The organism is Psychrobacter submarinus, from assembly GCF_904846685.1.
GTDB lineage: Bacteria > Pseudomonadota > Gammaproteobacteria > Pseudomonadales > Moraxellaceae > Psychrobacter > Psychrobacter submarinus.
Map to the genome: position 1 here is coordinate 1 of NZ_CAJHBQ010000004.1, position 57,671 is coordinate 57,671.

Genomic DNA, 57,671 nt, shown 5'->3' on the forward strand with positions numbered 1-57,671 from the left:
ACCAGCAAGCTGGTATCGTTTCCGCTCGACTTGCATGTGTTAAGCCTGCCGCCAGCGTTCAATCTGAGCCATGATCAAACTCTTCAGTTTAATCTTGCTTGAAGTCTTCACTATAAATAGTAAGATGACTTCTAATCTTGGCTCATCTAATCTAGCATTTGCTTAAAATTATGTTCGTAATGAATTAACTTTGAGTTTTTCTGCTGATTAAATGATAATTTTTATAGTTAGAGTAAACTCCGAAAAGAAGTTCAAACCAACTTTATTTTTAGCATTCTTATCTCAGCAAAAATCCACACAAGTTGTTCTTTAGTTCTGATTTTAAATAGTGTCTCTTTACTGTCGTCCAGTTAAAGAGTTATATAACTAATAACTAAGCAATGTGCTTATTGTTATTAGCGAGCTGACTATCATATCATGTTAATTATGTTTGTCAAGCTTTTTTATAATTTGTTTCAGTAAGTTAAGAGGCTGATTTGACTAAACTATTTAGTCTGTATCTCGCCCTATCCCTTAATGAGGTGCGTATTATAGACGGTTTGTTTTGGAAGTCAAGAAGTATTTTTTATTTAATTTGAAGTTTTTATCTTAAAAGATTTGAACTTCTTATCAAACTTGCTAGCTGCTAACCTAACCGTTAATTGCTTAACTTGCTAAGTATCAGTGCTGCTCCTCGTTCCGATAGGGGCGTATTATACGCAGTTTAGTTTGGCCGTCAAGCTTAAATTTGGGTTTATTTTAAATAAATTTTAGATACCCGGTTTACTGCTTATTTATCAGTGTTTTAAGGTTAACTTACCCTCAGTATTGGCATTCAATGATGGATTACGCTGCATCAACCACACCCTACTCGCTTCCCTTCTATATGAGTTATAGCTTACCCATCTTTTCAAAGAAGGCTTTATAAGCAGCTACCTTTTTATCTAGTGCTAGTGGATAAGCGCGCGACGTAGAAGGCAGTCTATATAGAGTCAACTCTGGTGCTTGTGCTTTGGTGCTTTGATTATGCCATTGGTACGGATAGTCGATACTTTGATTGGTCTTGGGCTGCTTTGACTTAATAGGCGGATCATTTAATAAATTCAGCAGCACCTCAGTTGCCTTACCTCCTGTGGTAAATAGGGCTTCTAACTTAGGAACCTTCGGCAAAATAGTATCTAAATCCACTGGGGTCACGACCGTTAAATTCTTATCAGACGCATTTCCGGTCTCACGAATGGCCTGTCTGACCGTGGGACATAGAGCGATGCCGCGCTCAAACAAAAAGTCGCGGATACGCTTAGGGTCAAAGTGCTTTTCGTCCCCGACTCTAAAGTAGTTCACATCATCGAAGAACGCGCCGCCATAGATACGCCACATATCATTATAGAAGTTCGGATAATGAAACTGCATTGCCCATTTATCAGAGGTTGGCGGAAAGATACCCATCATCATTAGTGTAGCGTTCGGTGGCAGGACGGGTTCAAAAGGGTGGGTTTCTATTTCGGTAGTAGTTGCTTCCATCCTTATGTTCTCCTTCGCATCAACCGTATTCGTAAATTTATTATCACTGCTTTAGGACGTGTTGAACATTCACAAATGCGCACTGCTGATCGCTAAAATAGTTCTAGTCTAAGTGAAAATTGCAGGTAATGCTTATTGCATTGGCTAGCTGATTTTATTTAAACAGTCGCAACGACTAGGGCGATTTTAGCATCAGCCCTAACTACAAGAACAGGGACAGGACTATTTTTTGCCGCTTTATTGATAAAAATAGACGCTTAGAATGACTAAACTTACCATTTTTATCTGCAAATCGCCTAAAAAATAGTCTCTGTCAGTGCCATGGTCGAATGTTCAACACGCCCTAGTCTTATAAGTTTTATTGGTCATAACATTCTTCATTAGAAAAGCAGTTTTTTTGTTATCATAGCATACGATTAAAATTCGAAATCGAAACCTAAAATAGATATGAAGGCTGATAGCCAAACTTGATAGATAAGAGAGACTTTATGAGCGAGCTAAATAACGACTTAAGCATTACCGTCATCGATCATCCACTAGTCCGTCATAAACTCAGTCTCATGCGTGAAAAAGACTGTAGCACTTATAAGTTTCGCACATTGACCAAAGAACTTGCGCGCTTGATGGCGTATGAAGCAAGTCGCGATTTTGAGATTGAGACGTTTCCAATGCAAGGCTGGTGCGGCGAGATCACTGGTGAGCAAATCATCGGTAAGACAGCGACTATCGTACCTATTTTGCGCGCAGGTATTGGCATGCTTGATGGCGTGCTCGATCTAATCCCTACTGCTAAAATTTCTGTGGTCGGTCTACAACGTGATGAAGAAACGCTACAGCCAGTACCGTTTTTTGAAAAGTTCGTCAGCCATATGGACAAACGTCCTGCGCTGATCATTGACCCGATGCTAGCCACAGGCGGCTCAATGGTAGCGACCATCGAGATGCTCAAAAAAAATGGATGTACCAATATCAAAGCATTGGTACTCGTGGCGGCACCTGAAGGTGTACGCTTGGTGAATGAAGCGCATCCTGACGTGACCATTTATACCGCTGCGCTAGACAGTCATTTGGATGAGCATGGTTATATCATTCCAGGTTTGGGTGATGCGGGCGACAAGATATTTGGCAGACAATAATTTTAGTAAACGGTAGTTTTGGTAGACAGTCGTATCGCTGATGACTCGTTATCACACGCGCTTTAGGCTATCAAGAATAGGTAGAGGATAGATCATGAATGTATTAATTACTGGTGCTAGTGCCGGATTTGGTAAAGCGCTAGCAGAGCGTTTGGTTGCAAACGGTCATCGCGTGATTGGTTGTGCTAGACGCCTTGATAAACTAAATGCTTTGGCAGATACCCTAGGCGATGCGTTTTTGCCTGTGGTTATGGATGTGAGTGAAACTGACTCTATCCCGCAAATCCTTGCTGATCTGCCTGATGGTTTCAAGAAAATCGATGTGCTCGTAAATAATGCAGGGTTAGCGCTCGGTACAGAGCCTGCACACAAAGCCAGTCTTGATGACTGGATGCGCATGAATGACACCAATATCAAGGGTTTGATGGCGCTGACTCATGCCGTCCTACCAGCGATGGTTGCGCGCGATAGTGGTTATATCATTAATGTGGGCTCAATCGCAGGCACTTGGCCTTATTATGGTGGCAACGTTTACGGCGCGACCAAAGCATTTGTAAAACAATTCAGCCTAAACTTACGTGCCGATCTGCTTGGTACGCAAGTGCGTGTGACCAATCTTGAGCCAGGAGTGGTTGCGGGTACTGAGTTTTCAAACGTACGCTATCACGGTGATGATGACAAAGCGGCAAAGGTCTATGATGGTTTTAAGACCATGACGGGTGAAGATATTGGCGATATTTTGCTGTGGCTGATTGAGTCGCCTGCGCATATTAATGTCAATCGCTTAGAAGTCATGCCAGTGGCCCAAACCTACAATGGCTTAACCGTTGCCAAGCAAGACAGTTAAGACTGGTCTAGCTCCTTGATATATTTATCAGCGTAACTCGTACGACCGAAGCAATATAGAGCCCTCTATATTGCTTTTTTTTATGTCTTCAATCGTTATCTCATTGACCAGACGCAGGTCCTGAAAGTCCATAATCAACACTTCATTGCGCAGCCGCTCGCTCGTGCGTTTGTGGTGACGTATCGCAAACCCCAATACTTGCTTACCCGTGATGGTAATTTGGTTAATCACTACTCTGGAGGCATTGGTAACTGATGTCTTGGATGATTTCTGAGCATTGACGATCGCAGTGGCTGGATTGACAGTAGTGGTAAGCAGTTTGGTCTGTCGCACACTTTTTGGCATATCTCCTGCAAAAAAAAGCACCTGTGTGAGCGGCAAATACTGCGTATGGCGCATTAGCTCCTGACGGAACAATGAAGGCATATCTATATTAAAACTGTCTTCTGGCTGCTGATAAAAGGCGGTGAAATTACGATGTAGATAACGCCCAAATACCGTGGTGTTAATCCATTCTTTATAAATATTATTCGCCAGTAGCTGCTTGGTAAAGGCGCTGGCATCAACCGTGACCTCATTATTTAACATCGACAATAAAAGTGCTTGTGGACTGGTAAAGGTCTGCTGCTCCCAGACTTGTGGATACAAGCTACTATCCAATGACGACAATATCGATTTGCTCATACCCTTCTATCCTTATCAGTGATCGCTACTGCTTTTACCGTTAGCCAAATTCTGTGCTATGGTCAGATGACTGTTTAATATAACAGTCTTTTATCGGCGATAAAGCCTGTTTTGTAGTGATCTGTCTTAACAAATCAACATGTCTCTACCAATCAAAAGGTGACTTCATAACCCAAAGTGATCCCTCTATGAAAAAGAACCTCATAACTTTGCCCGCTCCTTATCAATTACAGACAATCACTATCAAAGCAACAGATGGTACAGCGCTCCCCGTATCGGTTATTGGACGCGGTACACCCGTCATGATGATGCATGCTTATGGTATGGATGCACGAGAGTTTTTACCTTTTATACTGCCATTGATCGGTAAATATGAATTTTACTTGCCGCATTTTCGGGGATTTGGTGCCGCAAAAAATATCGAGGTGACGCCGTTTGATTTTGTCAATCAGTACGCTGAAGATATTGATGCCATCATCGATCATGTTTGCATAAACCGTAACGTAGAGTCGTTACCCGTTGCTGCGATTTCGATGGGGGCATTGGTGATGTGGTCTTATTTTACCCACTTTGGCACATCTCGTATCAGCCGCTATTTGAACATCGATCAAAGCCCTGTGATTCACAACCAACCAGATTGGCAAGGTGGATTGTTTGGTGATCGGCAAACGGAGATGTTTGCAGTTTTCCAAGAAATTATTGATATGACGCTACCGTATGCGCAAGTCGAACGCTTTACGCATCTGCCTTTTTTTCTTAAACGCCAAGTGACAAACGTCGAAAAAATGTTTTCTTTACTGTCTGTCAGTCGTCCACGCTCAAAGGCCATCGTCCGCGCACTCACTCATCAAAATGATCATAAACTGGCATTTTATGATCATAAGACATGGCAACATAAGATGCGCTGCCTGCAAGCGTATCTCGCCATACCTTATGATTTTCGGGCAGGTATAGAGAACGTCACCATCCCAGTAGTCAGTCTCATTGGTGGTCGATCAACGCTCTATGACCCTATATGGCAGCAGAAAATCACCCACATATTACCCAATGCTAGTGACGTCATACTGCCGCGCTCAGGACATGCCGTGCCGATAGATGAGCCATTGCAATTTTATAAGATACTAAAAGAATTTCTACAAGAGTAACTAGCGTTTTACACAACCACTTTATAATCACTACTATAACTTTACAACCTGTCATAGCAATTGTTTCGGGCTGGTTCTATACTTGAAAGCTGATGCTAACCACTACGGATAGTAGTTACTGACAAGCATCAACATAAAAATATATGAATATAATAATATCAAAAGGATAAAACCATGCCCTATATCACCGTTGCAACACAAGACGATCAACCGGTTGAACTCTATTACGAAACCCAAGGTACAGGCAAACCTGTCATACTCATCCATGGCTGGCCACTCAGTGGTCGCGCTTGGGAAGCACAGCTACCTGCGCTAGTCGAAGCAGGCTATCAAGTCATTACTTATGACAGACGCGGTTTTGGTCAGTCATCCAAACCATGGAATGGCTATGATTACGATACGCTAGCCGAAGACTTGAAAGGGTTGATGGAGGCGCTCGATTTGCAAGATGCCACCATCGTTGGATTCTCCATGGGCGGCGGTGAAGTGGCTCGCTATCTGGGTAAATATGGCTCCGAGCGTGTGAGCAAAGCGGTACTGGCCTCTGCTGTCCCACCGTACCTGTTTAAGACAGATGATAACCCTGATGGCGGTCTCGAAGAGTCAGATATTCAAGGATTCTTGGATGGGGTTAGTGATGATCGTATTGCCTTTTTAAATGATTTTACTAAGAACTTCTTTACCCCAAAAGATGGTAAGTTGCTGGTCAGCAAGCCCATGCGCTTATACAACCGTGACATCGCAGCGTTCGCTTCTGCTAAAGCAACCTTTGATTGCGTCAAATCGTTCAGCTATACCGATTTTCGCGATGATTTAAAAGCGTTTGATGTACCGACATTGGTCATACATGGTGATGCGGATCAAATCGTACCAATCGAAGCCAGTGGTGAACGCTCTCACGATATGATTGCAGACAGTAGATTACATGTCATTGAAGGCGGTCCACATGGTATCAATGTGACCCATAGTGAAGAGTTCAATAAAGCATTGATTGCATTTTTGAACAACTAATGGCGCATCTATCTAAAACCTAGATATAAAACAAAAAAAACGACCTCAACGGGTCGTTTTTTTTGGGTGAAATTTCTCGTGCGTGGTGGTTCAGTACTAATCATTCAATGATTGAATCAACTCAAATCGTGGTACCTCTTTACCTTCAACGCTGACTGTTTCAGCAAACATCGCAAGCGGGCGTACCCACACCCCATACTCACCGTACAGACAACGATAGACTATGAGCGACTCTTCGGTCTCTGAGTGCTGCGCGGTATGCAATACTTGATACAAGCTGCCTTTGTAATGGCGGTAAATGCCTTGAGTTATCATAATAAATTAAAATCTCATGCCTAAGTGAGTGAATACATCTAACCAATTACTACAAGGAATATGTTTGTAACGACAGACATCAGGAATTTTTAATTGAGTACTTTTTCTTAATACTGGGTTAGTAATATCTGTATTAAAGCCTTGTTCGCTAGTAATAACTTTTGCATTCTTAATAGATGCTACTGAGATGTTTGATAAGTCTTCATCTAAATTATCCAGAAATGTTCCTTGCTTTCTGGCAATGAAAGGCACATTACTAGCTAAATCTCCTTTTAAGCTAATTAGTGCCTGAGCATAATCACTGTTTCTTATTACATCTACTTTAAGACGCCTCATGAAATCATCATATTTGTTTCTAGAATAGTCGAACTGAGCAAGCTTCCTTTCAACTTCTTTATTAATATGCTCAGATTGAATAAAACGTACTTGTCCTGCAATAACAGCAGACTCTAATCCATCCCACAAGCCTGTAAAAGAATCATTAGGGTAATAACGATAGCATATATCTAATAACGCATTGGTATCCACACAACATATTAATGTCATTAGGTAAAGGCCTTCTTCTCTAGATGGTCTAAATCACTCATTTTTTCAATACCTAGAATTCTCATGGCACTACCTAAACTTAGTGCGTCCTCCCAAACAGCTGAAAAAACTTGCTGAATATAAATCTTACCAAAGTGATTATAGGTAGTATGTTTTTTATAACTAGCTCTAAAACCACTATCTCTTTCATCTATTTCTTTCTGTTTATTAGCAAAATATGTATTTAAATCGCTTTGTGAGATTTTACCTACTTGCTTTAACTGTATAGCAATCGCATCATAACTGACTTTAATATCTTTTCGAATGTGTTCAATATTTTCGATTAATTGCTTTTTTTCATCATAGATTTTATTTATCACTGAAGTAGGTACTAATACATGGCCTGCTACTTCATTACAATAACTTTCAGTTTTATTGTCAGCTTCTAAAATATAGCCATCTAAAGCACTTTGTCTTAGACCTAAATGTACTAGTTCGTGAATTAAAGTAAAGAGCTTTCTCGATGGAGTTTGACCAGATGTAATAATAACTATAATAGGTAAGACATCATAAAAAAGAGACAAACCTTCTGAACCGATACTAAGTCTAGACTTTTCTAGAACTAAAACATCTTTTTTTTCTAATAATAAGCGCCATGACTTATAGTAGTCACTCCCTTCAACAGTCAAACGAGCATTATCCACATCTAGAAAATCCCGAATACGTTGAGCATCTTCCTGTGCATTATTCCCTGATAAGCTTAACTGAAAATTTTCAAGGGTTTCTTCAATAACATCGTATACATGTAATAAGTTTTCTCTATCTTTATAAACTTCACTAATCAGTTTATTTAGCTCATATAGATCCTCATCATTCGAATTTTTATCTGAGTAGTTTCTATGGTCAATATACTCTGGAATATTTCTATTATAAACCTTGTCCATTGTAAGATAATGGGTAGGTATAACGAGAGTTTTGGCGATACTCTCTAATTGTTTCACAGTGAAAACTTCGGATTCGACTTCACCCATGAGAGCTTTCTTCAGATTAGTATTCGATTTTTTGGCAAGCAAGTCTACAGATAGCGACATCTGTTTTCGATAATGATTTAAAGCTTTAGGAGAGTGTGTCACTAGCTGACGGCTTGCCATATGCGTTTAAATTTCCTAGCAGAATAAAGAAGATATAATTAATATTATATCTTCATTTATAGTTCAAGTTTGTAAATGTCTTACTTTAATTTAACTTACAGTCACTTTTGCATACGCCTTCTTGCCAGCTTGAATCACGACTGTCTGTCCTGAGGTTAAGCTAAGGCCTGCATCGACCACTTCGCCATCGACTTTTACCGCACCGCGTTTGACCATATCTTTGGCTGCTGAGTTATTTTTGGCAAGCTCTGCTTGGTTTAAGATTTGGGTAATAAATAGCGCGTCCGCTCCTTCTAAGTTTAATACTACCTCTGGCAAATCGACTGGCAGCTCACCATCTGCTAAGACGTTACCGGCAGACTTGTGCGCATTAGCTGCAGCATCAGCATCATGGAAGCGCTCGATTAACTCTTCAGCGAGGATACGCTTGATCTCTTGTGGATTGCGACCGTTTTCCATCTCGTTCATCAAGCCTTCGACTTCATCCATCGGCTTAAAGCTTAAAAACTCAAAATAACGGCGAATCAAGGTATCTGGCATCGATAGCAGTTTTTGGTACATGGTGCCTGGTGCATCATAGATGGCGACATAGTTTCCTAGTGATTTGGACATTTTATTAACGCCGTCTAGCCCTTCCAAAATAGGTACTGTGATGCAGACTTGTTGCTCTTGATCATAGCGCCCTTGCAATGTGCGTCCCATTAGTAAATTGAAGGTTTGATCGGTACCGCCAAGCTCAACATCGGCTTTTAGCGCGATAGAATCATAGCCTTGCACTAATGGATACAGAAACTCATGGATTGAGATAGGTGTTTGCGAAGCATAGCGTTTAGAGAAGTCATCACGCTCAAGCATACGCGAGACCGTCTGCTGACTGGCAAGCTGAATCATGTCAGCGGCGCTCATGTCACTGAACCACTCAGAGTTAAAAACCACGCGAGTCTTTTCTTTGTCTAAGATTTTAAATACTTGCTCAGCATAGGTCGTTGCATTGGCTTTAATTTGCTCATCAGTCAATGGCGGACGCGTAGAGTTCTTACCAGAAGGGTCGCCAATCTTAGCGGTATAGTCACCGATTAGAAAATAAATCTCATGACCCAAATCTTGAAAATGCTTGAGCTTATTGATGAGTACCGTATGGCCTAAATGCAGATCCGGTGCAGTAGGATCAAAACCGGCCTTAATACGTAGCGGGCGGTTCAGTTTAAGCTTAGCGACTAAATCCTCTTCGGATAAAATTTCTTGAGTACCGCGCTGAATCAGGGCCAGTTGTTCTTCTAAATTGTAGGACTGCTCTGTCATGTTGCTCTCTTGTTTAACTTCATTAAATGATGAATGCCTCAAGGGCTTTTAGAATCTTGAAGGCCTATAAAAAGTGTTAGAATTTGAGAGATATATTAGCTTTTTTTAAGGGAAATTGCCATGAGTAACGCCGCACCTACTATAAATACAAATAATAATAACGCTGAGCCGACTACTAACGCTTATGACGACCTAGACTACACCGCTCTCACTGATGCCCTAGAACAAACGGTGTTTGAGAATTTCGATGACGGCTTATATATCGGTATGATGTCAGGGACGAGCTTAGATGGTATGGATGCAGTGCTGTGTCAGTTTGCAAGTGATAGTGAGAACACACAGCAGCCGCTGCAGCTCATCACAAGCCATAGCCAAAACTTTCCAGCGCGTCTGCGTGAGGTATTACTGGCTCTGTGTCAGCCAAACGGTACCGCTGCTTTGACCCCTAACTTCGATGAGCCCAATGATTTGGTAAGTGAGCTGGACTGGTTCGGCTGGGCAAGTCGTGAGTACAGTGAGTTTGCCAGCGAAGTGGTCAATACGTTACTGCAGCAAGCCGATACTGATAGCGAGTCGGTGCTAGCGATTGGCTGTCATGGACAAACCGTACGTCATCGTCCACAAATGGCGGTCACCTTACAACTGCTCGATGCCAATATCATCGCTGAGCGCACCGCTATCAGTGTGGTCAGTGATTTTCGACGCCGCGATATGGCAGTTGGCGGTCAAGGCGCGCCTTTAGTGCCAGCCTTTCACAAGGCTTTATTTTCTGACTCCGCTAGCACTCGTATCTTACTGAATTTGGGCGGTATTGCGAATATTACTGTGCTGCCAGCTAATGATGATCCGGTCATAGGCTATGACACCGGCCCTGCCAATCTGTTGTTAGACGCTTGGGCCAAACAGCATATCGATAAAGACTATGATCAAGATGGGGCATGGGCGCAGTCAGGACAAGTGATCGAACCACTGCTTAATCAACTCTTAGAGCATCCATTCTTTGCCCAGCCTCACCCTAAAAGTACCGGACGCGAGGACTTTAATTTATCTTGGTTAAAGTCTGAGCTACAAGCCTTTGATAAAACGGCGACCGATACACGCTATTCAGCCGCTGACGTACAAGCGACACTGACCGAGCTGACCGCTATCAGTGCTTGCGATCAGATCAATCAGTTTATTAGTAATCAAAAACAAAGCAGCGTTTATGTATGCGGAGGCGGCGCGCTCAACCGCTATTTAATGACGCGTCTGCAAGCGCATCTTCCGCACTGGGCGGTGACTACTACCACTGAATTAGGACTGCAGCCGACTTGGGTAGAATCAGTCGCTTTTGCTTGGCTGGCGCGGCAGACCTTGATGGGCGAAACTGGTAATCTGCCGGCAGTCACAGGCGCGCGTAAAGGCGTGGTACTCGGTCAAGTTTGTTTTGCTTAAACTGTCATTAGCAGTCATTATGAGTTTACAAACGTACACTAATGTATATTATAATGACTGCTAGAATAATATCATTTTTGTATAGTCAGGATAGGATATAGCTATGAGCAAACAGCAGCAAAAATCGCGTCAAAAGCAGCCGCATTATGAGCGCTCCGATGAGATGCGTGTGGTAGTCACTGGTATGGGCGCTATTACCCCGCTAGGCTTGGACGTTGAAAGTACATGGACGCGCCTGCTGGCCGGCGAAAGCGGTATCACTCCTATTGAGCACTTCGATGCTAGCGACTATCGTACACAAATCGCCGGCACCGTCAAAGACTTCGATGCTAAGCAATTTATGAATGCCAAAGACGCGCGGCGCTATGATGAGTTTATTCATTACGGTATAGCGGCCTCAAGTATGGCGCTAAAAGACGCGGGGTTTATAGATGAGGTAAGTGCTGATGACAGCCCTGTAGCGCATGTCGATCCAGAGCGTTTTGGTATTATTCTAGGTTCAGGAATTGGCGGTATTCAAACTATTGAAAATAGCCGTGACACGTTACGTGATAAAGGCGCTAAAAAAGTCTCGCCTTTTATTATTCCAGGTTCTATCGTCAATATGGCGGCAGGCTTAGTGGCTATTAAGCACAAATTACAAGGCCCTAATCTAGCGACTGCCACCGCTTGTACCACCGCGACGCATGCTATCGGCTTAGCGGCACGTCTGATCGCTCATGGTGATGCTGATATCATGCTCGCAGGTGGTAGTGAAAAAGGCTCAAGCCCGCTAGGTATCTCAGGATTTGGCGCTATGCATGCGCTCTCCACGCGTAATGAGGAGCCGACCCGTGCTTCACGACCTTTCGACAAAGATCGCGATGGTTTTGTCTTAGGGGATGGCTCAGGTGTCATAGTATTAGAGAGTCTAGCTCATGCTAAAGCGCGCGGCGCAACTATCCTTGCAGAGCTAGTCGGCTTTGGGATGAGCGATGACGCCAGTCACATTACCGCACCGCCAGAAGATGGTCGCGGAGCGGCACGCGCGATGCAAAACGCGCTCAATGACGCAGGCATTGATGCCGCCAAAGTCGGTTATGTCAACGCCCATGGCACGAGTACGCCGGCAGGTGATGTCGCTGAATCTTTGGCGATTGAGACGGTATTTTCAGCAGTAAAAGACAGCATCCTTGTCAGCTCGACTAAGTCTATGACTGGGCATCTGCTAGGCGCGGCAGGCGGTATCGAAGCGATATTTACGGTGCTTAGCTTGCATCATCAAGAGGTTCCGCCAACGATCAATCTAGAGAATGTCGAAGACAACTGCAATCTAGACTATGTGGCAAATCAATCGCGTGATGTGCCTGAGCTTAACTATGCGGTATCCAATAGCTTCGGCTTTGGCGGTACCAATGGCTCGCTTATTTTTGCCCGTTGGTCTTAGAGCAAACACCTTATCTTCATAAGCTAAATTGATTAGCGTAAGGTTTATAATTGTTTTGCTACGTTTGTCCTCTTGCAGCCCCTTATTATACTTGCGTATGATAAGGGGTAATTTTCAGCAGTTTATGGAAGCCATTATGTCGAGCTATTCTTTTTCTCATGAATTCTATCAGCATTGGACAGGAGCTCCTCAGCCAGTACGCGCCGCTATTGTACAAGAACTAAAAGACATCACTGCGCTATTACGAGCAGACACCTCGTTTGAGCAGTTTGTCTTTAGTAATCATGATCTCGATGCTCATCTTGATGACTTATACGGTGCGCACGAGAAGCAGCAAGCGGCGGCAAAAGCACTTGCTGACGAACAAGCAGCACTGCGAGCTGAGGCGGAGCAGCAACGTTTAGAAGAAGAGCGCTTAGAGGCAGAACGTATAGAGGCCGAGCGCTTAGCTCAAGTCAGAGCGCAGGCTGAAAAACAAGCGGCAGAAGAAAAAGCGCAAGCCGACGCAGCAAATGAACAGCGACAACAGCAGCAAACCATTCAGCAAAAAGACAATCAAGAGCCAAGCGCTAGTGAAGAAAAACTAAGCTCATATACTCTTCATGCACATACCTCTCATAACCGCGAAGCCAATGCTGCAACTGCCACTTTAAAAGAAACTGATCCTAAGTCCAGTGCTGATAAAAAAGAGACGAGTGCTCACGATGAGCAGCTGATTAATGCAGTCGATGATAAAGTGTCTCATGCGGCGTCTTCCATCGATCTATCGTTAAAAGATACGACACTTAGCGCAGCTGAGCAACAAATGATTCATGAGTTAGAAGTTCATATCGATGACTATTTAACCGAACAGATGATGCAGCTGTCCGAAACGCTAAAGTCTTGGCTACGCGCGGAGGTCACGCGTCAGTTAAGCGAGAAGCAATAAGCCGCTTATAATAAAGCCAAAAACTAAGCTCAGAAAAGCGCTCAAGCCTGAACTGGCCGAGCGCTTTTTTATGTCTGATAGGTCAGAATCTAGAATGACTGACCATCAATACAGCTTTTTTAGATAGCTTGCGTACGCTTAGTGAGCCACTCAAGCGCTGCTCCCTCGACGCGACTATTTAGCTCAGCATAGACTTGGCTGTGATAGTCATTTAACCAATCAATCTCTACCTGATCTAAAAGCGACTTCTCAATAAGACGAGTATCGATAGGACAATAAGTCACAGTTTCAAAATTTAGAAAGTCACCAAATTCTGTCTCATTAGGGTTCGCCACAGCTTTATTAACGACTAAGTTTTCGATACGGATACCCCACTTACCTTCACGGTAGAGTCCCGGCTCATTGCTTGAGATCATATTTACTTTCATCGCGCGCTCTTTTGGCGTGCTGGCACTATAAGCGATCACTTGCGGGCCTTCATGGACGTTCAAGAAGTAACCGACGCCGTGGCCAGTACCATGACCATAGTCCATCTGCGCTTGCCACAGCGGCGCTCGGCAAATCGCATCAATAAGCGGCGAAGCGATACCGTCGGGGAAGTGCGCGCGCGCCAGTGCAATGTGCGCTTTGAGTACCGTAGTGAAGTCGCGCTTATGCTCGTCTGTGACTTGGCCAATACCGACAACGCGAGTAATGTCAGTCGTACCGTTTTGGTACTGAGCGCCCGAATCAATCAGTAGTAAGCCGCCCTCGCCCTCATTGACATCTAGATAGCTGAACTTCTCTGGCGTCGCGCGGTAATGCGGCAAAGCGCCGTTGTCATTGAAGCCAGCAATGGTCGGAAAACTCGGAGAAACATAATGCGGCTGCTGACTACGTGCGTCGATCAGCATACTATCGACATCCAGCTCGCTTAAACGCTCACCGCTTGCCAAGCGCTCCTCGAACGCACTAAAAAACTCACACAGTGCTGCGCCATCTTGACGCATGGCTTCGCGAACATGATCCACGTCGGCATCTGACTTGACGGACTTCAGTAAAGTGCTCGGCGCTATCTGCTCAATAAAACCAACGCCATCGACCATCTGCGATAACGTGCCAACAGCGACTTTGTTAGGGTCTAATAGCAGTAAGTCATCGACTGTCAGCTCGCTAAGCGCTTGTTGCACCGCGTCATAATCAGCAAGCGTGATACCACTGTCTTTGAGCTCTTTTTCAATACCGCTACTGACTTTTTGCTTATCGACAAACAATGTTGCCTCGTTTGCACTGATCAGCATATGCGATAAAAACACGGGGTTATAATCGACATCAGAGCCGCGTAGGTTGGTCAACCAAGCAATATCATCTAAGCTTGAGAGCAAGTGATGGGTTGCACCTACTTCCTGCATGCCTGAGCGTACAGCAGCCAACTTATCAGCGGCAGACTGCGACACAAACTGCTCGTCGTGCTCATATAGCTTCGCAGTTGGTAGTGCGGGACGATCTGCCCAAATGTCAGTCAACACATCACGATCCGTAATTAAGGTAATGTCGTGAGCTTCAAAAGCGTCTAATAGACGGTCTTGCTCAGCGATGGAGAGCACATTACCATCAATCGCTACGCTATCGCCTTCGCTCAAGTGCTCGCTCAACCAGTCAATGTGGTTGGGCTGCTTAGGCGCAAGCTTCTCTAGAGTAATCCCAGTATCGGCTAACTGATCAGCGGCGTGCACCCAATAACGGCTATCGGTCCATAGCCCCGCAAAGTCAACGGTGACCACTAGCGTACCTACCGAACCGGTAAACCCTGAGAGCCACAGGCGAGCTTGCCAATACTCCGGTAGATACTCAGATAAATGCGGGTCCGCAGAAGGGACAATAATAGCGCTCAGGTCCTGCTTTACCAGCGCTTGGCGTAGGCTGTCGATACGGTCGTGAATAGCTTGTTTACTCATTGGGTGTTCCTTATATAGTTAGCTGAATGTAAAACTGTTATGGATTTAAATGCGCTACTGGTATAAATTTTACTTGCGTGCTGCGTTCCTTCGATGCTGCGCAACTTATGTTTTAAAAAGAGCATCCCAGTAGCGCTATGACATTTTTAGAGTGTATCGACTATATTATGTACTGAGTGTTTTTAATTAAGTCGTTTTGATGAGTCAGTTTTGACTGATTTGTTCTTTTGAGCTAGCGATTATCAATAATCGTCTTATTTTATTATTGCTAATATAGGGCGTGTTGAACATTCAACCATGGCACTGACAGAGACTATTTTTTAGGCGATTTGCAGATAAAAATGGTAAGTATAGTCATTCTATACGTCAGTTTTTATCAATAAAGCGGCAAAAAATAGTCCTGTCCCTGTTGTTGTCGTGAGGGCTGATGCTAAAATCGCCCTAGTCGTTGTGACTGTTTAAATAAAATCAGCTAACCAATGCAATAAGCATTATCTGCAATTTTAACGACGACTAGAACACAGCTTTGATTAACTAGTAGCGATCAGCAGTGCCTTCTTGTGAATGTTCAACACGCCCTAATTAGTTGTCGATATCAGTAGAGGTTTGGGCGTGTAGATGGTTTTCAATAGCTAAGCTGAGCTATCTTTTTATAAAAGAGAAAACGTGCCACCTAAGGTAACACGTTTTGGCTGATGCTCTTTTGAGTAGCGACTGACTGATTATCAGCGCTACTTATGAGTACTACGCGTCACGGCCATTAAACTTTGGCATCCGCCTGCTCGCTCTTTTTGAGCATAGTGTTGATCGGTTTGGCTAATAGCAACAAAATCACTGCTGTTACTACCAAGAAGATAGTCATCGTGGTAAATAGACCGGGCAACCCTTCGATCTTGTCTGCCGACACATATCCACCAAAGAATGCAGCAACCAAGTTACCCATCGCTAAAGAGGCAAAGAATAACCCCATCATCTGCCCTTGCATCCCTTTTGGAGCCAGCTTAGTCATAGAAGATAAACCGACAGGACTAAGCGCCAATTCGCCAAGCGTCAATAATAAAAGACTACCAACTAACCATAAAGGCGAAGCCAAGCTGCCCTCATTGGTTAAAATACTCTTAGACGCTAGAATCATCAGCCCAAAGCCTGCTGCTGCTAAGAGCATACCAAGAGCGAACTTCACCATACTACTAGGCTCAACTCCTCTATTACCGAGCTTGACCCATATAATACTCACAATTGGCGCAAGTAATAATATAAACAGTGGGTTTAGCGATTGGAACCAAATGCTCGGAACTTGAAACCCTAATACATCCAAATCAGTATAGTTATCGGCAAACAAGTTAAAGGAGGTCGGCTGCTGCTCAAAGCTTGACCAAAACAGCGTTGAGCCGATAATCAGAATAAAACAAATCAGCAAACGCAGCTTATCGGTTTTATCAAACTTCGGTAAAACGAACAAGATAGCAAAATACCCTATCACCACAGCTGCGATGATATAGGTCATATAAGTCACTACCTGTTCAGGATTGAACGGCATAATCCCAGTAGCCACTAAGATAACCACAGCTGCGAGAAGGCCCAAAAATCCAGTGACCCAGCGACCTATGTTTTTGTGATTATCATTAGCGCGCTTCCATTCAGGAGTGATGTTTTTGGCTTGTGCATAGTAGGCTAGTGTTTTTCGCGCTGAAAAACGATATATAAGTAGTGAGGCTAGCATGCCAAGGCCGCCGACCCCAAAACCGATATGCCACATGCCTTGCTCTTTGAACACGCCTACGATAAGCGCCGCGAGTAACGCGCCTATATTGATACCCATGTAAAATATGGTAAAGCCACTATCACGGTGTACATCACCCTCAGGATATAGCGCGCCGACCATGACTGAGATACAAGTCTTGAATAGACCTGACCCTAAGACGATACAAATGAGACCGACAAAAAACAGGGTCATACCAAACATGGCGGACAAGGCAATAGACAGATGTCCTAGCGCAATAATGATACTCCCCCACTACAAGGCACGCTCTTGTCCTAGCCAGTTATCTGCCAGCCAGCCGCCAGGAACGGCTGCCAAATACAATGACCCAGCAAAGATGCCATAGATAGCAGAAGCGGTCGTTTCATCGAAACCAAAACCGCCACTACCCACAGTGGCCACCATGAACAAGACTAAAAGTGGCCGAATACTATAATAAGAAAACCGCTCCCACATTTCAGTGAAGAATAGCGGACGTAAGGGTTTAGGATGTCCCATAAAGCCGTTTTCTAGCGCTTCCAGCTCAGCGTCACTTCCCTGAGTTTTTGATGTTTTGCTCATACTTCTATTCCTTCAAAAAGCACTCTATATATAACGAAGTGATTAATAATGACGACTAATGGTCATATAAGCGCAATATTGTTTCATTTGTATAAATTCGAGTAAACAAGTCATTGCTCAATAATTACACAAATACCCACAAAAAAACCCTGCTCTCATCGAAGAACAGGGCATTATGCAAGCTTGTATCTCAGTAGTAAGGCGTACTTTTGATAAGGCTGATGATCGGTTGTACCGAAACAGATCCACTCAGCAGCGTTATCGATATTGGCAGCGTTTGTTATAAACGTGCTGACTCATTTATCATCATAAATGATTAAAGTATAAATGACGATAACTTGGCTTTACTCGGCAGCAGTCTCTTCAGCATCAACAGTAGCGTCGGCATCGCCATCGGCTTGTTCTGCAGTCAAGTCTGCATCAGCTGCCGCTGCTTGGTCTACCGTGCCATCAGCAGTCGCGGTAGCTGAACCGGTAGCGATAACAGCATCATTACTACTAGGAGTCGGCGTAGTCGTTGCATCAGCAGCCGTATCCGCCGCGGCCTCTCCAGCGCCAATACTAGCATCGGCATTATCAGTTGCGACTGGCTCAGCGACTGTTGCCTCTTCTGTGTCGGCTTCAGCTGCAATCACTGCCGCTTCATCAGCTGCGACTGACTCTTCAGTAGGCTCAGCAGTAATATGCTCACCCGCTGGGCGCAAAAATGCAGAAATACCAATGAGTAACACGATGCCTAAAAATAAGCCAATGCCGCCTAAGGCAAATAGCAACTCTTTTTTTGGATTGTTATTAACAACATGCTCTGACATAGCTTATCTACCTTACAACAAAGAATATGTGAAATATTGAGCTATTATATCGCAATTTATAGCGGTTTGTTAAATCCCTTAACCAATTAAAGGTATTATTACTAGTCAGACCGTTCATTTTTATCTGACTTGACTAACTACGCTTGGGCCGCGTCCTAGTGATCGAGCGCTTACTGGCGAAACTTAGGCCCAATAATAACGCTATAATTATTAAAATAGGATAATGACCGACCACCATAAAAGGGGTGTTGCCCACGCGCGCTTGGACATCGCCGCGCAGTACTGTACGCTCAAACTGCGGTGCGCGCTCAACGATTTGCCCTCTATGATTGATGATGGCGGTCACGCCTGTATTGGTCGCGCGCATAAACCAACGGCCGTTTTCTAGCGAGCGCATTTGTACCATCTGTAGATGCTGTAGCGGGCCTGCTGAAGTCCCAAACCAAGCGTCGTTAGATATCGTCAATAAAAAATCTGTGCCAATAGCATTGCGGCGCGTGGTATCTGGATAAGCGACCTCATAACAGACCGCGGCGCCTAAGTCGTGCCCACGGACTTGCAATGGCGACTGCTGAGGACCGCCGCGGCTATAGCTCAATATCTCTTGGCTACCAGCAAGACTGGGCAAAATATCGAGCATCCCCTGAAACGGAATATACTCACCAAACGGTACTAAGCGCTGCTTTTTATACATGCCCTGCGCGTCGCTGCCAAGCGCGATTACACTATTATAAAACGGCGGATAGCTCTGCGTCGCTGGATCAAAAGCGGCCTCATCCTTATAAGGAATGCCGGTCACCCAAGTGGTATCGGTCTCCTTAGCCATTTTTACCATTTCACTGATAAAGCCTACCGCCTCAGTCTGAAACATCGGAATAGACGACTCCGGCCAAATCACAAGATCGCGGCCCCACTCATCACGCGTCAATCCGGCATAAATCTTCAAAGTCTCAAACTGATACTCAGTCAGCCACTTCATATCTTGCGGAATGTTACCCTGAATCAAGGACACCGACAGATCTGGGGTACCTTTAGGTTTAGTCCATTGCGGATTAATCAGCCATAAGCCAACACTTAATAACAATAATACCGATGACACGATAAGGTAACCGGCGCGGCGACGCATCAGCTCGACAGCACTTGCCGCGAGCAATACTGCCACAAAAGAGACAGCAAACACGCCAGCTACTGGCGCCAACGAGGATAGCCAGTACTGCTCGGTAAAGGCGTAACCTAAGAATAGCCAAGGAAAACCGGTAAATAACCAAGTCTTCAGCCACTCTTGTAAGATCCAAAGCGCCGCAAACGAGAAAGGCTGACGACCAACGAAGCGATTAAATATCAGCGCTAAGAAGCCATGAAACAGCCCCATCCCCAAACCCATCAACGCAATCAAAATCAGTGCCAGCCATGTCGGCGTCTCACTATAGTCATTGATAGAGGTAAATAACCAAAAGGCACCAACGCACCACAGCCCAGTACCATAAGCTTCACCGATAATAAAAGCACGTTTGCCGCTCATCTTTGGCAATAGAAGCGCATACAAAATCGCTGGCGAGACAAAAGCAATCGGCCAAAAGCCGTAAGGCGCGAGCGCAAATATAAATATCGCTCCTGCCAAAGCGGCAATGATAGCGGTAAGTCCAAGTGGTATCTGATAAGCCTGTTTGGGCTTTAAACGCTTTTGTAAATCATCAGTAGACAGACGCATAGCAAATTATCCAAGTTCTAAATTTTTAAGCCTATGATGAGAGGCTATCAATGACGGTTGTAAATTAAATGGGCTCATAATAACAGCCTGTCATCATAAAAGGGTAAAAAAGCAAAAAACACGACCGCAATCGTGTTTTTTAAACGACAAAAGAAGCGCTTAGCTTGCGCCCTTTATCGCTAATGGCTGCCTGCATTAACGCTAATGGCTACCTATGAGGATATGAGAGTCGGCGTTGGTTTTGGTCACTTCAAGATCATTAATAGAGCGGCCATCGACATCGGTGATAGTAATCTGCCAATCATCGATAGTGACGCTCTCGCCTTCTAAGTCGCTGACGTATCCCAGCGCTTGCATCACAAGTCCGCCCATCGTATCGACGTCCGTATCGTCGAAGTGACTACCTAGCTCATCGTTACAGTCCTCAATCACGGTAGAGGCTTGCACCCGCCAAGTATTTGGCTTTTCTGGATGTGCGACAATATTATTAATGTCGCTATCTTCATCGAAATCATCATGCTCATCGACGATATCACCAACGATTTCCTCTAACAAATCTTCCATAGTCACGACGCCTGCGAAGTTACCAAAGTCATCGACGACGATTGCCATATGCACCTGCGTACGCTGTAAGGAGCGCAGTAAGGTATCAGAGCGCGAGGTCTCAGTAATATATAAGGGCTGACGCACTAGATCTTTGAGACGCTTACTATCGATTTTCTCTTCTTGGTCCCGCATCATATGCACTAAGATAGGGATTAAATCTTTGGCTAATAAAATACCAATAACCGCATCATCATCTTGGCTGTCAAATACAGGGTAGCGTGAGTGGGTGGTCTCAAGAATAATATCCATGACCTCTTTGAGGCTCGTGCTTTCGTGCAGGCCTATCACTTGCGGGCGCGGGGTCATAATCTCGCGCACTTGCGTCGCTGGTAGATCTAATACGCCTTCTAACATATCAACCGTATCAGGCTCTAAGAACTGGCGCGACTGCTGCACCAAGCTGATCAATTCATCGCGGGTTTCAGGAGCGGTCGATAGCCAGCGTTTTAAGCCGCGCATCGACCAACTACTCGGACTGGGAGCATCATCAGACATAGTGATGTGAGTTAACCTCTTAAGTTCATGGACAGGGAAATAATGGCTATTTAAGTGACTGCTATTACAATTACTAATAGCAAAACAGCGACTACAAAATTTTTACTCAACCGAGTATACATGGGGATAAAATTGTAAATAAAAACAACGATTCGGCGATAGCATAAAACACTAGCCTATTTAGCTTCACTTTATCCCAAGGTAAAGCGACATTCAACGACAAATTTATCCAAATTGTACTGTCAGTGTGTTATAAACTTTGCTATGGTCAAAGCCTTCATTTACGTAGTTCACTCTTATGTCTCGTCGCTCCTTTTTCTCTCGGCTATTAGCGCCGCGTCGCCAAACTCATGGCGATACAAATACCAAAACTTTGGCTAATCCTACAAGCTGGCTATATCGTATCTTGCGCTTTTTTATCGTCGTGGCCTTAATGCTGTCGGCACTTTGGCTATTATTAGCGCTTTGGTATCAGTTCGGTACGTTCAGCCCTATTACTTGGCTGGCAAGTGTCTTTATCGTGGGTCTTTTAGCCTCGATAACGATGCTAGAGTACGCTCCAACACTGGCAAATAAAATCATTAATAAGACGCTTAGAACCAAAAAACTAAGTAAATTTTTGGCTATGTTATATAGCGGGCTCTGGCTAGTAGGCGTCGGCTGGTATTTTTCTATCGAGGCCAAAAGCGATCGCGACTGGCAGCCAGAAGTTAGCGAGGTGCTGTCCTACACTCGTAATGCTAATAATCCTAATCTGATTACCTTTTATAAGGTGCGTAACTTTGATTGGTATCTTGCAGAGAAAGAGACTGACGGCGCTGCAGAGATTTTAGCGAACGAGCGCTGGGAGACGCGTACGGTAGATATGTCAAAGTTATCAGGCATTGATGTGACCAACTCATATTGGATGGGGCCGCTGATTGCGCATACTTTAGTGAGCTTTCGCTTTGAGGATGATAGACCGCTCGCTTTTTCCTTTGAGATTCGTAAAGAAGACGATGAGTCTTTTTCTGCTTTTGCTGGGTTTTTTCGGCGCTTTGAGCTCAGTCTTATCGCTAGCGAGGAGCGTGATATTATCTATACGCGGAGTAATGCTCGCGGCGAGCAAGTTTACTTATTTCCGATCAGTCATCTGCAAAAGCACGAGGTTAAGGCACTGTTTGAGTCTTATCTAAAAGCTGCTGATGAGCTAGTGGCTAAGCCGTCTTGGTACAATACTTTTACCACGAACTGTACCAATATTATATTTTATATGGCGCGTATCGTCAGTGGTGAGCGGCTGCCGTGGGATTATCGAATTTGGGTCTCTGGTTGGTTACCAAACTATCTATATGATGTCGGCATGCTGGACGCTGCGCCTGAAAAGCAAAACCAGCCTTGGTCGATGGATACGTGGTATGAGCGCACCCATATTAATCCAAAATCTATGGGCTTCAATAACCTGCACTCTATAGCCAATAGCTATGAGTTCTCTCGGCAAATTCGTCAAGATATTCCGATACCACCACTGGCTGATTCAAAAATAGCGGCTGAGAATGGTGCTCAGTCAATGGCTGTTGTTTCTAATGAATAAAGGATTTAATGAAGGGTTGGTTGACGTATTACTTTCTATAAGAGTACGTCGCTACATTAATCTTTAGAGCTACTTGATACCCAATGATACTCGTTAGCTCAGCTTCTATAAGTTGACGTTCAGTCTCATTTGGCAGTTTGGAGGGATGAAATGATATGAAAATATCAACCGAATTTTTAACTGGATCATAATGAGTCATCCACGTATGTGGATAGCGTTTTAATATCTTAGGGGTTGCATCTGCTATAAGTTGATTAATTTGCACTAAGGTTTTGTCACTAATAGGATAAATGTAAATGGGTAATGAGTAGTCTACTGACCCTGAGTGCTTAAACTTATAAACGTAGCGTTCTGCTAGTACATTATTTAAAGTGGTCACCCCTACTCGAAACTCATTAGGATCGTCATTAATGTAATACGACATTAATGACGCCTCGCCCAAATCCTCCTCAACAGCATTCATAACTTTAGAACTTAAACTCATTAACCTCAGTCTTCGTCTAGCTTCAGTGACAGATACCTTAAACTCTCTAGCATAAGATAAATCATTTGGGTCGCTATCTTCCCAGTTTAAGTCATTATGAGACAGTAGCTCCTCTACTGACTTATTCTGATAAGCCTGCCCAGCAAGTTCTTCTACATTTTGCCAATCAACTGAGATAAAAGGTTGTTGTTTAGCTGTCATAGCATCATGTTGAGTTGGAGTAATCACTATTTTTTGATTAAGCGTTTCTTGACTCATTGCTCTTTGACTATCAGAAGCTTTAAAAGACTCAATGTTTGAGCAGCCGCTTAATAATAAACCAGCTGAAATAATCAAATAAGCTCTCAACTCAGCTCGGTTCATATTTTATCCTTATATAAAAACGGTATATTTGCAAAAAATAAGCTTTAAGGCTGTACCCAATTAACCACGCGCGTTTCCATTTCTTCATCAGAGATGCCAACCTCAGAGATGCAGCGCCCCGCAACGCCTATATTTGCCGCGCGCATTTGCTGCTGAGTCGCTACGGCATCTTTCGTCAGTAATAGATGCCACTCTGGCAACGCCTGTCCTTTATACAGGCGCTTATAGGCGCAGTGCGATGGTAGCCACATCATCTTTGGCAATTTATCGATAGTCAATTGAATACAGTCGGGCACGTACTCTTGACGGCTCTCATAATGCTGACAGTAGCCCGTTTCACAGTTCATCAGCTGGCAGGCGACATCGGTATATTCAACCAACGCTTCGTCCACCTCGCCCTGCTCGTCCTCGTCGATATACTTAATCAAGCAGCAACAGCCGCAGCCATCGCACAGCGCTTCCCATTCGCTATGATTCAGCTCATCGAGGCGAAAGCGTGACCAAAACTGTGGGCGTAAAGTGTCTGCCACTTGCACACTGGCATTAGCGGCCAACTCTGCTTGCTGCTCGGCTTTGTTTTGATGTTTTGCTTTGGGGTTTGATAACACATTCAACCTCATAGACTCGCTATAGTTGCTAAAGTTTTCAATGAAAACCATTTTGATAAATTGCGTTACAGTATTATAGCTGTTTTTGTCCGCTATGGGCGTTAAGGTGGTTGAGTAGTGAAAAAGCAACCTCATAAATCACGCGATAAGTACAACTAACACTCACAACATAATAAGGACAATAATATGTCAATTAAGACTTTGGAATTAATCAGTACCACCGAAAACGGCGTTAAGCTGATCAGCTATGTCGCTCTTCCAGAAACAGCCACAAACGACAGTCCAGTACCTGGCATTCTAGTCGCCCCAGAATGGTGGGGCGTCGTAGATCATCCCAAGTCAGTGGCTGAACGTCTAGCCAAAGCGGGCTATGCAGCAGTCGCGATGGACGTTTATGGCGAAGGCAAACTGACCACAGAGGCGTCGATGGCAAATATGTGGATGGAACAAGTGCTCGCGGACCAAGACATGCTGATGAATCGTTGCCGTTTGATTTTGAATGACTTTGGCGATCAGCTAGGAGTAAATGGGGATAACTTAGGCGCTATTGGCTTTTGTTTCGGCGGTAAAGTCGTATTAGATATGGCGCGCGTTGGCATGCCGCTCAAGGCAGTTGCGACTTTTCATGGCAACCTAGCGCCTAAGCAAGCAGCCGATGACAAGTTCAATGCCAAAGTACTAGTCGCTCATGGCGGTGATGATAGTATGGTCTCTATGGACGCCGTTGAGGACTTCAAAAAAGAGATGGACAACGCTGGTGCTGACTATAGCGTCGATGTCTATGAGGGCGCTAAGCATGGCTTCACCAACCCGCATGCCGATGAGCGCGCTGCCAAAAATGATATCGACTTGGGCTACGACGAGAAAGCTGCGAATGACAGCTGGAATAAAATGCTAGACTTTATGAAAGCGAATCTAGGCTAATTGGACTTTTAAAGCCAATCATATAATACGCCGAAAAGCGGAGCATGCATGTCATGCTCCGCTTTTTTATGCTCTGCTTTTCACAAGGTAACGCCTTTTATAAAATATGACTTATCACCTACAACCGGCCAAAACCTATAGACTTACTTTAGCCTGACTCAGCTTCTCATTGTATAGTAAACTTAACGCCATTATAAAAACAAACCGCTAACAGCTTGGCTTAGCATTCCGTTTTAGAGAGTCATCAATTTAAAAAGGTAGTAAAACAATGGTCAAAGAGACGATTCAGTGGTTCCCCGGGCACATGAATAAAGCCCGTAACGAAGTCAAAGAAATCATGCCAGAGATGGATATTGTCATCGAAGTCATTGATGCACGTATTCCTTATAGCAGCGAGAACCCTATGGTTGCTGCTCTGCGCGGTCAAAAACCCGTGATCAAAATCCTTAATAAAGCTGACCTCGCCGACCCCGAGCGCACGCAAATATGGCTTGATCACTTTGAGGCGCAAAATGGTGTCAAAGCGATTGCTTTTGATGATAATAAAGCCGATGACGTCCATAAAATTATTGAGCTGTGCAAAAAAATGATGCCGGGTAAAGCAGAGTCCGGCCGGCAAATCAAAGCGATGATTATGGGTATTCCGAACGTTGGCAAATCAACCTTGATTAATACCTTAGCCGGTCGCTCGGTTGCAAAGACGGGCAACGAGCCTGCGGTCACCAAGTCACAGCAACTGATAAAACTCGATGGCGGCATTATGCTCTATGACACCCCCGGCATGCTCTGGCCAAAAGTTGAAAACGAACATTCAGGCTATCGCTTAGCGGCGACGGGCGGCATTCGTGATACTGCCTTTGACTTCGCCGATGTCGCAGGCTACACCGCAGAGTATTTGATCATTGATTATCCTGAACTACTAAAGTCGCGCTACAAAGTTGAAAATCTACCAACAACCGATTGGGAGTTTTTTGAAGTAGCGGGACGCAATCGCGGCCTACTCAAAAAAGGCGGTATCGTCGATACCTACCGCATGTCAGAGATACTCATCAATGAGCTGCGCAGTGGTACGCTCGGTCGCATCAGCCTTGAGACGCCTGAGATGATGGCAGCAGAAGAGAAAGTCGTGGCGGAACAGCGACTCGCTGCTGAAGCCAAAAAAGAAGCCAAGCTTGAGGAAAAGAGAATGCGTAAAAAGCGGGCTCGGAAGAATCGGAAGTAGGCTATATTTAATTATCAGTGACAAAATTGATAGCACTAAAGAGTTTTACTTGTGAGTCTTCAATTTTTTATAAAAAATAAGGATGTATAGAATGTTAAAAAAATTAATGCCACTACTTAGTCTGCTTATGATTAGCAGCTTTTCTTATGCAAATACAAATCTTCCATTTACGGGAGAACGTATTTTTAATTTTGAAGGCGGCAATGATAACAATGGATTGATTAAAATACAGAAGGATGGTGCTACTGATATCGCAATGTTTGGTAAGCGTTTTAGCTATACCGTTTATAGAGGTATGTATAGTGACTCAATGGCTTCAGATGAAGACGAAACCTATTTTAAAGTCATTGGAGATTCTATAATTAAGTTAGATAAAAATGGCAATATTGCTTATGGATGTGAAGCTACTCCAGACTATGATCTTGATGTTAATCTGTACGAAAGACCATGTATCTCAAAACTTTATAAAGATTAATCGCTATGGAATACTTACATTTTTAAAATTTTATTTTAATAAAGACGACTATGATTCCATCCGCTAAGACCATTCAAATCTATTTACCCAAAGGTAATCCTCGCGGAGCTAGCTCATTAGTCTCAGGACGCTCGACAAATGGCTGGATTGAATGGAAAAACGAAGCGGGTAAAACTTTAGACAGCGTTTACCGTTAGTCAAATACCTTTATATCGTGCCTAGTGAACCTCATATACGAATAGCTAAATTACCTTTAATATCAGCAAACTCTTCATTGTCGGTGTGCGAGGCGCACCCTACCTGCCAAGACTAGTTGACGACCTACAAGGAATACACTTGCCTACCAAATTTTCTCAATCTGCTTCAGCTCTAAACACCTTCGCACCCCGTCTATTAGACTGGTTCAAAACTGACGGACGCCACGACTTACCTTGGCAGCAGCACCAAACCGACACGCCCAATCCTTATATCGTTTGGCTGTCCGAAGTCATGCTGCAACAAACGCAAGTGACCACTGTACTGCCCTACTTTGCGCGTTTTATGGCGTCGTTTCCGACCGTGCAGGATTTAGCAGCAGCGGATTGGGAGGTGATCGCCGAGCACTGGGCAGGGATGGGCTACTATGCGCGGGCACGAAATTTGCACAAAGGCGCAAAGCAGTTGGTTGAGATAATCAATGAGACGGGCGACTATCCACAAACGTTAGTAGGTTGGGAGGCGATATCAGGCGTTGGGCCATCGACTGCTGGCGCAATTATGGCAATGGGGCTGCATAAATATGGCGTCATTTGCGATGGTAATGTCAAACGCGTACTGACACGCTGGGCAGCTATTGACGGTGATATCACCAAATCTGTCACCACCAAACAGCTTTGGGCTTTGGCAGAGCGGTTAACGCCAAAGGATAACTCAGGACTATTCGCACAAGCGATGATGGATATGGGCGCGACTTTATGCGTGCGCCGTAATCCTAACTGTCAGCTATGTCCATTAAAAGCCGATTGTTTGGCACACGCTGAGGGGCGCGAGACTGATTATCCGGTAAAGGCAAAGAAAAAGCCCAAGCCGAGCAAATTTAGCAATGCGCTTATTATTGAAAACGCACAAGGAGATATCCTCTGGCTACAGCGTCCTGACAATGGTATTTGGGGTGGCCTATGGAGCTTGCCATTACAATTTGTCGAAAAGGTAGAGGGTGATACTAATAGCAAAATCATGACTGGGACGCAAAACCTGAACGTCAGTAGCAATGAAAAAATCTACGAGAGCGAATTTACCACTTCTGAGCAAATCATTTATGAGTGGCTAATTGAGAATAAGTTGGTCGCCAAACCTGTTAGTAATACGTTACTTGATGATGCGCCTATTAAGCACTCACTGACTCATTTTCATTGGTATTTGCAGCCGCAAAGAGTGGTTGTTGATAATAAGCAGATTACAGAATTAAAAGATAGGTTAAACGCTGCCGATATAGAGTTTAAGTGGTTAGGGCAGCAAAAAGCGCGCGATAGTCTCGGTCTACCGCGCGCAATGATTAAGATTATTGAGGTTTGAAATTAAGCTCAACCGTAGGCTGGCGCTTTAGCCCAGCATCTTAAACTAGATGTTTAAAAAATCTATCTTTAATAAAGACTTCTGCCAACTAAGACTTTGGCACTCGCAGACGCATCAGCCCTTCTTGCTGCACGGTAGCGACGAGATTACCGTCTTGCCAAAACTGACCATGATTAAGACCTTTAGAGCTAGAAGTGGTGTCGCTCCACATATCATAGAGTAGCCAATCATTGAGATCGAACGGACGATGAAAATGCATGGAGTGATCGATACTCGCCGCTTGTAGGCCGCTAGTCATAAAGCTGACACCATGCGACATCAGCCCCGTACCCACTAAATAAAAGTCCGACGAAAACGCTAATAATGCCTGCTGAATAGCGACAGGCTGATTGCCAAGCTCGCGAATACGTAGCCAGTTGGCCTGCTTAGGTTTCATAGGCGTTGGGTTGATCGGATCGCGCGGTTTGACCGGTTTGATCTCGACATGACGACGACGCATAAACCGTGCTTTGAGCGCGTCTGGTACTTTGCCGACGTGCTCGTCTTTTAGCTCTTGCTCTGAAGCTAAGTCTTCTGGCGGCGGATACACTGGCATACTCTCTTGATATTCAAGCCCCTCCTCAGCAGGCGAGAACGACGCTATCATCGAAAATATCACTTGCTCTATAGGCTCTTTGCCTTTTACTTGCTTGTACTGAATCGCCGTCACCTCTCGCGCGGATAGGCTACGACCGTCTCGCAAGCGGCGCACTTGGTAGATGACAGGCTGCTTGATATCGCCGCCACGCAAAAAATACCCATGCAGTGAATGGCAAGGCTTGTCCTCATTCAAGGTGTGAGACGCTGCCATAATTGCTTGCGCGAGCACTTGTCCGCCAAAGATACGTGAGCCCACATAATCGTGGCTTGCGCCTTCAAAAACATCCGGGCTGAGTTCAGTGAGTGCGACTGTCGCTAACAGCTCGTCGATAAGTTGCGAGTTATCAAACATATCAGACATGACGCTTATTTTCCTTATTCTAATATTTCTACTAACAAACATTTTCGCTTTAGATGACAATACTTGTTAGTAAAAATGATCACTTTAGAAAGTTTATTAAAAGTTAAACATAGTAACCAATAACGAGATTTTTGACCAGTGATGTCATATGACTCAGCGGCTATTATGATGACTGTATCGCCTAAAAAATAGTCTCTGCCAGTTCCATAAATGGATTCTATACCGCTCCTTGGCTCTATTTTATTTCGTGCTAAACCTTAATACAAAAAAGAGGCGCTACTGAGCACCCCTTTTTATAATCCCGTCAGCTTAGACTAGGGCTTTACTGCCACCAAAATCCGGATAGAGTCAGGTACTAGCGATAGACTCGCTAGGGCCTGCTCGCCTTGGGCTTGCAGCTGCTCTAAGCGCTCAATCTCGCTGCTACGCACATTAGGATTGATGGTTTGTAAGTGCTTGAGACGCTTGATCTCACGTGACCACTGCTGAGTAAAGCGGCTATTTGCCTGCGCTCCTATTTCAGCCAGCTGTGCACGGGCGATATCTTCAGCGTCATAGTAGCGCTGCTCGATAACATCACCGCGCGCCTTAATCACTTGCCGCGCTCGATTGTTATCTAAACGCTCGATATGCGGCATAATCATCTCGGCGCTGATACGACTTGATAAATCGCCGCCCTGCTCACTCATAAACACCCGAATATTTTGTGTCGGCAAGGTTGCAGGCAGATTGAGTACTTTTGGCGCGATAGTCTCGACCCGAAAGTTAATCTCAAGCAGTACGGTGCCCTGCGGCATTGCGGCGCTCTTTAGCATACCGACAGTAGTATTACCAAAGGTGCTGGTGCTCGCCAGCTCATAGATAGCGCGCATCAAAGGATGCTCATGAGTAATAAAATCAATCTCTTCGCGCTGCAAAGCCAGCTTGCGCTCGAAGGTCAAGCTCATGCCATCTTCGCCGAGTGGTAAACTCTCCATATACTCATTGACTTCATTACTATCGATCGGCGCAATCACCCATGAGCCATCGCGCTGTACGCTATGATCGATATTCGCGGACGCCAAAAAACGCTCGACGAATTGCGGCAGTAGATTATGACTATCAAAATCCACCATCGCATTTTTGATACGCGAGGCCACCCGCGGACGGCACGAGTTATACTCAAGTAGGCGGTCGCGGCCTGCTTGTAGCTGAGCCTCTAAGCCTAAACGCGTCTGCTTCGCCTCAGCGATAACCGCTTGTAGCGCTTGCTGATTATCCGCGGTATCTGCGCCTTCTAACAGCGGCTTTAAGGTCTGAATATACTCCTCTTGCACGCTTTGCGCTGTTGGCGATATCTGATTGAATATATTGAGCGCGCTGTTATACCAGTGATACAGACGCTCTTGCGCCGTGCTCTCCACATAAGGCACATGCAGTGTAATCCGCTGCGTCTGGCCGATACGATCCAAGCGGCCAATGCGCTGCTCTAAAGTATCAGGATTGGCCGGTAAGTCCCAAAGTATCAGCTGGCTTGCAAATTGGAAGTTACGACCTTCTGAGCCAATCTCTGAGCACAGTAGTATTTGCGCCCCTTCTCTATCAGCAAAAAACGCCGCAGCTTGGTCACGCTCAAGCAGCGTCATCTGCTCAGTAAAGATAGCGGTCTTGATACCGGCATGCAAACGCAGTACCGCCTCTAAGCTCTCAACTGTCGCGCCACTACGGGCAATAAGTAATACTTTTTCTTGTTTCAGCTCGCCTTTTAAGATATCGATCAGCCAAGGCACGCGTGGGTCGTCTTCAAGCCAGCCACCATCGGGCTGATTTTCTTCGCCCCATAGCTGCTCGCGCAGTTTACCTGTGGTCTGATAGCTGTCTATCCAAGCCTCAGGCAGCGGCAATGGATGCGACTGACTGCTACGGCCGTAGAAGCCTTTGACACTTTCGCGCGTATTACGGAATAACACCCGCCCCGTCCCATGACGATCTAACAGCTCATTGAGGGCATAATTACGCAGCTTCTCATCTTCATTGATGTTTGCCAACTCCTCGGTGCTGATATCGAGTAGGCCGCTTAAAGCTTCAATCTGATTGGAGCTCAAAGGCTTATCTTCTATCAAGATATTGGCAACTGCCGCAGTTTCGGCAAAGGCATCTTGGGACTCAATAAACGCATCCAAATCATCGAAGCGATTGGGATCAAGCAGACGCAGACGGGCAAAATGACTTTGCGCGCCCAATTGCTCTGGCGTGGCAGTGAGTAGCATCACCCCTGGCGTTTCATTAGCAAAGTCAGCGACGAGCTCGTATTTATCATTGCCGCCTTGCGCCTCATCCCAATGCAAGTGATGCGCTTCATCGACGACAAGCAGATCAAACCCAGCTTCTATGGCTTGCTCATACAGATCATCATGATCAAGCAACAAGTCCATACCGGCGATGATACATTGCTCAGTAGCAAAGACGTTTTGTTCAGGGTCGTGCTCTTTTATCGCCGCCGTACGCACCAGATCAAATAGCGCAAAGTTTAGATTAAAACGGCGACGCAGCTCAATCATCCACTGATACTGCAAACTATCGGGCACGAGTATCAATACGCGCTCAGCCTTACCGGTAAGCAGCTGCTGATGGATAATAAGACCGGCTTCGATAGTTTTGCCCAATCCCACCTCGTCAGCGAGCAGGACGCGCGGCGCAAGGCGCTTACCCACTTCATGGGCGATATAGAGCTGATGCTCAATGATATCGACGCGCGCGCCCATGAGACCTTTGAGCGGATGACCGGCCAATGCCGACTGCATACGCAAGATATCTTGGCGCAGATCATACCAGTCACTACGCTCAATACGGCCAGCCAGCAAGCGCTCAAGGGGCTTAGCGAGCGTAATATTCGCCGCCAAGCGCGTCTCCATAATAGGTTTAACCTCCACCCCTTGCTCATCATCTTCGACGCTGTACTTAAGTACGCCCATTACCTCATCGACGCCGGTAACGGTATAGTTATTACCCTGCTGATCAGCGATGCTATCACCGATTTTGAATACCACGCGCGAGAGCGGAGCAGAGTTTTTGGCATAGACGCGCGTCTCTTCGCTTTGCGGAAACAAAATGTGCACGCAGCGATCATCGACGTCGATCACCACACCTAAACCAAGCTCAGACTCGGTATCAGATAAATAACGTTGACCAACAGCGAATTCGCTACTGAGTAATGAGGCGGCAGAAATAGTCATAGGGCGGTATCTTTTTGTACTTAAATGATAAAAATAGAAGATGAAAGTAGTCACACTATAGATAATGAGCAACAAGCAACGTCGCTGCAAAGTCGCACTATTATATAGCGTTAGCGGTTAGATGGTTGCGCTAATTGTGTTTTTCAAGAGCTTATCACCCAGCCGTTATTTTAGGATTTACATTCTGCTCGCTGCGGTCTTCGCTTTAGTAGGTTGGTTTTGCTTTTTGCTACGGCATGCTACATTAGAGGCTTATAAAATAACGACTACTCATAACTAAAACTAAAAAGGACTCTCTATGAAAGCGGTACTACTCGACGAAGCCAGATTTTTAGAAGGTCTTGAGCTATCCAAGCCTGCAAAGGTCAGCGAATACGTCACCTTTGATAAAACGCCGCAAGACAATAAAGTAATCATTGAGCGCTGCCAAGATGCCGACATCATGATCTGCGGCACCCTGAGGATCGAACGCGAAGTGATTGAGGCGCTCCCTAATCTCAAACTCATACAACTGAGCTCAAGTGGTATGAACACCATAGACCAAGAGGCCTGCAAGGAAAATAAGGTTGGGCTATACAATGCTTCTGCTTTTGCTGCTAAAAGCGTTCCTGAGCACACCTTTATGCTGATGTTAAATGCGCTACGTGCTGGCATTCATTATCATCAAAAGGTCGCTGATGGCAGTTGGCGTAAAGATCGCAGCTCACAGATTAACCAAGCACCGATGATTGATGTCGAGGGGCAAACCTTAGGCATCATTGGCGTAGGTACCATTGGTAAGCGCGTAAGTGAGCTTGCACAAGCGTTTGGCATGACCGTACTATGGGCTGAACATCAAGGCGTCGAGCCCCGCAGCGACGATTATACTGATTTTGAGACTGTGCTTGCCGCCGCCGATGTTATCAGCCTACATTGTCCGCTCACACCAGAGACTAAACATCTAATTAATAAAGACACCTTAGCCAAAATGAGCAAACAGCCGCTGATCGTCAATGTAGCACGCGGCGCAGTAGTCGACTCTAAGGCTATGGCACAAGCGATAGAAGATCAGCAAGTACTCGGTTACGCAACCGATGTCTTTGAAAAAGAACCCATCGCCGCAGACGATCCTTTACTTAAACTGGCAGAGCAGCAGCATCCGCGAGTTATCTTTAGCCCGCACGTGGCGTCAGGCAGCAAGAACGCGCATCATAAATTATGGCAGATTGTCCAAGAGCAAATTAACACCTTTATTAATAACACCGATGAAAAATCAAATGATAGCTCCAGTAATCATAAGAAAAATAAGTAAGGAGGCAGTATGAAAGCGGTATTTTTGGATAGAGGCACGTTTTCTCAGGACTTAGACTTGCCAGCGCCAGCAGGAGTCACCGATTATGTTGTCTACAGCGATAGCCCAGAGGATACTCAAACTATAGTCGAACGTTGCCAAGATGCAGACATTATCTTTACCAATAAGATTAAGATTAGCGCTGAGGCGATTAGTAATCTGCCCAAGCTAAAGCTGATTCAATTGACAGCGACTGGCATGAATAACGTTGACAGCGACGCTTGCGATAAGCATGGGGTGACGCTATATAACGTCGCAGGTTACGCGGTCAAAAGTGTGCCAGAGCATACCTTTATGCTGATGACTATGGCGATGCGCGCTGCTATCCACTACCATCAAAAGGTCATTGATGGCTCTTGGTCTGATGACGGTGGCTTTTGCCTATTAGATGTACCACTGATCGATTTGGAAGATAAAACGTTAGGCATTATTGGCGTTGGCACTATCGGTAAACGAGTGACCCAGATTGCCCGCGCTTATGGCATGACCGTGTTGTGGGCGGAACATCAAGGCCAAACGCCGCGCAATGAGGATTATACCGCTTTCGATGAGGTGCTAGCCCGCTCCGATGTCATCAGCTTACATTGCCCCTTAAACGAGGACACCAAACACTTAATTAATAAAGACACTTTGGCAAAAATGCAAAAGCAGCCTTTAATAGTCAATGTCGCACGCGGCGGTATTGTCGACAGCCAAGCGCTAACCAATGCTGTGAATAATGAGCAGATATTAGGCTATGCCAGCGACGTCTTTGAAGCTGAGCCTATCACTGAGGACGATCCGCTGCTTAGCCTAAAAGATCATCCGCGCGTTATCTTTAGTCCGCATAATGCCTGGGGTAGCGAGAGCGCGCAGCTGACGCTATGGCGGATACTGAGCAAGCAAGTCAGCGCGTTTATTGATAAAACAGGCTAAGGTTAAAACTAGCGCGTAAAATACAGCCACTTATCAGCAATTTTGCGGTGTTTAAGCATCATGCGGTCGAGCAGATAGTTATTCATTACTCGCCATGGATAGCGATCGCCTTGTTTAGGTAGCACCTTGCTTGCGCGCGCCACATACCCTGACGACAAAGCTCCCATTACGGTATCCTTTTGTGTTTGCGCGGTCTCAGTGGCGGTTTGCGCGCTTGCTACAGCCACCTGATAATCATGCTTATTCATATAGCTGATCAATCGCAATACGTACTGACAGGCGATGTCTATCTTTAGCGTCCATGACGCATTGGTATAGCCAAATAACACTGCCATGTTAGGTACGCCCTCGAGCAATACCGCTTTGTAGGTCATGCGCTTGCCTATCGCAACCTCTTCTTCATCAACGACTAACTTAGCACCGCCTAGTACCTGCAAATTCAACCCAGTTGCTGTGACGATGATATCAGCGCCCAACTGCTGACCTGACTTTAGTAAAACCCCTGTCTCGGTAAAGCGCTCTATCTCATCAGTTACAATATCTGCCTGCCCGCTTTGTAGCACCTTAAAAAAGTCACTATCAGGCACGGCGCAAACGCGTTGATCCCACGGATTATAATCAGGCGAAAAATGTTTGATATCGATATCGCTACCTTTGAGCTCTTTTTTGACGCCATAGCTCATTAAGGCTTTCATCAGTTTTGGTGCATAGAGTGAGGCGCGATAAGTCGCTTGTTGCATCAGCACATTGCGGGCACGCACTATTTTGTAAGCTTGCGGTTTGGATAAAGGCGAGAGCTTGCCTGAGAGATTTCCTATCGCATAATCATCGGCGGCGACGCTAGCAATGTACGAAGGCGAGCGCTGTAACATAGTCACCTGACTGGCAGTCTGCCCCTCAGTCTCATCTAGCAGAGCTGGCAGCAGCGTCACCGCCGTGGCACCACTACCGATGATAAGCACTTTTTTATCTTGATAGTCGACGTCCTGCCATTGCTGCGGATGCACAATCTGACCCTTAAAGTCTTCTTCCCTCTCGAAGTGCGGTCGATAACCCTGATCAAAGTCATAATAGCCCGTAGCGCCGACGATGAAGCTCGCGGTTAAGGTTACAGTCTCATCAGTTTCATGGTTTTTGACCGTTGCCGTCCACTGTCGCTCGGCACTTGACCAAGATAACTGCTTAACTTCATGGCGATAGCGAATGTGCTTTGTGACATCAAATTCATTCGCCGTATCTGCCAGATAGCTTTTGATATCTTCGCCTTTGGCAAGCATTCTGTGATCGAGCCAAGGCCGAAAGCTATAGCCAAAGGTTAGCGCATCAGAGTCGGAGCGAATACCAGGATAGTTAAACAAGTCCCACGTGCCGCCTAAGTCAGCGCGCTTTTCTAGCACGATAAAGCGCTCAGCACTATTGGACTTTTGGTGATTGGTGTTGCGCCCAAAGATAGTCTTATTGTGCGACTGCTGCAAACGGCTCGCCATGCCGATACCTGCGATGCCCGCACCGATGATAAGCATCTCGCAGTCCACCTGCTGAGCGCCATTAGCCTGATGAGCTGAAGACGGGGCTGATGAGGCATCACGGCCGCTTAAGCGTTTTTTAATAGTGTCTTTTATCGCTTTTTTAGTTGTCCGTATATCGATCATTCCCATTCTCCTTATGCAAACTGGCCTATATTAAAAAGGCGTCGGACTCTCCCAGTCCATCCAAGCTTCTAGCACCGGATGTTTTAAGCGCAGCTGCTGGGCATGTAAGTTAAGCCGCGGCGCAATCGTCAGCGCCGATCCTTCAGCATAAATCGGATCGCCGATGATCACATGACCCATGTGCACCATGTGTACTCGTAGCTGATGACTGCGACCCGTGACAGGCTTTAGGGCGACGCGGGTTACCATTTGCGGCTGGTCTGCCTGCGTAACAGCGCTATGCTCTAAAGATTGCGCACCGGCGCCTTGAGCATTGAGACACTCATGCGCGAGCACTTCATAATGAGTCAAGGCCTGCTTTGGCCAATTCGGATCAACGATATGACGCGGTTTGAGCGTTGGCTCATAACGCACGGGCGCAGATATCTTACCTGTGTCTCCTACTTGTTGCCACTGCCCAAACACGCGAGCTTGATAGAGCTTTTGCGGCAGACGCTCGATGAACTGCTTACTGATATGGGTTTGCGCCGCCGCATTTTTGGCAAATATAAGCAGTCCTGAGGTATCCATATCGAGTCGATGAATAAGCTTAACGTTTGGATTCACCTTCTCAAGCCTAGCAAGCAAACTTACCTTTAAGGTTTTTCCATCGACGCTCAACAGCCCTGCAGGCTTATCAACCACCCAGATATCATCGTCCTCAAAGACCGTTATCGTTTTAGCGAAATCTTGAAAAAACGCTAGCGGGTGATTTTGTTCTTGCTCGTTAAGAGCGTTAGTTTCTTCTTCAGTAAAGAGCATAATTGAGCTTATTATAAAATAGGGGTAGCGAGCACTAACTATAGAACAGTAGATCACACTACTGGTAATAGGCAGATGCTATTGATAGATTCTGCGCTGTTGTTTTATGTTGCGATTGATTGTACTAATATTAATTGTTAAGCATTTTAACGAGCCGAGCGCTATTAAGATTTAGCAGATATGTTACTATATCGATATTCATTCATTGGTATTAGGGTATTAGCGTTAGTCATCACCTTTAATATATCATCTTTAATAACGGTACGACTAACCCTTGTATAGCCTTGATTGGTTTTATCATAAGGTTATATTTTATCCAAGAATAAAATTTTAAACTTAATAAAAAGAGAGACATATTATGTCAGATTTAATCGTCAACACCACCGATAGCGACTTTGATAAAGACGTACTACAAGCTGACACGCTTGTGTTAGTAGACTTTTGGGCGACTTGGTGTGGTCCTTGCAAATCTATCGCACCTATCTTAGAAGATTTGGCTACCGATTATGAAGGCAAAGTCAAAATCGTCAAAGTTGATGTTGATAATAACCCACAAGCTGCTAGCCGTTTCGGTATTCGCAACATTCCAACACTATTTGTCTTCAAAGACGGCGAAAAAGTAGATTCAGTTATGGGCCTACAGCCAAAAGCAGAATTGGCTAAAGTTTTAGATAAGCATCTATAAACTGAGCCAAAATAGCACAGTAATAATAAGTTGATCACTGATTGCTTATGCTTCAAAAAAGCCATTATCTATAACAGATAATGGCTTTTTGCTGACTTTTTGCACAAATAAATCGATTAGCGACTTTTTTTAACAAAAATAATTGACAACCCCCTATCTATAACCGTATAGTCTGCTGACAAGAGTAATACAACCGTTTTTCATAAGCGTCTTGTCGCAAGTCTCCTCGTGTTTGTTACTGCAAAACACAACTATCATTATTAAGCACCATTACCAACTATAATTACTGATATTGAGCTTTTATCGAAGACTCTTATGTCACCTTCTTTATATCCATTGTGAGCGTCCCTATTGTAATATCCTACGATTGGCGCTGAGCTGATATAAAAATCCAAGACAATATAAACCTAATGCTTTGCACACCTTCTACTCATACTCAATACTGTTTGAACCAATGTCGTGGGTTGTGCTGCTTATGACCTCTCTCGCCTGATAACCTGCTAATGACTTTCCTATGAATTTAACTGAATTAAAGAAAAAATCAATCTCTGAGCTCTTGGCTATTGCCAAAGAAATGGGGCTCGATAATATGGCGCGTAGCCGTAAGCAAGACATTATCTTTGCTATATTAAAGACCCATGCGCGTAATGGCGAAGCCATCTATGGCGACGGCGTATTAGAAGTCCTACCAGATGGTTTCGGGTTTTTACGCTCATCAGAAGGCTCTTATTTGGCCGGTCCTGATGATATTTATGTTAGCCCTAGCCAAATCCGCCGTTTTAGTCTCAAAACAGGTGACAGCATTGCGGGTACTATTCGCCCGCCAAAAGACTCTGAGCGCTATTTTGCGCTACTAAAAGTCGGTGAGATTAACTTTGACACCCCAGATCGCTCGCGTCATAAGCTTATCTTTGAGAATTTAACCCCTCTCTTCCCTACTGAGCAATTAAAATTAGAGTTAGGTAATGGCACTACTGAGGATCTGACCGGCCGTATTATCGATCTGATCGCCCCTATTGGTAAAGGTCAACGCTCCATTATCGTCGCCCCGCCAAAAGCCGGTAAAACGATGCTGCTGCAGACGATGGCGCAGTCGATCACTCGCAATAACCCTGAGTGCTATTTGATTGTACTCTTGATTGATGAGCGTCCTGAAGAAGTCACCGAGATGGAGCGTACTGTGCGCGGTGAAGTGGTTGCCTCTACCTTTGATGAGCCGCCGCAGCGTCACGTACAAGTGGCGGACATGGTCATCGAAAAAGCCAAACGTCTGGTCGAGCACAAGCAAGACGTGGTTATCTTGCTCGACTCTATCACACGACTTGCCCGCGCTTATAACACAGTGATGCCATCATCCGGTAAAGTCTTGACCGGTGGCCTGGATGCCAATGCGCTTGAGCGCCCCAAACGCTTCTTTGGCGCGGCACGTAACGTAGAAGAAGGCGGCAGTTTAACCATTATTGCTAGTGCCCTTATCGATACCGGCAGTAAGATGGACAGCGTTATCTTTGAGGAATTCAAAGGTACGGGTAACCAAGAGATCACCCTTGAGCGTGATTTGGCCGAAAAACGCGTTTTCCCGGCCATTAATATCAAAAAATCTGGCACTCGCCGCGAAGAGCGTTTGCTTGATGAAGATAAATTACGCAAAGTCTGGATACTGCGTAAACTCTTGCAGCCAATGGATGGGGTGCAAGCCACTGAGTTCTTACTTGAGCGCCTAAAAGAGGCGAAGACCAACGATGAGTTCTTTGAACAAATGAATCGTAAATCTAAAGTCAACTAGCCTAACCGTTGTGTTTAAACAAGATCACTTTATAGTGGTCTTTTTTAGTTTAGGCGATACCTTTTATCCATTTAGATAGCACTAGCTTATTATTAGCAGAAGAATCATCGTACAAACCGTTAGCTTACTACAGCTCATCTGACAAGTAGGTTTAGTCAAAGTCGTACTAAGGAAACAGCATAGACACATCGCTTACACCTCAGATGTAAACAATAGCGTATTCAATACGACTAAATTTTATAATCAGCGTACTATGAGCAGTAGTACAAGTGTATTTCTTCTGTATTGATCTTTATTGATAATTGCTATATCGATGGTTATCCACTTTATTATTGGTATAAGATAATAATACCAATTAGTGATAAGAAAATATTGATCAATTTTACAATTTAATAGGTGATGATATGAAATTTGCTAAAACTTTTGCAATGACTGCGATTACAAGCTCAGCGTTAATTATGACAGGTTGTAATACTGCCGGTTACAACAGTGGCTTGAGTAATACTGCTAAAGGCGCTACTGCTGGTGCAGCCGCTGGCGCTCTTATTAGAAGTGGCGGCGATAGTAAAGATATCGCTCGCGGCGCACTTGGCGGTGCGGCAATTGGCGGTGCTGGTGCTTATATTCTTGAAAACAGCAGATAGTCATATAGCTGTTGTCAGTTCTGCTACTGTCATAAATTAATGACAATACAGCTCGAACAAAAAAGCCTACCTGATAAAAGGTAGGCTTTTTTATTGCTCATTAACAATAACGCTTAGCTTATAATTAACGCTTCTCTTTATCCAGATTCTTTAAATAACAGAGCTTTATAAAGAGAAGTACTGCTAGATATTACCCGTTACAGAGCACCGCTGAAAGTATCGCAAGATTGCACATTACCGCTTTCAAGGCCACGAGTGAACCAATCCACGCGCTGTTGACTGGTACCATGGGTGAAACTATCTGGCGTTGCCGCGCGGCCGCTGGCCTGTGCTAGACGATCATCGCCTATTTGTCCGGCAGCGTTAATCGCCTCATCGATATCCCCTGGCTCTAGAAACTGTACTCGTTGCTGATTGCGATTCGCCCATACCCCTGCAAAACAATCAGCTTGCAGCTCTTGTAAGACAGACAGATGATTGCCTTGTGCTTGTGTCACTTGCTGGCGAGCTTGATTCACTTGTTGACTGATACCCAGTAACGTCTGCACATGATGGCCTACTTCATGTGAGATAACATAAGCTTGGGCAAAATCACCCGCTCTTCCCTGATTCTCTTGGTCGCCAGAGCCTTGTTGGTCGCCACTGATCCCTAGATTTTGACGCATCTCAGTGAAGAAGGAAGTATCCAAATAAATAGTTTGATCTCCTGGACAATAAAAAGGCCCAGTTGCGGAAGTCGCGCTACCACAAGCGGAGCTAACTTGACCATTAAATAGTACCAATGAAGGCTCTTGATAGGTTTTTCCACCTTCATTAAATATCTGTCCCCAAACCTCTTCGGTGTCCGCTAACACCACTTGCACAAATTGGGTATCACGGTCATCACCAGTTGCGACCTCAGTTGCCGAACTGCCGCCGCCGCCCGTGACGACTTGACCCGTTTGTAGCGCGGTCATAGGGTTGACGCCAAACACTAGCCACAAAATACCCGCGATGATAATACCACCAATACCGCCCCCTATCATTTTACCGCCGCCGCTACTCGTGCGCACGTTCGTACTGCCTCTTCTTCCTCTCCACTTCATAATTGCTATCCTCTATATAAATCATTTATTTATTTTATAACTAATCAATAAAGCTAAAGGTTAACTTATTTCTTGAACTACAAAACCGCAACAGAACTTCAAACCTTGAAACGATATTTGCTTTTCTTTAATAGTACAATCTTTACAGATACAGACCATATAGAGTTAGTCTGAATTTAGGTTACTTATTGTATTTTGTATCGCTAACTGGACTTGTATATCAGGATAATATCGAACATCGAAGCCTATTTTATATTTAATAACGGTTGTAAGCTCATTTAAAAACGAGATTTAGCTTGGTTTTTATATTGATCAGTCTTTATATTGAGTAATAAATCAATATCGTCGTTTTTATCACTTTATACGAAGAAGGACAGTAGAATAAGATTTGTAAATATTGTTTACATTTTTATTGCTCATTACTCACATAAAGTCTTTTCATTCGCAAAAAAAGAGTATAGAATGCGGGGAAGCTGAGTAGCTGTGACCATTGACGGTTGAATATAAAGATACTTAAATATAAAGATACTTAGATACTTAGATACTTAGATACTTATAAGTATCTGGTTTTAAGTGTCTATTGTATTCAGCCTTTTATTATAGCTAACATACTATTTCATTTTCTGGAGAAACATTATGGATATTAAATTACTTGCCCTAGCTGGTATCATGACTGCAACTTTTGGCTTAACCGCTTGTGACAGCAACAAAGAAAATGCTGTTGATGACTTACAAGACGCGCAAGAAGAAGTGCAAGATGCACAAGAAGAGCTAAATGATGCTGCTGCTGATGGCGAAATTGTTACTGCTGATGCAGCACAAGCTGTAGATGCTGCTGAAGCTGACATCGCTGATGCTGCTGCTTCTATCGAAACTGAAGATGACGCACTGGACATGGACCCTACTGTGGTTGAGCCTGTTGTTGTTGATCCAACAGCTGTAGACGCTGCTGATGAAGTTGTGGTTGTTGAAGAGTAAGCTCAGTAGTTTATTACACTTGTAATGAATCTTGACTAATAAAAAAGAGAGCCTTGGCTCTCTTTTTTTTGGCTACTATTTGGTATTTTAACGAACCACTCTTTTAACCAAAAATACTACTTATTTATATCATTCTCAACTCATAAACTTGTCATTAGCTATAAACAAGGGCTCAGAGCTATTATAAGAATAGTAAAGCTCTTACATCGAGCTGACTAAGACTTGCTTCAATAGCATAATGGAGCCGAAAGTTTGAGTCGACTATTATCAAGATCAATAAAATAGCACTCAAAATCGAGACTTAAGCTTCAAATAAACGCTCATCGACTTTTTGGCGAAATTTTTGGCCAGTTTTGAAAGTGACCACTCGGCGCGCGGATACGGCTACGGGCTCGCCGGTTTTTGGGTTGCGGCCTGGGCGACTGCTTTTGTCTTTGAGCTCAAAGTTACCGAAACCTGAAAGCTTAACTTCCTTACCATCAATCAAACTCTCAGACAACTCATCAAAGAAATTTTCGACCAGACAGCGGCCTTCTTGACGGCTTAGGCCTAGATGATCCATTAAATGTTCAATCATATCTGACTTTGTTAAGGTACTCACAGTGCAACTCCTGATTGGTGCGGTAGGCTCCCTTGAATACTATAGTACAGTGACACAATGAATAGTTACTGTATCAATGGTATGGCTAAGAGAGCCTGCTTTAACTTACGGTGTTATAAAAACGGCATAAGAAAGAATTGATTTTCAACGCTTGTCATTATAAAGGATTTTTTTATAAATTGATGACTAGTTATCATAAAATTCTTTAATAATAACCAGTTAGCATAAGTGAGTGCCGCTTAGCTGTCGCGTAATTGAGCCCCGTGCTGCTCGCTCAAAGCCGCAACCACTTTATCGGTCGTTGTTTTGACCGTGTCATCAGACAAGGTTTGGCTATAATCTTGCCATACTAGTGCAAAGGCTAGTGAACGTTGACCTGCAGGTACGTTATCCCCTTGATAAATATCAAATAACCACAAATCAGTTAATAATTCGCCTGCCGCGCTACGTATGGTAGCTTGTAGAGTCTGCAAGCTGATTTTATCATCGACCAAAATAGCTATATCACGGCGTATCTGTGGAAATTTGCTGGGTGTGGTAATCGTCTGCTGTTCACGAGCAAGCTCTAATAAAGGCGCTAGTGAGAGCTGAGCGACCCAAGCGACTGGCAAATCAAGCTGCTTAGCAGTATTAGGGTGTAGCTGACCGAGCCATCCTACGTACAGATCATCTATATAAAGCTTAGCGCTTTGACCTGGGTGTAAAAAGTCCAGCTCACTGCGCTCATAACGCACTCGCGCGCCGTCGATTAAAGCAGGAAGTAGCTGCTCTACATCATGTTTGAGATCATAAAAATCAATTGCACGGTTTTGGTAGGCTTGTTCATCCCAAACATTACCCACAGCAACGAGCGCTATGCTAGGCGTCTGTACCAACTCACTAACGCTATGACCAACAAAGCTTAGACCGGTCTCAAAAAAGCGCACACGCGACTGTTGGCGATTAAGATTATACTGCACACAAGGCAACAGACTCGATAATAGCGTACGGCGCATCACGGCTAAATCACTCGATATCGGGTTGGCTAGAGCTAATACCTCCCCTAGCGCCTCATCTTCGATTAGCGCTTCTATCTTTGCATCACTGAAGCTAAAGCTGATCGCTTCCATATAGCCGATATCGACTAGTGCCAGCTTCATCTCATGAGTCAAATCTGCAGTATCGTCATAGTCCATACTCACTTGTAGATGAGGCAAGGTACTGGGAATATTGTCGTAACCGTATATTCGTGCAATCTCTTCTATCAAATCCTCAGCAATACTCATATCGAAACGATGCGATGGCGGCGTAGCTTTTAAAACCTCGCCTTGCTGCTCTACGTCAAACCCTAATTGAGTCAAAATACCTATCATCGTCTCAGGTTCGATATCGATACCTATCACCTCGCCCACCTTTGCAATAGGTAAAGATATGGGCGCTCGTGAGGGTAGCTGTGTAGGACTCTCAGCACTCACTATAGATCCTGCTACGCCGCCTGTAACTGCGGTGATTAATTCGCGAGCTCGCGCTAAAGCAAGCTGTGGCAACTCAAAATCAACACCGCGCTCAAAGCGCTGAGAGGCATCGGTATGCAGACCGAAACGGCGAGCACGACCGGCGATAGCTAATGGACTAAAAAACACACTCTCTAGCACGATATTGGTCGTCGTCTCAGTGACGCTGCTGCGCTTGCCGCCCATAATACCAGCAAGGGCTAAGATACCTTGGTCATCAGCGATGACGAGCTCATCACCGCTTAACGTTAGCGTTTGATCATTGAGCAAAGTAACACTCTCTTGCGGCTTAGCCAAACGCACTTGGATATCGCCTTCGATCGTATCGGCATCAAAAGCGTGCAATGGCTGTCCAAGCTCCATCAACACATAATTCGTCACATCGACCAAGAAGTTATGGGTACGTAGACCTGATTGAATAAGTGCGTCACTCAGCCATTTTGGGGTATCGATACTACGGTCGATAGCGCTAATCGCTTGCAATAGATAACGCGGGCACTGTTCGGTGGCAGCGACCTTTACATTAGGAGTTTTTACCTCTTCACTAGCGGCAAAAGCTAAGTTTATCTCTGGCGTCTGCATTGATAGCTCGTTAATAACGGCTATTTCGCGCGCGATACCGCGTACGCTAAAACAGTCGCCGCGATTCGGCGTGATAGAGATATCTAATATTTGATTGTCTAAGCCTAAGTACTCACGGATATCAGTGCCAGTTGGAGCATCGTCAGGTAGCTCAAGGAGTCCATCGATATCATCAATCAAATCAATCTCAGAAGCACCGCAAAGCATACCGTTCGAGGCCACGCCGCGTAGCTTGCTTTTTTTAATCTTAAAACCTGTCATGTCATCGCTTGGTAGCACAGCACCAACGGTAGCTACGGGCGCTTTCATCCCAGCATAAACATTGGGTGCACCGCAGACGATTTGTAATGGTTCAGCAGTACCAATATTGACCTGAGTAACGCGCAGCTTATCGGCATCTGGATGTTGTTCCACACTAAGCACTTCGCCGACGACCACACCACTAAAAGCGCGGGCAACTGCAAAACGATCGTCAATCTCAAGCCCGGCCATTGTTAGCTGCTCAGCTAACTGCTCGCTAGTATTGGCGGGATTTACCCATTGACGTAGCCATTGTTCGCTAATTTTCATAAATATCTCGGATCTGAATTTTATAATAAAGATTCTATAGTAAGGAAAGGCCTATCAGCACCTAGCGCCCTAAATACAAGTCTATAGCAGACAAGCAGTTAGCCAAATTGCTGCAAAAAGCGCACGTCGTTTTGGAAGAATAGACGCAAATCATCGATACCGTAATAGAGCATCGCAAAACGCTCAATACCCATACCAAAAGCGAAGCCAGTATATTTATCGCTATCGATACCGCAGTTGGTTAGTACTTGCGGATGTACCATGCCGCAGCCCATGACTTCTAGCCACTTACCATTATCATCTAAGATGTCGACTTCGGCTGAAGGTTCAGTAAACGGGAAGAATGAAGGACGGAAACGGACAGTCAGCTCTTTGCCAAAGAAGGCTTGCAAAAACTCGCTAATCAAGCCTTTTAGCTCAGCAAAAGTGCTCGACTCAGTGACCATAAGCCCCTCTAGCTGATGGAACATTGGCGAATGCGTTTGGTCTGAGTCGTTACGATAGACGCGGCCTGGACAGATAATACGAATCGGCGGCGCGCTTTGCTCCATAGTACGAATTTGCACTGGGCTCGTATGCGTGCGCAATAAATAATGCGCGTCAAAATAAAAAGTGTCGTGCATAGCGCGCGCAGGATGATGCGAGGGAATATTTAGCGCTTCAAAATTATAATAGTCGCTCTCAACTTCAGGGCCAGTCGCCACGTTGAAGCCTGCTTGCACAAAAAACTGCTGCATGCGCTGAGTAATCATAGTCACAGGGTGCAAGTGACCTTTTTGAGCGCCGCGCGCAGGCAAAGTGATATCGATACTCTCTTTAGCAAGCTTTGCATTTAAGGCTGCAGTCTCAAGTTGCTGCTGCTGCTCGCTCAAAGCTTGATTGATACGGCTACGAACCCCGTGTAACCAGCCGCCGTACGTCTTTTTGTCGTCGGCAGCCAGCTTACCCATTTGTTTTGACCACTGGGTTAGCGAGCTTTTTTTGCCCGTCAGCTGTACGCGCAGCTCTTGCAGTTCAGGTACGGCGGTCGCTTGCGCAATCAGCGCTATAGCAGCGTCGGCAAAACCGTTTAGCTGCGCTTCATCGAGCTCATTTAATTGCGAAGATAGAGTCGGTAGCGCCGACAAATCGGTAGCAACAGGGGTAGTCATAAGACGCATTATTCCTGGTATAGACAGAGTATAGATTGTAAGGGTTTGCGCAAATATTGCAAATTATTTACCGTCTTTTTATCTGGACGGATTAGGGTCTGTTGAACATAGCGATGTTCGCTATCGTAAATTCTTGACCTATTTGAATATGAGGACGAGACAAAGATACAAAAAAAGCCACCGACTAGCGGTAGCTTCTTTTATATTGACCTAATCATGCTGATTAACTGGCCCTTAATCACTTAACAATAAAGTCTAAGGGTAGCTAATACTTAAGCCAATTCTGCTTTCGCTTTTTCAACTAGTACGCTAAAAGTCGCCGCATCATGCATAGCGATGTCAGCTAGAACGCGACGATCGATATCGATGTTGGCTTTTTTCATACCGTTGATAAAGCGGCTGTAGCTCAAACCATTTAAGCGTGCACCAGCGTTGATACGAGCGATCCATAGACGACGGAAAGAGCGTTTCTTGTTACGGCGGTCACGATAAGCGTATTGACCCGCTTTCGTTACGGCTTGTACTGCTACACGATAAACACGTGAACGGGCACCGTAGTAGCCTTTTGCACGTTTTAGGATTTTTTTGTGACGGCGATTTGCCTGTACACCACGTTTTACACGGGCCATAATTTACTCCAAGATTCTTTAGATATAATAAGCGATAAATTGCAAAGATCGATTAGATGTATGGGCACATACGACGAACTGCTGCTTCGTCAGACTTGGCCACCATCTTTAGACCACGCAACTGGCGAATACGCTTAGGAGATTTCTTGGTCAAAATATGGCTTTTGAAGGCTTGCTTACGCTTGAAGCCATTCGCGGTTTTTTTGAAGCGTTTTGCGGCGCCGCTTCTAGTTTTCATCTTAACTTTCATGATGAGTTGCCTCTTTGTCTTTGATAGAACCTGGTCGTCAAACGATTGTTATCAGCGATTCATAAAATCTGCTCATCAATCAACCATTTGCCTCGAGGTGGGAGGCGCTATTTTAGCAGACTCGCTACTAATTTGCCAATCAAAGTTTCAATTTTTAGCTCTAATTTTAGCTCTAATTAGTGAAACGCTATCATAGTAGCTAGTAGTGAATTCTCTTCAGCGGCAGCCTGTTTGTCCTTTTAGCGCGTAAAGCAACCGTTCACCCCTAAAAACATTGAAATTATCCGACAGCTATGGCTATAATAATGTATTCATATAAATGAATATAATATACTCTAACGATACCCGTTTATACGATTAGCTCGTGTTAGCTCCTATATGAATTTGTATAGCAATACGTGGCATTAATGATTCGGCGAGGGCACTCCCAAACTTCTACCTTTTAAGCATCCTTTTAGGAGATACTATCGATGATACCAACAGACCGAGAATTAGTCTTCGACGATACTGTATTCGTCTTTGAGACGGTCATGCGGGTGAGAAATAACGAAATTGGTGTTGGTAATTTTTTGACGCCAGAGTCTTTATCTCACCTATTGTCTGAGACTCGCGAGCGATTTTTATATGCCAAAGGTATCCAGCAGATTCATGCCGATTACCAAGGTCTTATTATAGTTGATATGCAATTGAACCTTTTTAGTATGGTGCGCACGCGTGAAGCGCTGTTATTTGAGGTAGGCGTACAGCAGTTATCCACTAAAGGCTGCGATATCAATATTAAGGTCACGCGCATGGATGATGGCTCTTTAGTAGCCAAATCACGCCAGCATTTTGTTAATTATGATTATCGATCAGGTAAAGTCACGACTCTGAACAAGACAATCAAACAGGCCCTTGATCAATGTAAACAGGCTAACGCCTAAGCCCTACTTTTCTGTTTTTTCTTGCTGTTTTTCTTATTATCGTATCGCATTCAAGCCACCTGTATAGTATTATCGATCTAGCCTAATGCTAATCAACCGCCCTCCCCTTTTTTATCAGACGCTAGAGATATTATGACTGTACCGGCTTGGCTCACTGCTATCACCTTTAATTCCGACGGACTCATTCCAGCAATCGCTCAAGACCATCAATCAGGACGTATCTTGATGATGGCCTGGATGAATAGCGAAGCGCTGCAACTGACTGCCCAAACGCAAACAGCGGTCTACTTTTCGCGCTCTCGTAATCAGCTGTGGCATAAAGGCGAAACCTCAGGGCATACCCAGCACGTACATGATATCCGCTTAGACTGTGACGCTGATGTTATCGTACTCAGTGTCACCCAGGTGGGCGGTATCGCTTGTCATACTGGCCGTGAGTCCTGCTTTTATCAGCGTTTGGACTTGTCGGGCTCAGAGCCCACTTGGCAAGCAGTGGAACCGGTATTAAAAGACCCTGCCGATATCTATAGCACTAACTCTCAAAGCCCTGAAGCTACAGAAACTACGAGTAAAACGAACACTAACTTGGCTGAAGAGAATCATCAAAGCCTGCAAGCTGAAGACTCCATTTTACAGCAGCTCGATCAAGTCCTCAGCGCCCGCAAGCAAGCAGATAGCGATAGCTCTTATGTGGCAAGCCTTTACGCAAAAGGTCTTAACAAGATATTAGAAAAAGTAGGCGAAGAGGCGACCGAGAGCATTATTGCGGCCAAAGACTTGGCCCATAGTGATGCGCAACTAGATAAAGAAGCCTTTGATGCCGCGCGTTATGAGTTTATTTATGAAGTGGCTGACGTGTGGTTCCACAGTTTAATTGGTCTGGCTTGGTTCGATATAGAGTCAGACGCCATCTTAAACGAGCTGGGCCGACGCTTTGGTCTCTCAGGCATCGATGAGAAAGCGTCGAGATAACCTATCATATAGTGAGTTCAGTATAAAAACGATACAGTGGGACTGGAATAAGTTTTTCGCAGCCTCTATCTACGTAGGCACAGCACGCAAGGAAAATTTAGACCAGTTGCACGTTGATATATAATGTATCTGTTTTATTTAGGATCGACTATATGTCGAAAACAAAAGTACCACTACCTATTTACTCTGTGTGATTGTTGCGACTTTCACCTTTTTGTCATAACGGCAAGGTATAATAGTATTTTTACGTCAGCGTTATGTCTGTATTTTTGTCAAATAGATCAATATTCTATAAAATAACAGTAGCGCGGTGGCGGCAATACTGATGTCAACAACTAAAGAGCAGCATTCACACTCAGAAATCTCAGACATTAAGGATATCATTATGGGCAGTTTTTCTATTACGCATTGGCTCATTCTCTTGGTGGTCGTGGTCGTCGTTTTTGGCACCTCAAAGCTTAGAAATGCCGGCAAAGACTTGGGCGGCGCGGTCAAAGGCTTCAAAGATGCGGTCAAAGACGAAGAAGCCGAAAACGTTAAAAAACACCGCGTACTCGATCATGAAGCTGGCGTGTCCCCCAATAGCAGCGCTAATAAAACGCACGGCACCAAAGTTGATGATATTGAAATCAGTCCTGCTGCAAGCGATGATCAACATAAAGTTTAGTTCGACAGAGTAGTTAGTACAGCCGCTACGTTGGTTATTTTTACCTGCTCTATAGATAGTGATGCTCAGGCCTTATGTTTGATATCGGATTTTCAGAATTACTCTTATTTGGCGTTATTGCCTTAATCGTGCTTGGCCCGGAGAAGCTGCCACAAGCAGCGCGTACTGCTGGTCAATGGTATGGCAAAATTCGCCGTACTGTCTCAACGCTACAGTCCGAGATAGAAGCTGAGCTTGATCTAGCAGAGACCCGTCAGCAGATGCAAAAAGAGCTGGCAAAAATCCGTCAGACAGAAGCGCAAATGAAGCGCGAGATGGCTGAGTTACGCGGCAGTATGCAAGAGTTTGAATCTGCTCAGAATCACAGCTTAAAAGATGAAAATAATTCTACTAGCTTAAAAAAAGAGCCAAACGCTCACAAGGATAATGATACTGCTGTCGATGCTAGCAAAAGCGCGGCGACGCCAACTTTAGATGAACAATATGCTTATGATAGTGACTTGATGGTTGATAAGCAGTCCGAAGCTATAAATACTGACTCAGCCTCTAGCGACGATATAAATACGCCTATAATGACGCGTCCATGGGAGAATATGTGGTTTCGCTTAGGGGCTTACGATAAGGCGCGTCGTCTGCCTGCTGCGCCTTACATGCCGAATTATAAAGCTGATACTTTGCTCTATAGCCAAACCGATGCGGATAACCCCATGCCTCATAATGAAGAGGCGAGTTTATGACATTGTTTAAACGCCAAAAAAGCCGGCAAGAAAAACGAGCTCATGAAGAGGCAGTTGATAGCGCATCTTTTGGTAGTGTTGATACTAAAAGTGCTCAAGACGAAAAATCCGATGATTTATTAGACTCTCTTGCAGACATGCCCATCACTGAGCATTTGATTGAGCTACGCCGGCATCTAATCAAGATCTGCGCCGCGGTATTAATCGTATTCTTAGCACTGGTTGGTTTCTCACGGGAGCTTTATGATTTTTTATCTGACCCATTAGTGGCGCAGCTGCCTGCTAACTCAACGATGATCGCGACCGACATTACCTCTAACTTTATGGCGCCCATTCGCTTGACTATATTTGTGGCTGCCTTTTTTGCCATGCCTTATATTCTTTATCAAATTTGGTCTTTTGTCGCACCAGGGCTGTACAAAAAAGAGAAAAAAGTCGCAATACCGGTACTATTATCATCGATTATGCTGTTTTATGCCGGCGTGGCTTTTGCTTACTTTGTCGTCCTCAAAGGCGTACTTAAATTCTTTATCGTTTTTGCGCCACAAAACGTATTGCCGATGACCGATATAGACAGTTATCTGAGCTTTGCCTTGAAGTTATTTATGGTGTTTGGGCTGACGTTTGAGATTCCAGTGGTGACTTTGCTGTTGATATTGGTCGGTATCGTCTCCATTCAAAGCTTAGAAGATAAACGCCGTTATATCATTGTGGGCTGTTTTGCCATAGCGGCGGTAGTGACGCCGCCAGATGGGGTATCGATGTTGATGCTCGCGTTCCCGATGTGGCTGTTGTTTGAGTTGGGCTTATTTTTAGCTAAAATCTTGCTTAAAGACAAAAAAGAAGGTCTAGTCGCTGAGCACTCAGAGCATTAACAAAGCAAAAGTGATATCAATGCTTTATGAAATGATTAGTGCGTTAAAAGACAATGACTGCTGATAGCAAATGTTTGCTCATAAAGACAAAGCTAATCTGTTAAAATCAGTAGTGCTCATTTACGCATGCGCAACAAACCCTATTCCAATCAAGAAAGCGCCTTATTTGCGTTTTTTCTCTTCTAATGAGCCATTGTTTACGCAGTGGCTTTTTTTAGCCCCGTGTCTTTTATTTCATGCTTCATTTTATTCTGTTTTACATTTAGGTAGCTTTTTATGTCTGCATCTATGCCCGCTTATATGAGTGACCCTACCGAAGAGCAGCTTGCTGCGCTTAATATGGCGATGGATCATAAATCGTTTAAGGTGGTCGCTTATGCCGGCGCAGGTAAAACGACTACTCTAAAGCTGATTGGTGAGCGGCTGCGTGGTCGCGGTTTGTACTTAGCCTTTAACAAGGCTATAGCTAATGATGCGCGCGCCAAGTTTCCAGGACACGTCGACTGCCGGACCTTTCATTCGCTCGCCTATCGCCATGTGCCGCGAGACATTACCGCTAAGCTATCATTGCCTCGGTTTTCGCCGAAACGCTTAGGTGATGACTTAGGCTTGCAGCCGGTGCAAGTGCGACGGCAGATAGAAGGCTCGAATAAATACATCACTTTGACCCCAGCTCGCCTTGCGCGATTTGTCAGCGATGCAGTCAGTCATTTTTGTAGTACCCATGCCAGCTACCCTGCGCCCCGGCATTTATTGTTTCCCAGCTGGCTCGATGCGGCAGATAGCGAGCAGCTGCGTGAGATGCTCTACCCTGCCGTCGAGCAGCGCTGGCTACAGTCTATCGATGCCCGCCATCCAGCTGGTATCGGTCATGATATTTATCTCAAATTATGGGCACTCTCCAAGCCTACTATCCCGGCCGACTTTATCTTATTTGATGAAGCGCAGGATGCCGACCCTTTGATGATGGGTATCTTGACGCAGCAATCAAAGCAAGTTATCTATGTTGGCGATGCTCATCAGCAGATCTATGAGTGGCGCGGCGCGGTCAATGCGATGAAGAAACTACCGCTACCGCAAACCTTATTGACCCAGTCGTTTCGCTTCGGCGAACCTATCGCTGAGGTGGCTAATACGTTACTTAAAGCGCTACAAGAGGACGTGCCTCTCAAAGGCAACCCCAATAAAAGCTCCTCTACTGAGAAGGGCCTCGTACATAGCAAAAAGGACGCCATTCTTTGCCGTACTAACGCGGCGGCTATGGCGCAGTTGTTAACCGGTCTAAAGTTAGGCCACCGTGTGGCGCTACAAGCCGATACCGAGCGTATGCTGAAGTTCTGCCAAGCGGCAGAAAACCTCAAAAACGGTAAATCTGCTTATGGCGTGCCAGAGCTGGCGTATTTTTATAACTGGTCGGATGTGCAAGAGTATTCAGAAACCAATGAGGGCAGCGATCTAAAAACCTTAGTTAAATTGGTCGATGATCATGGCACTAGCGTCTTGACGCGCGCGGTGAATAGCTTAACTCGTGTTGAGAACGCCGATTACGTCATCTCAACCGCGCACAAAGCCAAAGGGCTTGAATGGGGCAAAGTACAGCTCGATGATGACTTCTATTATGATGTCACGACCAACGGCATTAAGATTAGCCCTGAAGAATTGCGTTTGTTGTATGTGGCTTGTACTCGCGCACAGAATAACTTAGATATTGCTAATATTGGACCGCTGATCTCAGGACTGCAAACGGGTAAAAAGGTTATTTATGGCAGTTAGTTTGCTCATTTATTTAGCAGCTTAAGACTTTTATGTCCTTTGAACTCTTAGACGTTATAACTAAATTTCAAACTTGGTGTTTACCAAGCAATATTTTAATTTTGTATAACGATTTGCTGAGCAAAAGCCGTAGCCTACCCGAACGCTTATAAACCTTGTCATTAAATTCAATTTTCCGCTGTAGACTATCATTCGCGACACATAACCTACCGATCCAAAACAGCTAAAACCTTTAATTCTTATACTATGTCTAATAAACACTCTAATCCTTTATTTAGCAACCCCGTCCGTCTACTCGCCCCAATGGAAGGCTTGACCGATCCGTTAATGCGGCAAATCTTGACACAGATTGCCGCCGATTTGGGTCGCCCTTATGACTGGTCGGTGAGTGAGTTTATTCGCGTCACCCAAACTGTCCTGCCTGCGCATGTATTCTATAAATACGTGCCAGAGCTGCATCACGATGCTAAGACCGCCTCAGGTACGCCTATTCATATCCAGTTGCTCGGTAGCGAAGCGCAGTTGATGGCAGAGAATGCGGTCTTTGCTTGTGAGCTTGGTGCGCCCGCTATCGATATTAATTTTGGTTGTCCTGCTAAGACGGTCAATAGCCATCGCGGCGGCTCGGTGCTGCTCGATGAGCCTGAAGTCATGTATCAGATTATTAGCGCCGTACGCCAAGCAGTTCCTAGCGATATTCCTGTGTCAGCAAAGATACGTCTCGGCTACACCGATACCAGCCGTATGGATGATATACGCGGGGCGATTGCCGCGAGCGGCGCCGATTGGCTAACCATCCATGCGCGCACTAAGACCCAAGGCTATAAGCCGCCTGCTTACTGGGAGAAAATTCAAGGCTTTAATAGCCTAGATATCCCAGTGATTGCTAATGGTGAGATTTGGAACACTGAGCAAGCACAGCTATGTATCAGGCAATCAGGCACCAGCCATTTGATGCTCGGACGCGGGGCGGTGACGCGGCCGGATTTAATTGCGCAAGTGGATAAAATAGATGTAGCTAAGGACGAATCGTTGAAAACGTCGACACTACTTTGGTCAGACTTAATCACTCATCAAATTAAGTTTTTGCAAGGCGAAGCAAAAAATGATGTGGTGCTCGTTGGTCGTTATAAGCAGTGGCTGGGCATGCTGACTAAGGGCTATATGGAAGCACAAAGCCTATGGAATGAGATCAAAAGGCAGAAAGATAAAGCGGCTATTATCGCCGCTTTACAAGCGAGTCGCTGATAAAAAATTCTAAATTAAGGAAGCTGTTAAATACCGTTTTTCGCTTTTATTATTTCAACGCTTTGACTTTAACAGCTAAGCGCTAATCCGAATCGCAATATAAAATAGCATTAGCGGACAGGCCATTGATAGCACCCAAAGAATAGAGCGAAAAGTCGCCAAATTAGTAATATAAGCCGCGCAATAACCGATACGGATAATCACATATAGCCAAGCTAAGGTATTAATAATGGGCTGTGGTACAAAGAACAGCATCGCGACAATAACCGCTGCCAAAAATACCGGTAGCGTCTCATAGCTGTTTTGCTGAGCGGCATTCGCCCGCGCCGCAGCACCTGTAGTCTGCCGCAAAAACTCTCGCGGATGGGCGTTATCCGAAAGACCAAAGCCGCCTAACACCTTGGCCATTATTGCCATCAGTAGCGGTAATAAACTGGCGACCACCATTGCCCATATCGCGGCAGCGGCAGTATCAGGGATAAAACCAAAGAGGTAAATCATCTAACCATCTGCCCCTTCGCCTGTCGTTATGACAAAATCATGAGTGATGTTAACGCCGCCATCTACTAGCATACGACTGGCTGAACAGTACTTATCAGCGGAAAGTTTAATGGCTTTTTCAACCTGTTTTTCAGCGATATCTTGTCCGCTAACCACAAAATGTAGGTGGATATCTGTATATACTGCTGGGATAGTTTCCGCCCGCTGTGCAGTCAGCTCGCAGCGTACATCCTGCACCTCTTGCCGCGATTTTTGTAAGATAGATACCACGTCGTAGCTGGCACAGCCGCCAAGCCCTAGTAGTACTAGCTCCATGGGACTTGCGCCCTTCTCTTTATCAGCGTCGATCTGAACGTTATGCCCTGATGGCGCTACGCCCATAAAAGCTTTATTCTCTTGCCAAGTGACGCTCGCTTTTGATTCTGCCATCTTCTTATCCTAATATTATTAATTTACGGTACTGATTTATGCCGTTAGTGTAGCACTAGTTTAGCATTAGTTTCATCTAGGGTTTGTCTAGAATCATAAACTTAAAGCCTGCTTGAGCCTAAGTGAGCAAGTTTGGTTATTGACCGCCTTATCATTATTTAACAAAAGTTGTATTTTAAGTTATTGATTTTAAATCGTTAAATTTGTGAAACATTTTATAGCAAATTATCGTTACACATTTTGACCATTTCTTGTTTTAATAAGGGTAATAAAACTTATTCTAATTTGGCAGCGATAGTCACTACCTTATAATAATTATGTTGGCTATCGAAAGTCGCTTGGCAATAAGTTATTTTTAGATAAATTAAAAGGTTAAGTCATGATAGATGCAGACGGCTTTCGCGCCAATGTCGGCATCATCTTGGCAAATACACAAGGGCAAGTACTGTGGGCAAAGCGTATCGGACACAACGCTTGGCAGTTTCCGCAAGGCGGTATCGACCGCGGCGAGACGCCAATGGATGCGATGTACCGCGAACTCTGGGAGGAGGTCGGGCTGCATCCGCGCCATGTCGACTTATTGGCAGTCACTCAAGATTGGTTACGCTATCGCTTGCCAAAGCGCTACGTGCGCCATGGGCAGTATCCTTTATGTATTGGGCAAAAACAAAAATGGTTTTTGCTACGCTTAGATGAGCCGAATACTCAACACATTCGCTTTGATGAGGGAAAACCTGAATTTGACCATTGGCAATGGGTCAGCTACTGGTATCCGCTCGGACAAGTGATTCACTTTAAACGCGGGGTCTATCGCCGTGCTTTGCAAGAGCTGGTACGCGAATTACCCCTTAGACAAGAGCTGATTATTCCGGAACAAAACAATCATTTATTGATGGAATAGACGCTCACGTCAATGAAAGATGCTCGCTGTCATATCTAAAACATCAGATATGACAGCGAGCATTTTTTATGTCTGTAGCTATTTTTCTGGCAAGCCTAATAAAGCATAGCTCCATTTTTCAGCCCCTGTAACCTGTATAACGTCACAATATTGCGTGGAATGCTCGCTACCTAACACTTAACATTATCCGTTTCACGGCTAATCAGCTGCGCTTTTACTTCTGACTTATCTTCACCGCGCACAGCCAAAATACTTTGCGTACGCGTGCCATAACTTGGCATTGGCGTATCAGTATTACTCAAAGCGACCGCGTCGATGTACACAGACGATAAGGCTTGCTCTATAGCTTTTGGTACGCCTGTTTTCGGCAGCGCTTCCTCAGGCGCTGAGGTGCTATCTGACATCACATTAAGCGCGGCCGCTTGCCAATACGCAAGCGAGCTATCCTCAGCGATAAGCGGCAGCACTTCTTGACGCAAGCGCCCGCGGAGCTTTTCAGTTTTAAACCACCCTTCATCCGGCTGTCCGTTGGAGAAAACATGCAATCCTGCATGTAAAGCGGTCGGCGCATGGCCACGGTTATTGACGATGACCGCTTGCTGGCTATCACCAATGATGAGATTAAACCCAGCGTAGTCTCGTAGCTTAATCTGCCGCGCAAATGCCATCGGGCTGAGTGTACTTATCAAAAAACTGGTCACTAATTCGCCGCGTGAGCGCTCATCTGCTCTTGCTTGTACGCCATCGCGAAAGTTCAGTACCGCTGCCCAACGACCGTTTTGCT

Annotated in this window: 52 protein-coding genes, 1 rRNA gene and 1 pseudogene (1 of these 54 running past the window's edge); 27 read left to right on the forward strand and 27 right to left on the reverse strand. The window is 44.9% G+C overall.

Features of this window, described 5'->3' with window-relative positions; genetic code table 11:
- Together JMY03_RS10815 and JMY03_RS10820 are read right to left on the reverse strand one after the other, a co-directional pair.
- Nucleotides 1-90, reverse strand: a 16S ribosomal RNA gene (locus tag JMY03_RS10815); the annotation flags it as partial.
- A gap of 780 nt (nt 91-870) precedes the next feature.
- On the reverse strand, nt 871-1,503 hold the full coding sequence (locus tag JMY03_RS10820; RefSeq protein WP_201603664.1) for a DNA glycosylase: 633 nt from the start codon (nt 1,501-1,503) through the stop codon (nt 871-873).
- A gap of 488 nt (nt 1,504-1,991) precedes the next feature.
- Between JMY03_RS10820 and upp the strand changes: the two genes are divergently transcribed.
- Both upp and JMY03_RS10830 read left to right on the forward strand, forming a co-directional pair.
- On the forward strand, nt 1,992-2,639 hold the full coding sequence (gene upp / locus JMY03_RS10825; protein WP_201603666.1) for a uracil phosphoribosyltransferase: 648 nt from the start codon (nt 1,992-1,994) through the stop codon (nt 2,637-2,639).
- A 94-nt stretch (nt 2,640-2,733) separates the two neighbouring features.
- Nucleotides 2,734-3,486, forward strand: a complete 753-nt coding sequence (locus tag JMY03_RS10830) for an SDR family NAD(P)-dependent oxidoreductase (protein WP_201603668.1) — start codon at nt 2,734-2,736, stop codon at nt 3,484-3,486.
- 27 nt (nt 3,487-3,513) lie between these two features.
- Here JMY03_RS10830 and JMY03_RS10835 read toward each other — a convergent pair whose 3' ends face one another.
- Nucleotides 3,514-4,170, reverse strand: a complete 657-nt coding sequence (locus tag JMY03_RS10835; protein WP_201603670.1) for a hypothetical protein — start codon at nt 4,168-4,170, stop codon at nt 3,514-3,516.
- Nucleotides 4,171-4,358: 188 nt separating this feature from the next.
- On the opposite strand from JMY03_RS10835, the gene JMY03_RS10840 reads away from it, so the two are divergent.
- Together JMY03_RS10840 and JMY03_RS10845 are read left to right on the forward strand one after the other, a co-directional pair.
- Entirely contained in the window at nt 4,359-5,315 is a 957-nt protein-coding gene (locus JMY03_RS10840) for an alpha/beta fold hydrolase (RefSeq protein WP_201603672.1), read from the forward strand.
- A gap of 174 nt (nt 5,316-5,489) precedes the next feature.
- Complete coding sequence (locus JMY03_RS10845; protein ID WP_201603673.1) at nt 5,490-6,326, forward strand: alpha/beta fold hydrolase; 837 nt, start codon at nt 5,490-5,492, stop codon at nt 6,324-6,326.
- Between the two features lie 96 nt (nt 6,327-6,422).
- On the opposite strand, the gene JMY03_RS10850 is transcribed toward JMY03_RS10845, so the two are convergent.
- From JMY03_RS10850 to tyrS, 4 genes are all read right to left on the reverse strand, one after another.
- Nucleotides 6,423-6,641 (reverse strand): DUF1653 domain-containing protein, encoded by a 219-nt coding sequence (locus JMY03_RS10850; protein WP_201603674.1) that lies wholly within the window; start codon nt 6,639-6,641, stop codon nt 6,423-6,425.
- 6 nt (nt 6,642-6,647) lie between these two features.
- Complete coding sequence (locus tag JMY03_RS10855) at nt 6,648-7,169, reverse strand: DUF4411 family protein (RefSeq protein WP_201603675.1); 522 nt, start codon at nt 7,167-7,169, stop codon at nt 6,648-6,650.
- Between the two features lie 17 nt (nt 7,170-7,186).
- Nucleotides 7,187-8,317 carry an ImmA/IrrE family metallo-endopeptidase gene (locus JMY03_RS10860; protein WP_201603676.1) on the reverse strand — a complete coding sequence of 377 codons (1,131 nt, stop codon included), beginning with the start codon at nt 8,315-8,317 and terminating at the stop codon, nt 7,187-7,189.
- 90 nt (nt 8,318-8,407) lie between these two features.
- Entirely contained in the window at nt 8,408-9,619 is a 1,212-nt protein-coding gene (gene tyrS / locus JMY03_RS10865; RefSeq protein ID WP_201603677.1) for a tyrosine--tRNA ligase, read from the reverse strand.
- 120 nt (nt 9,620-9,739) lie between these two features.
- Here tyrS and JMY03_RS10870 point away from each other — a divergent pair, with 120 nt between their 5' ends.
- From JMY03_RS10870 to JMY03_RS10880, 3 genes are all read left to right on the forward strand, one after another.
- The gene (locus JMY03_RS10870; RefSeq protein ID WP_201603678.1) at nt 9,740-11,053 is read left to right on the forward strand and encodes an anhydro-N-acetylmuramic acid kinase; all 1,314 of its coding nucleotides are present in this window, start codon (nt 9,740-9,742) and stop codon (nt 11,051-11,053) included.
- A 103-nt stretch (nt 11,054-11,156) separates the two neighbouring features.
- Nucleotides 11,157-12,479 carry a beta-ketoacyl-ACP synthase II gene (fabF, locus tag JMY03_RS10875; RefSeq protein ID WP_201603680.1) on the forward strand — a complete coding sequence of 441 codons (1,323 nt, stop codon included), beginning with the start codon at nt 11,157-11,159 and terminating at the stop codon, nt 12,477-12,479.
- Between the two features lie 136 nt (nt 12,480-12,615).
- Nucleotides 12,616-13,407, forward strand: coding sequence for a hypothetical protein (locus JMY03_RS10880; RefSeq protein ID WP_201603682.1), 792 nt, complete (start codon nt 12,616-12,618; stop codon nt 13,405-13,407).
- 119 nt (nt 13,408-13,526) lie between these two features.
- Here the strand turns inward: JMY03_RS10880 and JMY03_RS10885 are convergent, their stop codons facing one another.
- From JMY03_RS10885 to JMY03_RS10905, 5 genes and pseudogenes are all read right to left on the reverse strand, one after another.
- The gene (locus JMY03_RS10885; RefSeq protein ID WP_201603684.1) at nt 13,527-15,344 is read right to left on the reverse strand and encodes an aminopeptidase P family protein; all 1,818 of its coding nucleotides are present in this window, start codon (nt 15,342-15,344) and stop codon (nt 13,527-13,529) included.
- Nucleotides 15,345-16,104: 760 nt separating this feature from the next.
- Nucleotides 16,105-17,667: pseudogene (locus JMY03_RS10890) on the reverse strand (peptide MFS transporter).
- 344 nt (nt 17,668-18,011) lie between these two features.
- A complete protein-coding gene (locus JMY03_RS10895; protein ID WP_201603685.1) occupies nt 18,012-18,479 on the reverse strand; it encodes a hypothetical protein in 468 nt (155 codons plus the stop codon).
- 133 nt (nt 18,480-18,612) lie between these two features.
- On the reverse strand, nt 18,613-20,190 hold the full coding sequence (gene lnt / locus JMY03_RS10900; protein WP_201603686.1) for an apolipoprotein N-acyltransferase: 1,578 nt from the start codon (nt 20,188-20,190) through the stop codon (nt 18,613-18,615).
- Nucleotides 20,191-20,391: 201 nt separating this feature from the next.
- Nucleotides 20,392-21,291: a CBS domain-containing protein gene (locus tag JMY03_RS10905; protein WP_201603687.1), complete on the reverse strand. Its 900-nt coding sequence runs from the start codon at nt 21,289-21,291 to the stop codon at nt 20,392-20,394.
- Between the two features lie 298 nt (nt 21,292-21,589).
- On the opposite strand from JMY03_RS10905, the gene JMY03_RS10910 reads away from it, so the two are divergent.
- Entirely contained in the window at nt 21,590-22,864 is a 1,275-nt protein-coding gene (locus tag JMY03_RS10910) for an Lnb N-terminal periplasmic domain-containing protein (protein ID WP_201603688.1), read from the forward strand.
- Between the two features lie 28 nt (nt 22,865-22,892).
- Here JMY03_RS10910 and JMY03_RS10915 read toward each other — a convergent pair whose 3' ends face one another.
- On the reverse strand, nt 22,893-23,711 hold the full coding sequence (locus JMY03_RS10915; RefSeq protein WP_201603689.1) for a hypothetical protein: 819 nt from the start codon (nt 23,709-23,711) through the stop codon (nt 22,893-22,895).
- Nucleotides 23,712-23,755: 44 nt separating this feature from the next.
- Nucleotides 23,756-24,241: a YcgN family cysteine cluster protein gene (locus tag JMY03_RS10920; protein ID WP_390880367.1), complete on the reverse strand. Its 486-nt coding sequence runs from the start codon at nt 24,239-24,241 to the stop codon at nt 23,756-23,758.
- Nucleotides 24,242-24,505: 264 nt separating this feature from the next.
- On the opposite strand from JMY03_RS10920, the gene JMY03_RS10925 reads away from it, so the two are divergent.
- From JMY03_RS10925 to mutY, 5 genes are all read left to right on the forward strand, one after another.
- The gene (locus JMY03_RS10925; RefSeq protein WP_201603692.1) at nt 24,506-25,243 is read left to right on the forward strand and encodes a dienelactone hydrolase family protein; all 738 of its coding nucleotides are present in this window, start codon (nt 24,506-24,508) and stop codon (nt 25,241-25,243) included.
- Nucleotides 25,244-25,511: 268 nt separating this feature from the next.
- Complete coding sequence (ylqF, locus tag JMY03_RS10930) at nt 25,512-26,465, forward strand: ribosome biogenesis GTPase YlqF (RefSeq protein WP_201603694.1); 954 nt, start codon at nt 25,512-25,514, stop codon at nt 26,463-26,465.
- Nucleotides 26,466-26,556: 91 nt separating this feature from the next.
- Complete coding sequence (locus JMY03_RS10935) at nt 26,557-26,940, forward strand: hypothetical protein (RefSeq protein ID WP_201603696.1); 384 nt, start codon at nt 26,557-26,559, stop codon at nt 26,938-26,940.
- A gap of 50 nt (nt 26,941-26,990) precedes the next feature.
- Nucleotides 26,991-27,137: a DUF4357 domain-containing protein gene (locus JMY03_RS10940; protein WP_201603698.1), complete on the forward strand. Its 147-nt coding sequence runs from the start codon at nt 26,991-26,993 to the stop codon at nt 27,135-27,137.
- Between the two features lie 139 nt (nt 27,138-27,276).
- Nucleotides 27,277-28,494: an A/G-specific adenine glycosylase gene (gene mutY / locus JMY03_RS10945; protein WP_201603700.1), complete on the forward strand. Its 1,218-nt coding sequence runs from the start codon at nt 27,277-27,279 to the stop codon at nt 28,492-28,494.
- A gap of 88 nt (nt 28,495-28,582) precedes the next feature.
- On the opposite strand, the gene JMY03_RS10950 is transcribed toward mutY, so the two are convergent.
- Entirely contained in the window at nt 28,583-29,485 is a 903-nt protein-coding gene (locus JMY03_RS10950; protein WP_201603983.1) for an acyl-CoA thioesterase, read from the reverse strand.
- 323 nt (nt 29,486-29,808) lie between these two features.
- Nucleotides 29,809-32,709 carry an RNA polymerase-associated protein RapA gene (gene rapA / locus JMY03_RS10955; RefSeq protein WP_201603702.1) on the reverse strand — a complete coding sequence of 967 codons (2,901 nt, stop codon included), beginning with the start codon at nt 32,707-32,709 and terminating at the stop codon, nt 29,809-29,811.
- A 298-nt stretch (nt 32,710-33,007) separates the two neighbouring features.
- Here rapA and JMY03_RS10960 point away from each other — a divergent pair, with 298 nt between their 5' ends.
- Nucleotides 33,008-34,000 (forward strand): NAD(P)-dependent oxidoreductase, encoded by a 993-nt coding sequence (locus tag JMY03_RS10960; protein ID WP_201603704.1) that lies wholly within the window; start codon nt 33,008-33,010, stop codon nt 33,998-34,000.
- Between the two features lie 9 nt (nt 34,001-34,009).
- Nucleotides 34,010-34,954: a D-2-hydroxyacid dehydrogenase gene (locus JMY03_RS10965; RefSeq protein ID WP_201603706.1), complete on the forward strand. Its 945-nt coding sequence runs from the start codon at nt 34,010-34,012 to the stop codon at nt 34,952-34,954.
- An 8-nt stretch (nt 34,955-34,962) separates the two neighbouring features.
- Here the strand turns inward: JMY03_RS10965 and JMY03_RS10970 are convergent, their stop codons facing one another.
- A complete protein-coding gene (locus JMY03_RS10970) occupies nt 34,963-36,606 on the reverse strand; it encodes a flavin-containing monooxygenase (protein WP_201603709.1) in 1,644 nt (547 codons plus the stop codon).
- A gap of 30 nt (nt 36,607-36,636) precedes the next feature.
- Nucleotides 36,637-37,407, reverse strand: coding sequence for an RluA family pseudouridine synthase (locus JMY03_RS10975; RefSeq protein WP_201603710.1), 771 nt, complete (start codon nt 37,405-37,407; stop codon nt 36,637-36,639).
- 358 nt (nt 37,408-37,765) lie between these two features.
- Between JMY03_RS10975 and trxA the strand changes: the two genes are divergently transcribed.
- The 3 genes from trxA to JMY03_RS10990 all read left to right on the forward strand — a co-directional run bounded on the left by trxA (nt 37,766) and on the right by JMY03_RS10990 (nt 40,522).
- Nucleotides 37,766-38,092, forward strand: a complete 327-nt coding sequence (trxA, locus tag JMY03_RS10980) for a thioredoxin (RefSeq protein ID WP_201603712.1) — start codon at nt 37,766-37,768, stop codon at nt 38,090-38,092.
- A 514-nt stretch (nt 38,093-38,606) separates the two neighbouring features.
- The gene (gene rho / locus JMY03_RS10985) at nt 38,607-39,878 is read left to right on the forward strand and encodes a transcription termination factor Rho (protein ID WP_025646036.1); all 1,272 of its coding nucleotides are present in this window, start codon (nt 38,607-38,609) and stop codon (nt 39,876-39,878) included.
- A 404-nt stretch (nt 39,879-40,282) separates the two neighbouring features.
- A complete protein-coding gene (locus tag JMY03_RS10990; RefSeq protein WP_025646038.1) occupies nt 40,283-40,522 on the forward strand; it encodes a hypothetical protein in 240 nt (79 codons plus the stop codon).
- A 197-nt stretch (nt 40,523-40,719) separates the two neighbouring features.
- On the opposite strand, the gene ypfJ is transcribed toward JMY03_RS10990, so the two are convergent.
- Nucleotides 40,720-41,607 carry a KPN_02809 family neutral zinc metallopeptidase gene (ypfJ, locus tag JMY03_RS10995; protein ID WP_201603713.1) on the reverse strand — a complete coding sequence of 296 codons (888 nt, stop codon included), beginning with the start codon at nt 41,605-41,607 and terminating at the stop codon, nt 40,720-40,722.
- A 636-nt stretch (nt 41,608-42,243) separates the two neighbouring features.
- Between ypfJ and JMY03_RS11000 the strand changes: the two genes are divergently transcribed.
- Nucleotides 42,244-42,585, forward strand: a complete 342-nt coding sequence (locus JMY03_RS11000; RefSeq protein WP_201603714.1) for a hypothetical protein — start codon at nt 42,244-42,246, stop codon at nt 42,583-42,585.
- 301 nt (nt 42,586-42,886) lie between these two features.
- On the opposite strand, the gene JMY03_RS11005 is transcribed toward JMY03_RS11000, so the two are convergent.
- The 5 genes from JMY03_RS11005 to rpmI all read right to left on the reverse strand — a co-directional run bounded on the left by JMY03_RS11005 (nt 42,887) and on the right by rpmI (nt 47,861).
- Nucleotides 42,887-43,186 (reverse strand): integration host factor subunit alpha, encoded by a 300-nt coding sequence (locus JMY03_RS11005; protein ID WP_201559483.1) that lies wholly within the window; start codon nt 43,184-43,186, stop codon nt 42,887-42,889.
- A gap of 239 nt (nt 43,187-43,425) precedes the next feature.
- Nucleotides 43,426-45,831: a phenylalanine--tRNA ligase subunit beta gene (gene pheT / locus JMY03_RS11010; protein ID WP_201603715.1), complete on the reverse strand. Its 2,406-nt coding sequence runs from the start codon at nt 45,829-45,831 to the stop codon at nt 43,426-43,428.
- A 98-nt stretch (nt 45,832-45,929) separates the two neighbouring features.
- Nucleotides 45,930-46,982, reverse strand: a complete 1,053-nt coding sequence (gene pheS / locus JMY03_RS11015; RefSeq protein ID WP_201603716.1) for a phenylalanine--tRNA ligase subunit alpha — start codon at nt 46,980-46,982, stop codon at nt 45,930-45,932.
- Between the two features lie 272 nt (nt 46,983-47,254).
- Nucleotides 47,255-47,611, reverse strand: a complete 357-nt coding sequence (gene rplT, locus JMY03_RS11020; protein WP_025646048.1) for a 50S ribosomal protein L20 — start codon at nt 47,609-47,611, stop codon at nt 47,255-47,257.
- Nucleotides 47,612-47,663: 52 nt separating this feature from the next.
- Nucleotides 47,664-47,861, reverse strand: coding sequence for a 50S ribosomal protein L35 (gene rpmI / locus JMY03_RS11025; protein ID WP_025646050.1), 198 nt, complete (start codon nt 47,859-47,861; stop codon nt 47,664-47,666).
- A gap of 470 nt (nt 47,862-48,331) precedes the next feature.
- Between rpmI and JMY03_RS11030 the strand changes: the two genes are divergently transcribed.
- The 7 genes from JMY03_RS11030 (at nt 48,332) to JMY03_RS11060 (ending at nt 55,056) form a co-directional block, all read left to right on the forward strand.
- Complete coding sequence (locus tag JMY03_RS11030) at nt 48,332-48,784, forward strand: acyl-CoA thioesterase (protein ID WP_201559486.1); 453 nt, start codon at nt 48,332-48,334, stop codon at nt 48,782-48,784.
- A 132-nt stretch (nt 48,785-48,916) separates the two neighbouring features.
- Entirely contained in the window at nt 48,917-49,756 is an 840-nt protein-coding gene (gene hisIE, locus JMY03_RS11035) for a bifunctional phosphoribosyl-AMP cyclohydrolase/phosphoribosyl-ATP diphosphatase HisIE (protein ID WP_201603717.1), read from the forward strand.
- A gap of 385 nt (nt 49,757-50,141) precedes the next feature.
- Entirely contained in the window at nt 50,142-50,423 is a 282-nt protein-coding gene (tatA, locus tag JMY03_RS11040) for a Sec-independent protein translocase subunit TatA (RefSeq protein ID WP_201603985.1), read from the forward strand.
- Nucleotides 50,424-50,497: 74 nt separating this feature from the next.
- The gene (gene tatB / locus JMY03_RS11045) at nt 50,498-51,160 is read left to right on the forward strand and encodes a Sec-independent protein translocase protein TatB (protein WP_201603718.1); all 663 of its coding nucleotides are present in this window, start codon (nt 50,498-50,500) and stop codon (nt 51,158-51,160) included.
- Nucleotides 51,161-51,297: 137 nt separating this feature from the next.
- Complete coding sequence (gene tatC, locus JMY03_RS11050; RefSeq protein WP_390880370.1) at nt 51,298-52,035, forward strand: twin-arginine translocase subunit TatC; 738 nt, start codon at nt 51,298-51,300, stop codon at nt 52,033-52,035.
- A gap of 276 nt (nt 52,036-52,311) precedes the next feature.
- The gene (locus JMY03_RS11055; protein WP_201603719.1) at nt 52,312-53,808 is read left to right on the forward strand and encodes a UvrD-helicase domain-containing protein; all 1,497 of its coding nucleotides are present in this window, start codon (nt 52,312-52,314) and stop codon (nt 53,806-53,808) included.
- Between the two features lie 246 nt (nt 53,809-54,054).
- The gene (locus JMY03_RS11060) at nt 54,055-55,056 is read left to right on the forward strand and encodes a tRNA dihydrouridine synthase (protein ID WP_201603721.1); all 1,002 of its coding nucleotides are present in this window, start codon (nt 54,055-54,057) and stop codon (nt 55,054-55,056) included.
- A 75-nt stretch (nt 55,057-55,131) separates the two neighbouring features.
- Here JMY03_RS11060 and JMY03_RS11065 read toward each other — a convergent pair whose 3' ends face one another.
- Entirely contained in the window at nt 55,132-55,557 is a 426-nt protein-coding gene (locus JMY03_RS11065) for an MAPEG family protein (protein ID WP_201603722.1), read from the reverse strand.
- On the reverse strand, nt 55,558-55,986 hold the full coding sequence (locus tag JMY03_RS11070) for an OsmC family protein (protein ID WP_201603724.1): 429 nt from the start codon (nt 55,984-55,986) through the stop codon (nt 55,558-55,560).
- A gap of 379 nt (nt 55,987-56,365) precedes the next feature.
- On the opposite strand from JMY03_RS11070, the gene JMY03_RS11075 reads away from it, so the two are divergent.
- Nucleotides 56,366-56,887, forward strand: a complete 522-nt coding sequence (locus JMY03_RS11075; protein WP_201603726.1) for an RNA pyrophosphohydrolase — start codon at nt 56,366-56,368, stop codon at nt 56,885-56,887.
- Between the two features lie 170 nt (nt 56,888-57,057).
- On the opposite strand, the gene JMY03_RS11080 is transcribed toward JMY03_RS11075, so the two are convergent.
- Nucleotides 57,058-57,671: the 3' portion of an NRDE family protein gene (locus JMY03_RS11080; protein WP_201603728.1), read on the reverse strand. The gene runs 184 nt beyond the window's last position; only the last 614 of its 798 coding nucleotides appear in the window; its start codon lies off the right edge, out of view; it ends in the stop codon at nt 57,058-57,060.

Bases quoted from the DNA above. Each gene is read 5' to 3' on its own strand.
- JMY03_RS10870 (WP_201603678.1), top strand. From the start codon at position 9,740: ATGAGTAACGCCGCACCTACTATAAATACAAATAATAATAACGCTGAG.
- JMY03_RS11070 (WP_201603724.1), bottom strand. From the start codon at position 55,986: ATGGCAGAATCAAAAGCGAGCGTCACTTGGCAAGAGAATAAAGCTTTT.
- JMY03_RS11060 (WP_201603721.1), top strand. From the start codon at position 54,055: ATGTCTAATAAACACTCTAATCCTTTATTTAGCAACCCCGTCCGTCTA.
- JMY03_RS10880 (WP_201603682.1), top strand. From the start codon at position 12,616: ATGTCGAGCTATTCTTTTTCTCATGAATTCTATCAGCATTGGACAGGA.
- JMY03_RS10835 (WP_201603670.1), bottom strand. From the start codon at position 4,170: ATGAGCAAATCGATATTGTCGTCATTGGATAGTAGCTTGTATCCACAA.
- JMY03_RS10910 (WP_201603688.1), top strand. From the start codon at position 21,590: ATGTCTCGTCGCTCCTTTTTCTCTCGGCTATTAGCGCCGCGTCGCCAA.
- pheS (WP_201603716.1), bottom strand. From the start codon at position 46,982: ATGACTACCCCTGTTGCTACCGATTTGTCGGCGCTACCGACTCTATCT.
- trxA (WP_201603712.1), top strand. From the start codon at position 37,766: ATGTCAGATTTAATCGTCAACACCACCGATAGCGACTTTGATAAAGAC.
- JMY03_RS10885 (WP_201603684.1), bottom strand. From the start codon at position 15,344: ATGAGTAAACAAGCTATTCACGACCGTATCGACAGCCTACGCCAAGCG.
- hisIE (WP_201603717.1), top strand. From the start codon at position 48,917: ATGACTGTACCGGCTTGGCTCACTGCTATCACCTTTAATTCCGACGGA.
- tatA (WP_201603985.1), top strand. From the start codon at position 50,142: ATGGGCAGTTTTTCTATTACGCATTGGCTCATTCTCTTGGTGGTCGTG.
- JMY03_RS10965 (WP_201603706.1), top strand. From the start codon at position 34,010: ATGAAAGCGGTATTTTTGGATAGAGGCACGTTTTCTCAGGACTTAGAC.
- JMY03_RS10905 (WP_201603687.1), bottom strand. From the start codon at position 21,291: ATGTCTGATGATGCTCCCAGTCCGAGTAGTTGGTCGATGCGCGGCTTA.
- JMY03_RS11075 (WP_201603726.1), top strand. From the start codon at position 56,366: ATGATAGATGCAGACGGCTTTCGCGCCAATGTCGGCATCATCTTGGCA.
- JMY03_RS10840 (WP_201603672.1), top strand. From the start codon at position 4,359: ATGAAAAAGAACCTCATAACTTTGCCCGCTCCTTATCAATTACAGACA.
- ypfJ (WP_201603713.1), bottom strand. From the start codon at position 41,607: ATGAAGTGGAGAGGAAGAAGAGGCAGTACGAACGTGCGCACGAGTAGC.
- JMY03_RS10960 (WP_201603704.1), top strand. From the start codon at position 33,008: ATGAAAGCGGTACTACTCGACGAAGCCAGATTTTTAGAAGGTCTTGAG.
- rapA (WP_201603702.1), bottom strand. From the start codon at position 32,709: ATGACTATTTCTGCCGCCTCATTACTCAGTAGCGAATTCGCTGTTGGT.
- JMY03_RS11030 (WP_201559486.1), top strand. From the start codon at position 48,332: ATGATACCAACAGACCGAGAATTAGTCTTCGACGATACTGTATTCGTC.
- JMY03_RS10850 (WP_201603674.1), bottom strand. From the start codon at position 6,641: ATGATAACTCAAGGCATTTACCGCCATTACAAAGGCAGCTTGTATCAA.
- fabF (WP_201603680.1), top strand. From the start codon at position 11,157: ATGAGCAAACAGCAGCAAAAATCGCGTCAAAAGCAGCCGCATTATGAG.
- upp (WP_201603666.1), top strand. From the start codon at position 1,992: ATGAGCGAGCTAAATAACGACTTAAGCATTACCGTCATCGATCATCCA.
- JMY03_RS10970 (WP_201603709.1), bottom strand. From the start codon at position 36,606: ATGATCGATATACGGACAACTAAAAAAGCGATAAAAGACACTATTAAA.
- rpmI (WP_025646050.1), bottom strand. From the start codon at position 47,861: ATGAAAGTTAAGATGAAAACTAGAAGCGGCGCCGCAAAACGCTTCAAA.
- JMY03_RS11000 (WP_201603714.1), top strand. From the start codon at position 42,244: ATGGATATTAAATTACTTGCCCTAGCTGGTATCATGACTGCAACTTTT.
- JMY03_RS10940 (WP_201603698.1), top strand. From the start codon at position 26,991: ATGATTCCATCCGCTAAGACCATTCAAATCTATTTACCCAAAGGTAAT.
- JMY03_RS10935 (WP_201603696.1), top strand. From the start codon at position 26,557: ATGTTAAAAAAATTAATGCCACTACTTAGTCTGCTTATGATTAGCAGC.
- JMY03_RS10820 (WP_201603664.1), bottom strand. From the start codon at position 1,503: ATGGAAGCAACTACTACCGAAATAGAAACCCACCCTTTTGAACCCGTC.
- JMY03_RS11055 (WP_201603719.1), top strand. From the start codon at position 52,312: ATGTCTGCATCTATGCCCGCTTATATGAGTGACCCTACCGAAGAGCAG.
- JMY03_RS10895 (WP_201603685.1), bottom strand. From the start codon at position 18,479: ATGTCAGAGCATGTTGTTAATAACAATCCAAAAAAAGAGTTGCTATTT.
- tatB (WP_201603718.1), top strand. From the start codon at position 50,498: ATGTTTGATATCGGATTTTCAGAATTACTCTTATTTGGCGTTATTGCC.
- tatC (WP_390880370.1), top strand. From the start codon at position 51,298: ATGCCCATCACTGAGCATTTGATTGAGCTACGCCGGCATCTAATCAAG.
- JMY03_RS10860 (WP_201603676.1), bottom strand. From the start codon at position 8,317: ATGGCAAGCCGTCAGCTAGTGACACACTCTCCTAAAGCTTTAAATCAT.
- JMY03_RS11065 (WP_201603722.1), bottom strand. From the start codon at position 55,557: ATGATTTACCTCTTTGGTTTTATCCCTGATACTGCCGCTGCCGCGATA.
- JMY03_RS10950 (WP_201603983.1), bottom strand. From the start codon at position 29,485: ATGTTTGATAACTCGCAACTTATCGACGAGCTGTTAGCGACAGTCGCA.
- JMY03_RS10975 (WP_201603710.1), bottom strand. From the start codon at position 37,407: ATGCTCTTTACTGAAGAAGAAACTAACGCTCTTAACGAGCAAGAACAA.
- JMY03_RS10830 (WP_201603668.1), top strand. From the start codon at position 2,734: ATGAATGTATTAATTACTGGTGCTAGTGCCGGATTTGGTAAAGCGCTA.
- JMY03_RS10925 (WP_201603692.1), top strand. From the start codon at position 24,506: ATGTCAATTAAGACTTTGGAATTAATCAGTACCACCGAAAACGGCGTT.
- rho (WP_025646036.1), top strand. From the start codon at position 38,607: ATGAATTTAACTGAATTAAAGAAAAAATCAATCTCTGAGCTCTTGGCT.
- lnt (WP_201603686.1), bottom strand. From the start codon at position 20,190: ATGCGTCTGTCTACTGATGATTTACAAAAGCGTTTAAAGCCCAAACAG.
- ylqF (WP_201603694.1), top strand. From the start codon at position 25,512: ATGGTCAAAGAGACGATTCAGTGGTTCCCCGGGCACATGAATAAAGCC.
- pheT (WP_201603715.1), bottom strand. From the start codon at position 45,831: ATGAAAATTAGCGAACAATGGCTACGTCAATGGGTAAATCCCGCCAAT.
- tyrS (WP_201603677.1), bottom strand. From the start codon at position 9,619: ATGACAGAGCAGTCCTACAATTTAGAAGAACAACTGGCCCTGATTCAG.
- rplT (WP_025646048.1), bottom strand. From the start codon at position 47,611: ATGGCCCGTGTAAAACGTGGTGTACAGGCAAATCGCCGTCACAAAAAA.
- JMY03_RS10915 (WP_201603689.1), bottom strand. From the start codon at position 23,711: ATGAACCGAGCTGAGTTGAGAGCTTATTTGATTATTTCAGCTGGTTTA.
- JMY03_RS10990 (WP_025646038.1), top strand. From the start codon at position 40,283: ATGAAATTTGCTAAAACTTTTGCAATGACTGCGATTACAAGCTCAGCG.
- JMY03_RS10845 (WP_201603673.1), top strand. From the start codon at position 5,490: ATGCCCTATATCACCGTTGCAACACAAGACGATCAACCGGTTGAACTC.